Here is a 57,671-nt window from a genome sequence, read left to right on the forward strand (position 1 = left end):
GACGGATGTACTCACTAAATGATGTCGACAGGCTTCTCGAAATCAAAGATTACCTTGACGATGGGTTGAACATTTCTGGGATTAAAGAGGTTTACAAGAAGCAGGAACAACTCGAAGATGAACGGAAAAAGAATTTGCAAAAGGGCCTCACCGATAGCGATGTTAGAAAGATTCTGCAAGACGAATTTATGAACATCGGTGGGTTGAAGCCGCCTTCTTCGACGTTTGACAATCCAAATAATTTCCACAAATTTAATGAGTGATAGGAGCGTTTTAAATGGCCACGAGACACAATTATTCTAAAGACGATATTCGCAAGATTGTAAAGGATGAAGATGTTAAATTTCTTCGCCTAATGTTTACGGATCTGTTTGGTACGATCAAGAACGTTGAAGTGCCAATTGGGCAACTGGACAAACTGCTTGATAACAAATTAATGTTTGATGGTTCTTCAATCGAAGGCTTTGTTCGAATTGAAGAAAGTGATATGTACTTGCATCCTGATTTATCAACTTGGATGATCTTTCCTTGGAGTACTGACCGTGGTAAAATTGCCCGGGTCATTTGTGAAGTCTACACACCAGATGGCGAGCCATTTGCCGCAGATCCGAGAAATAATCTCATCCGAGTATTGAACGATATGAAAAAAGCCGGCTTCACCGCTTTCAACATTGGTCCGGAACCGGAATTCTTCTTGTTCAAAATGGATGAAAATGGCGATCCAACCTTACATTTGAATGATAAGGGTAGTTACTTTGATATGGCGCCAATGGATCTTGGCGAAAATTGTCGTCGTGAAATTGTGTTAACCCTTGAAGAAATGGGCTTTGATGTTGAAGCTGCTCACCACGAGGTTGCACCTGGCCAACATGAAATTGATTTTAAATATGCGGATGCATTGGCAGCTGCTGATAATATCCAAACATTTAAATTAGTCGTTAAGACAGTCGCTCGTAAGTATGGCTTATACGCAACCTTTATGCCAAAGCCTTTGAGTGGGATTAACGGTTCCGGGATGCATATCAATATGTCATTGTTTAATGAAACTGGTAATACATTCTTCGACAAAGATGGCGAATTAGAATTATCTCAAGAAGCTTACTATTTCCTTGGTGGTTTACTGAAACACGCACGCTCCTTCACCGCCGTATGTAACCCAATTGTTAACTCCTATAAACGGTTAGTACCAGGTTTTGAAGCACCGGTTTACGTTGCTTGGTCTGGTTCAAACCGTTCACCGCTTATTCGAATTCCAAGTGCTCGAGGTAATTCAACTCGTCTTGAATTACGAAGCGTGGACCCTGCTGCTAACCCATATTTGGCGATTGCAACGATCTTGGAAGCTGGTTTGGATGGGTTGAGAAATCAAATCGAACCAGAACACAGCGTTGATCGAAACATTTACCGAATGAATGCTGAAGAGTTACGAAAGAGTCATATTCAAAACTTGCCGGATACCTTGCACAATGCTTTGAAAGATCTTTCAACTGACGAGGTCATGAAAGGTGCACTTGGCGAACGACTTTATAACAGCTTTATTGAAGCAAAGAACCTCGAATATGATTCTTATCGAACCCAAGTTTCTGAATGGGAACGTGATCAATATCTCGAAAAGTATTAATTTAAAAAATAGCTGGACCGTTTAACGGTTTTAGCATCATCTAAAAGCTTCAAAAGTGTGTGAGAATTCATGCCCTTTGAAGCTTTTTTGTTTTAATTTTATAAAATATACTGAAATAATGACGTTTAGGCTTTATTTATCGTCACTTTTCAGATAACATTAACTATATAAATAACGGGGAAAAACGAGGCTATACTTATGGAAAGACAAATGGAAACGGATCAGTTCAGCCAAAATGATACATTACTCTCCTCTGCATTAAAAGAGAAGGTTCAATATTTAAATGACTTGAACGATTCTGTTAAAAATGGTGATGATTTGCGAATCTATCAATTGATGGATCCAAACCGCTATGTAAGTGAATTGGCACCCAACGATACCGGGGAGTCTAAGGCGGATTATTTTAGCTTGGCGTCGGATTTGACGGCTGAATTAAGCCATCATTTGAGTAACAAATTGATTGATTATTTGGGGACTACATATCCATTCTTTTACTATCATGAATACCAGTTAGGTAAGTTTCGTATCTATTTTGGTAATTGGTGGGATCATCGAATGTTTGGCGAACTTGATCCAATTAATGTTCGGTTTAATTTTGATGATCATGAATACCAAATTTTGTCAAAATCATTCCAACTCGAAGCTGAAAATCAGCGAATAAACGATGATGAAATGAAAAAGCTTGGTGAGGATAACGAACGCATTACTAAATTAATTAGTGAGCAGGATCAACGAGATCAGCAAAAAGAAGATATTCGTCGTCAACTGAAAGAAAATCAAGAAAAATCACCGATGCCTTGGGAAGCAGGAAAGGTTAAAGAAGAGCGACAGCGATTAAATAATGACATGCTAAAGTTAACTCAAATAGATGAAGAAGCAGCAGGTGGTCGGGCTAAGATCAAGCAAAACGAAAACAAAATTTTAGCACTTTCTAAAGAAGAAACCGTTTTGTCTTTGGAAAAGCAAAATATTCGGGCGACTTTTGGGAGTTTTGAAGCTTTTATTGATAACAACCAAAATCTATATGCTAAGTATCTTCAGAGTTTGGCAAAAGAATCGCAGGTGAGCGATGGTGAGTAATGAAACAGATGAAAAAATAATGACAACTAATGAATTGCTGACAAATTATCGCGATGCCATTCAAAATGGTCTCGATACTGGGACACAGTACTTGCAGGCATTTCAAACTTTGAGTGAAACTGATGATAACCAAGACCTCTTGTCGGCAGCTGTCGCATTGACTAACTTTCAGTTAAATTCAGACTTTGTTACATTTCCACATCAATTTTCTGACGAAGATGTCCAACTAATCTTTTTTGAACGATTACTCTCGCTTTCTGGGATTCAAGATAATTTTCGAATTAGCAATCCACAGCGGGTACAAAAGCTTCTTTGCAAGTTTGAGTCATTGGGTGATCAAACGTTTACCTTTACTAAATCGACTAAAAATGCAGACGGGTTTTTCTTTGGTCCAACGTTAAATAATCGACCATTATTTTATCTAAACTTAAAGACTAAAGAGTTAATGTTTCATGGTGCGTCATTAATTGAATATTTTGTTGTCGATTTGGAAGGTTTGGAAGTAAAGGCCATTAAAGCGGCATTGGCATTGTTAACTAAGGCTGCTGAAATTCTAAAAGAAAATTTTGGCTTCAAAATTGATTTTAACGTTTTGGACAGTGTCAATGGCGAGTTTTATCAGTTTGCTGCTGGCGCATTGTCTGAAGACGTAATGGATGAATTGTTTGTTAAGTCGGCAGAAAATCACTTTATTTTGATGGCTGAGGATAATGGCGGCGCATCATTGACTTTGTCGGATGGCACCAAGATGACGGTCTATGATGCAAATCGTGATGACAATCACCCTAAGTGGGGAGCCACCATTCATGATCAGCAGCAAAGTGAAAATTGGCTATATTTATTGCTGGACTACCCATTTATTAAAAAATGGTATTTAAATAATCAAAAGCAACTAGAAATTTTATCAAACCAGTTTATTTTTGGATAAACTGATTACTTTAAGTAAAAAGAGGGGTTCGAATGGATCTTCAAGCGCTAATTTCTTCATCAGTTTATTTAAATCGACAAATCGAGCAGAAAAAGCAACTTTTTTGGTCTAATGAGGCTCGGCTTCAAAATGCATTTGTTTCGCTGGATGTCGAATTAGCAGAAATGGCTAATACATCGGAATGGTTTAAGGTTTGGAAAACTCATCGTGGAAAAAGTGAGCCAAACAAAACGCCTCGAGAGACATTGCTTTATGAATACGTTGATGCGTTGGATTTCTTTCTCTTAATTTCTAATTTAAAAAATTGGAATCACTTTGTTCTGAATTCAGAAGCTGATTTTGATAAAATTAAACACTTCAAGAAAGAAGATAACCTCGACAAACAGTATCTTGCGATGAAGCGAATGTTATTTGACGCGTACTTTAATCGGAGTGGTGAAAGCTTTAATCACGCTTGGCGACTCTTCCTTAAGTTTGGCTTGGTTGATTTTGGCTATTCCGAACAAGAAATTAAGGATGCTTTTAACAATAAAAATCAAATTAATTTAAAACGACAAGACAGTAACTATTAAACCGTACTCCCTGGTAGTTTGATCGTTTTAAGATAAAGTAATTTTGCAGTTAGCCTTTTTAAGGCTTTTTTTCTGGATTGAAATTGTGAGGCTTTTATGAAAAATTGGTTATTCAAAGCTTACTCGATTATAGTTGTTTTTTTGGCGCTTTTTTCAATCATGTTAACGATTTTAGATTTTTCAGGAATCGTTAATCTTGAGCAGATACCGTGGTTTTATTTAGATAATGGCATTTTACTTATTTTTACGGTTGATTACTTTCTTCGACTATTTATTAGTAAAAATAAATGGTTGTTTTTCAAAAGGAATCTCTTTGATTTACTGGCTATCTTGCCATTCTATTCTGTATTTAGTTTTTTTAGATTCGCTCGTGTTTTGAGAATTATGAGAATGGTTAGGTTTTTTCGCTTTGTTAGATTAATTGGCTTTATTGGTAAAGTTCAGAAACAATCGCACCAATTTTTCTTAACTAATGGCTTCATCTATTTATTGTGGACAAGCTTAGCCATTCTGCTTTTGTCGGCAACTCTCTATTCTTTATCTGAGAAAGTCTCATGGGGCAATTCCTTATGGTGGGCGATCACTACTGTTACCACAGTTGGATATGGCGACATTTCACCGCACACAATTATTGGCAAAATTGCTGCTGTATTATTAATGTTTTGTGGGATTGGTATCATTGGGTCTTTGACAAGTACGCTAACCACATTTTTCACTCATCAGGATAACGAAGATAGCTTAAACAAAATTTTTCAACAACTTAAGCGCTTGGAAAATGAAAATGCGGATCTAAAAAATGAAATCATGGAATTAAAAAAACGGGTAAAATAAAAACAACCGCTTAATCGGTTGTTTAATATCGTTCACTTATTTGCGTTGGGCTAAATGCTTGGCATTTCCTTTCATGGTTGTTGGAGAACCGATGAAATACTGAATAAATCCACATACAGCGAAAATAAAAACAATAAATAAAACGAATCCCACAACTTCCACCTCCTAATATAGATAGCATCGCTACCATCTGATTTGATTATCCGGCTACCAAGGATCAATTTCAAATAATTAGCATGAGGATTTTTTTAATTTGATGAAAATTAAACTTTTCTTAAATAAATTGTAACTATTTAGACGTGATCGTCGCGTTGGCTTAATTTTTGCATTGACTAGTTCTCTAATATTCTCTATAATGGTTATTGTTGATTTGTCGCAATAGCTCAGCTGGATAGAGCAACGGTCTTCTAAACCGTAGATCGAGAGTTCGAATCTCTCTTGCGACATTAGAAAAGCCTTATAGAAACGAAAGCTTTATCTTAGGTGCTGTGACTCAGTGCTAAGATAAAGTTTTTTGTTGGTAAATTAATTTGACGAAATCAATTCATTTAGGTATACTAAGAACGTTGTAATTGTGGCTTCCACAGCTACAACCGCTCGATTCAAGCTTGTGAGTCCCCACTACTCAGTGAGGCGCTTTGTTTCGGCGAGTCTAAGCAAGATTATAAGGAGGTGCACAACGTGTACGCAGTCATTACTACAGGCGGTAAACAATATAAGGTTTCGGAAGGCGACGCAATTTACGTTGAAAAATTGGACGCAAATGAAGGCGATAAAGTAACGTTTGATCAAGTTGTCATGGTTGGTGGCGATTCAGTTAAGTTCGGCACACCAACAGTTGATGGCGCATCAGTTACTGGAACAGTTGAAAAGCAAGGTCGTCAAAAGAAAATCGTAATTTTCCGTTATAAACCAAAGAAGGGCTCACGTTCCAAGAAGGGCCATCGTCAACCATATACCAAGGTTGTCATTGATTCTATTAAGGCTTAATTTTGAATTAAGATGAGGTACTGAGATGATTAAAGCAACCATTCATCACTACAAGGGACATGTTGCCGGATTTACGATTACTGGTCACGCCGATGCTGGTGAATATGGGCAAGATATCGTTTGTTCAGCGGTTTCAGTCCTTAGCATTACAACTGTTAATGGCTTGCAAGAAGTCGTGGGGTTGGATGTTAATGTTGACAGTGATGAAAAAAACGGTGGTTATTTATCGGTTGACATACCGGTTATTGCTAATTCAACTCAACAGCTTCAATCAGATGCTGTTTTGAAGACGTTTGAAAATGGAATGGCCGATATTGCTACGAATTATAGTCAGTACATTAAGTTGAACGTAGAAAATTAATCTAAATTTGGAGGTGTCTGATATGCTTGCAATGAATTTACAATTCTTCTCTCACCATAAAGGTGGTGGATCAACTGCCAACGGTCGGAATTCAGCTGGTCGTCGTTTAGGCGCTAAGGCGGCTGATGGATCATCCGTTCACAGTGGTTCAATTCTTTATCGTCAGCGAGGAACGCACATTTATCCAGGTAATAATGTTAGTCGTGGTAACGACGATACACTATTTGCACTGGTTGATGGCGTCGTTCGTTTTGAACGTAAAGGCCGCGATAAGCGTCAGGTTTCTGTTTATCCAGTTACTGAAGCGGTTAAGTAATTTTATTAATTACGTGAGAAAAGAGGGCCGGTTGGTCCTTTTTTTATGCTGTTTCGCGGCTTAAAGAATTTGTTAAGCAAACTAAATGAATGCCAATTGCTTATCAAATGTTCGAAAATTTAAGGTTTCATTCAAATTAGCCGATTAATGAATCGATTCGTGAAAAATTAGCTATTTGGGTGAAAAATATTATATAATCAGGTTATGTTACTTTATCTTGGGATTGTCTAAACTAAAAATTTATTAGCAAATAATTTTTTAGCTGGCAAACATGGATTTTAGGAGGAACTATTTAATGGCAATTTCTACTGCTGATTTTAAAAATGGATTAACCATTGAGGTCGATGGTGCAATTTGGCGAATTTTGAGTTTTCAACATGTTAAGCCTGGTAAAGGTGGAGCGTTTGTTCGTTCTAAATTAAAGAACTTACGAACTGGTGCTGTTCAGGAGAAAACTTTCCGATCAGGTGCCAAAATGGAACAGGCTCAGATTGATACTCGGAAAATGCAATATTTGTATGCTGATGGTGACATGCATGTGTTCATGGATATGGATACTTATGAGCAGATTTCAATTCCTTCAGAACAAATCAAATCTGAATTAAATTACCTTCAAGAGAATATGGAAGTCAATGTTATTCAGTATGGCAATGAAACATTGGGGGTTGAACTGCCAAACACGGTAACCCTTGAAGTTGCATCCACTGAGCCGGGTATCAAAGGTGATACGGCTTCAGGTGGCTCTAAACCAGCTACAATGACAACCGGCTTAACATTGCAGGTACCGTTCTTTGTTAACCAGGGCGACAAGCTGGTTATTAATACAACGGATGGCACTTATATTTCACGGGCATAATTCTCTTTAGGACAGAAACGGAGGCTTTAGAATGGCTGAAGATACCAATATCGTACTTCATACGAATGATCCGGAACTTGGTAAGATCGAACTTGCCACCAATGTTTTGGAAATCATTGCGGGCATTGCTGCCTCACAAGTCGATGGCGTTAATCGGATGAGGGGCTCGTTTTCGTCCAGTGTCAACGAGTTATTATCGCGCAAAAAAGAGCATGGAAAGGGCGTTAAGCTTAAATACCAAAATGAAGAATTGGATTTCGACATTTATGTTTATTTAAACTACGGTGTTTCTGTTCCTAAGGTTGCACTTGAGATTCAAGAGCAAGTTGAACAGCAACTCCTTTTCATGACCGGGTTGCAAGTTCATGAGGTAAATGTTCATGTACAGGGAGTGATTCCTGGGAAAACAACCAATTTGGTTGATCCTAATAATCCCTTTGCAAATGAAGAGAATGGTGAGGCATAAAGTGGCACTAACACGACACCAAATTCGTGAATTAGCGTTTCAGACGCTATTTGCGTTAAATGCAAATAAACAAACGAATAAAGAAGACTTTTTTGTAGTACTCACTGATGGTCAGTATGGGGATGAATACCCAAAGTATTTGGACCAATTGACAAGCGGTGTGGTGGCTAATAAGGAAGAACTTGACAATTTAATTGAGAAGTATTTAAAAAGTGACTGGTCGATTAATCGAATTGCCAAAACCGATTTGATTATTTTAGAAATTGCACTTTATGAAATGCTGCATGTTGATGATCTTCCACCAAAGGTTTCGATCAATGAAGCAATTGAGCTTGCTAAAAAGTATAGTGATGATCGCTCCAGAAAATTTGTTAACGGGATTTTATCACATGCTCTCGAAGAACTGGTAAAATAGATTTACGTGATTGTAAATCTATTTTTTCTTTACAATCAACACTAAGATGATTCTTGACATGAAATGGTGTTCTGGGCATTTAAAATCGTCGTAAAATAAGGGAGAGAGTTGGAAAAATGGCAACAGTGATTGATGGAAGAGCGTTGGCAAAGAAGCTGAATCAACAGACAAGCGAACGGGTTAAAAAAATGCAGGAGAACGATGGCATTACCCCTGGATTGGTTGTCATTATTGTTGGTGAAGATCCGGCAAGTCAACGTTATGTTCGTAATAAGCATCGAACTGCGCAACGTTTGGGCATTAATTCAATCGTCAAACAATTACCTGAAGACGTTTCGGAAGCTGAACTTTTAAAATGGGTAGATCAGTATAATAATGACCCAACTGTCCATGGCATTTTAGTTCAAGACCCTTTGCCGGACCAAATTAATGAAAAAGATATCACCCGAGCAATTTTGCCGGAAAAAGATGTTGACGGTTTTCATCCGGTTAATGTTGGAAAATTATATTTAAATGATTCAACCAAATATCCGGTTTCTTGCACCCCTAAGGGCATTATGACAATGTTTTCTGAATATAAGATTGAGCTGGAGGGCAAAAATACTGTTATGTTGGGCCGAAGTGCAATTGTTGGCAAGCCAATGGCAGCTTTGATGCTAAATGAAGGGGCGAGTGTTTCAATCTTACATCGTTTAACTCGGGATATTACTGAATATACGAAGAAGGCGGATGTGATTGTCTCAGCAACTGGCCAATTGCATACATTAACTAAGAATGACGTTAAGGAGGGGGCCACCATTATTGATGTTGGTCAAAATATTAACGAAGCTGGGCATTTAGTCGGTGACGTTGATTACGATGATCTCTTTGACAAAGTCGCTTATATTACACCCGTTCCTGGAGGCGTTGGTCCAATGACGATCGCAACGCTAATGCAACAAAGTGTCGATCTGGCAGAATGGAGTCTTCAACGTGACGACTGAGTACTTATCAGTATCTGCATTAACGCAATATATTACAAGAAAGTTCGATGTAGATCCATATTTAACAAAAGTGTATTTAACTGGTGAAATTTCGAATTTTCGCTTACGGCCGAATGCTCATCAGTACTTTAGTTTGAAGGATGATCACGCAAAAATCAGCGCGATCATGTTTAAGTCCGCTTTCAGTCGGATCAAATTCACTCCTGAAGAGGGCATGAAGGTGCTGGTAACGGGTCATGTTTCCGTTTATGGCCCTAGTGGGAGCTATCAGATCTATGTTGATAGTATGGAACCCGATGGTGTTGGCCAACTTTATCAAGCCTATGAGCAATTAAAACGGCGATTGGCTGAAGAAGGTTTATTTAGCCAGCCAAAAAAACCGCTTGTTCAATTTCCAAAACGAATTGCGGTTGTGACTTCTCCGAGTGGGGCTGTTATTCGTGATATCATTACAACGGTTCGGCGTCGTTTCCCGATTGCACAAATTGTTTTGTTTCCTACGTTGGTTCAAGGTAATGAAGCAAGTGCCGACATTGTCAGCCAAATTAACCGGGTGAATCAAATTGGCCACTTTGATACATTGATCATTGGTCGCGGTGGTGGCTCAATTGAAGATTTATGGCCATTTAACGAAGAAAATGTTGCCCGAGCAATTGCTGCCAGCCAAATCCCGGTCATTTCATCAGTCGGCCACGAAACGGATACGACGATTGCGGATTTAGTAGCCGATGTCAGGGCTGCGACACCGACTGCAGCAGCAGAATTAGCCGTCCCAAGACTGGATCAAGTATTGCTTGAATTGAGAACGACTCAAAATCGGATTTTTAATGATGAATATCAGTTAATCGCTCAGGAAAAATTAAAACTGAAGCGACTGCGGCAATCAACGATCTTTACTTCACCACAACGAATTTATGAAACTTTTTCTCAAAGGCTGGATTTATTAAGTCAGCGGTTAAAGAGTCAGGCAGATCAACTGACGACATCTCGTCAGGGAGAAGTGTCACAACTTAATATGCGACTTCAAATGGTTGCCCCAACCTATTTTATTAAAGAAGCGCGGCAAAAATTAAATATGTTAAATTTACGTTTAAATCAGAGTCAAACTCGAAATTTGAATGCGGTTAAGCAACATTATCAACTGTTAGTGGGATCACTTGATCATTTGAGCCCATTAAAAATTTTAAGTCGCGGCTACACTTATACGACAGATGAAAATCAGCACTTCGTCAGTCGGGTGGCGGATTTGAAGGCCAACACGATCAACGTTCATTTTACTGACGGGGTTGTCAATGCATCCGTTAACCAAATTATCAAAGGAAAAGAGGCATCATCGCATGGCAGATGATCAAACCCATGAAAACGAAACTTTTGAACAAAAAATGGCTCGATTAGAAAAAATCGTTAATCAACTGGAACAGGGAAACGTTCCGCTTGAAGAGTCAATGGCCAAATTTAAAACCGGTATTAAGTTGAGCGAAGAGCTACAACATACTTTGCTTAATGCTGAGGATACAATGGCCAAGATGATGGACAAAGATGGTAATGAAGTGCCATTTGAGGGTTCAAATGATAATAAGGATGATCAGAATGGGAACCAAACTCAATAAATTTATCGAGGAATGGACGCCGAAAATCAATCATGTTTTAGAGACAGCTATTCAAAAAGATACTGATCAACAGCGTTTATTTGAATCGATGGCCTACTCCGTTAATGCAGGTGGAAAAAGATTGCGACCCCTGCTAACGTTAGCGACCTTAACGACACTTAACCAACCAATCAATGATTCGACATTGAAAGCGGCCTGTGCGCTGGAGTTGATGCATACTTATTCTTTAATTCACGATGATTTGCCCGCAATGGATAATGATGATCTTCGACGGGGAAAGCCAACCAATCATAAGATCTATGGTGCCGGGATGGCAACGTTAGCCGGTGATGGCTTGCAGGCACTCGCGTTTCAATGGATCGTTGATAATGAACTGCCCATAGAGGTTCGTTGTCGACTGGCATTGGCCTTGGCTAAAGCTGCCGGTCCGCGAGGGATGGCTGCTGGACAGGCAGATGATATTCAATTTGAAGGCAGCCGGTTGGATTTAGCAGCTCTTCAAAAGCTTGATCGACATAAAACGGGCGCTCTGATTTCCTATGCAGTGACAGCAGGATTAATTATGTCACCGGTGACGACTGAGCAAGGCAAGTCCTTGCGCCGGTTCGCTGAACAATTTGGTGCAGCTTTTCAAATCTATGACGACATTTTGGATGTGGTAGGTGATGAAAAGACAATTGGCAAACCAGTCCATCAAGATGCCAACAAAAATACCTATCCTAACCTGCTTGGCTTAAGCGGTGCCTATACCGCATTGCAAAAAACGGTTGATAATGCCAAAGAAGCACTGGCAATGGCTGAAGCTTCTCTGGGGGTCGACACGTCTTTGTTAGCGGATTTTTGTAGTTACTTTGTAATTAAGGATGAAAAAAATAATGGAAAAACAGCGCGTTGATGTATTATTAGTAACGCAAGGTCTCTTTGAAACTCGGGAAAAGGCTAAGCGAGCCGTGATGGCTGGTGAGATTCTCGGCGATAACGAAGAACGATTGGATAAGCCTGGTATGAAGATTCCGGTTGATACAGAATTGCATTTAAAAGGTAAACCGATGCCATACGTTAGCCGTGGGGGACTCAAATTAGCAAAGGCACTGAAGGCCTTTAAAATCAGTGTCAAGGATTTAACGGTTTTGGATATCGGTTCCTCAACAGGCGGTTTTACGGATGTCATGTTGCAAAATGGTGCTAAACTCAGTTATGCACTAGATGTCGGCAGCAATCAACTCGTATGGAAGTTACGACAGGACCCACGCGTCATTGTGATGGAACATACAAATTTTAGATATAGTCAGCCTGCCGATTTTTCTCATGGTCAGCCAGAATTTGCATCGATTGATGTCTCATTTATTTCTTTAGAACTTATTTTACCGCCCTTAAAGGCCATTTTGGTTCCAAATGGAAGAGTCGTGGCATTGATAAAGCCTCAATTTGAAGCAGGTAAGCAAAATGTGGGGAAACATGGCATCGTTCATGATCCGGCTGTTCATAAAATGGTGCTGGAGAAGATTCTGCATTTTGCATTAACTGCCGGCTACTCGGTTGAAAATCTGGATTTTTCACCGATCAAAGGCGGTGCCGGCAATATCGAATTCCTTGTCGAATTAAGATCAGTGCCCGAACCGAAAATGAATCCAGCTGTTTCAATTGAAAAAGTCATTGAAAACGCTTATTCTGAATTAAAGAGATCATAAGATTTTTCTCGTTAATTTTTGGAGGTGTTCCTATGCGTAAAAAAGAACGACAACGATTAATTAAGCAACTGCTTGTGAGCAACGATATCCAGCGTCAAGAAGATTTCGTTGCACTTTTAAGTGAACGGGGTGTTAAAGTCACTCAAGCAACCGTTTCTCGGGATATTAAGGATATGCAGTTGGTAAAAGTGCCATCTATTACCGGTGGCTACCGATATAGTTTACCGACTCAAAAGAATATCGATACCGAAAAGAAGTTAATTCAGACCATTCGGGATTCTTTTGTTTCTGTAGATTCGCAGGACAAGTTGGTATTTCTAAAAGTATTACCAGGCAGTGGGCCGGTTATTTCGACGTTGCTTTATCAGATGAATTATAACGAAATGTTTGCAACCATTGGTGACGATAGTACGGTTTTTATTGTTTGCAAAACCGATCAGGATGCTAGCGAATTTCGTGAAAAGATCAATGAAATGGTTAGCAGCTGATAATTACTGAACTCAATTAATGATCATTTGAAAGGGTTTGAACATGTTACTGGAATTATCTATTACAGATTTTGCGATCATTGAACATTTAGATATCGAATTTCAGTCTGGAATGACAGTCTTAACCGGAGAGACAGGTGCCGGTAAATCAATTATTATTGATGCAGTGGGGCTTCTGGTCGGTGGTCGGGGATCACATGATTTAATCCGAACAGGCGCTAAAAAATCAATTATTCAAGGCAATTTTATTTTGAGTGATGATAATCCTACATACGACGTTCTTGACGAGCTCGGAATTGATCATAGTGATGGGAATGTCATCATTGAAAGAGAACTGTTTGCCAGTGGTCGCAATAGTTGCCGAGTCAATGGGATGATGATTAACATCTCGACTCTTCGACGAATTGGGGAAACTATGGTAGATATTCAAGGGCAAAATGAGCATCAGGAACTAATGAAACCGGAACGCCATATTGCGTTATTGGATGATTTTGCGGAAGATGCCATTCAGCCGGTTTTAGCAACTTATCAAAAAGATTATGATCAATTTGTTAAATTGCGAGCAATTAACGAGAAAAAGCATCAAAATGAAAAAGAGTGGGCGCAACGGGTCGATATGTTAAAATTTCAGATTAATGAAATTGAAACGGCCGATCTTCATGAAAATGAGGATGAGACGTTGACCGCCGAGCGTGATCGATTAACCAATTTTCAAAAAATTCATGATGCACTTCTTAGCAGTTACGAAGGCATCAGTGGCGAAGACACCAGTTCTCTTGACTCAATTGGTGGAGCAATGAGTTCAATGCAGGAGATTGAAGATTTAGACCCTGATTTTAAGCAGATCTCGGATGATTTATCCGGAGCTTTTTACACATTACAAGATGTGGCTAGTCAAATTTCAGATCAGTTAAGTAATTTGGAGTTTGATCAGGATCGTCTTAATCAAGTTGAACAGCGTCTTAATACAATCTATCAGTTAAAGCATAAGTATGGGGACTCGGTTACTCAGATCTTGGGATATTTGAAAAAAATCAAACAAGAATTAGCTGAGATGTCAGGGAATGCTGATAATAACAATGATTTGGAACAGCAATTAGCAGACATTAAAGCTGCGTTGATCAAAAATGCCAAGAAAATGGGGGATATTCGGCGACGGTATGCAAAAGAACTGGAACGCGCAGTTCACCAGCAGCTACGGGATCTCTACATGGACAAAGCCGTTTTTGAGGTTCACTTTAAAGAAAATCAGACACTTAATCGGTTAGGTGCAGATCAAGTTGAATTTTACATTCAAACTAATCCAGGTGAAAAAATGCTGCCGCTGGTTAAATCAGCATCCGGTGGTGAACTATCACGGATAATGCTGGCACTTAAGACAATGTTTGCCAAAGCTGCGGGCGTGACGTCGATTATTTTTGATGAAGTTGATACCGGTGTTTCTGGTCGAGTCGCTCAAGCTATGGGAAATAAAATTTATACAATTTCAACTAAATCTCAAGTTCTGTGTATTACTCACCTGCCACAGGTTGCTGCAATGAGCGATCATCATTATTTGATTCAAAAAAAGATTCATGGTGGTCGAACGACAACGACAATTACCGAATTGAATCAAAAGAACAGTGTGGACGAAATCTCTCGAATGTTATCTGGAACAGCAGTGACTAAATTAACCAAAGAACATGCTGATGAACTCATCCGTTTGGCAAATGAGGAAAAAGCTAAAATCCGAACTTAATTTGAGAATAAAAAAAGCCGAACAAAAAATGTCCTAAGCGCTATGAGTCCATTTATCGTCCGGCTACACCTTGCATTAATTTGTGGTGAAAATCGATGATTAGTTAAATCATGTGGTAATTGTCTCAGTTTTGAAAGAATTGAGAGGCCGGCTTGCTTTTTGATCAAAACCAGTCATTATGCAAGTCTTTGGATCGATTGAATTTCTACAATATTTAAAATTCGCAAAAGATGTTCGCGTGAATTTGTAAGTAAGTAACGGCCATCAGAAAGTCTGGTTAATATGCCAGACATTGCGGGCGCTTCATTATTAAAACAAATTCGAATTGGAAATTTAGCAGTGATTGCCCGATCTATAAAAAGCTGAATTTGGAACTCCGGCATTTGTTGACAATTGCGACACAGTGGTTTGTGCTTATCAAGCGCAAAGAATTGACGATAATTTTGCTTAACAGTTTTTCGAATTTCTGTTAAGTATGATTGATTATTTTGCATTAAGTCTCACTCCGAACATTGGTTTGTGATTCTATTATACGAACGATTGTTCAAAATAGCAACCCCCTGAGATGACCTTTTTAATGACGGTCATTTCAGAGAAACTATTTTCCGGTTAGTCTTTAAACATCCTCCTAGTGAGCTTAGGCTTGTAAAATAATTGAAAATGAACGATAATGGTTGTTACTACAAATATTTGAAGGGATTTTAACGATGGCTAAAAGAGGAATGTTAATTGTTTTATCTGGTCCTTCGGGTGTTGGCAAGGGAACCGTTCGAAAAGCACTTTTTGAAGAACCGGATGTTGACTTTGAATACTCGACTTCAATGACGACAAGAAAACCACGTCCTGGTGAGAAAAACGGCGTTGATTATTATTTCGTTTCCAAAGAACAGTTTGAACAGAACATTCAAAATGGGGAAATGCTGGAATATGCTAAATACGTTGACAATTACTATGGTACCCCGTTAAAATATGTCAATGAGACCTTGAATTCAGGTAAAGATGTTTTTCTTGAAATTGAGGTAAATGGTGCGATGCAGGTCCGGGCAAATTGTCCGGACGCCGTTTTCGTGTTTTTAACACCACCAGATTTGATGGCCTTAAAGCACCGTTTAATTGGCCGAGGAACTGATAAAATGGACGTTATTAATAAGCGCATCAAAAAAGCGGTTGGCGAAATCAGCATGATGCGGAATTATGATTATGCTGTTTTAAATGATAAAGTACCATTGGCAGTAGATCGCATTAAATCAATTATTAGAAGTGAACGCCTGAGGGTAGCTAGAGTAATGCCCGATTATGAATCAATGTTAGGAGACGATTAAAAAATGTTACTTTATCCATCTGTTGATAAATTACTGGATAAAATTGATTCCAGATATTCATTAATTATGCTCGCAAGTAAACGGGCACATGAGCTGGATGCTGGTGCTAAGCCATTGTTAGACAGTTATAAATCAAAAAAATCCGTTGGTAAAGCTTTTGAAGAAATTGCGGCGGGTGTTTTAAAAATTGACCCTAAAAATCAAGATTTTGACTGATTAACTAAAGGATTTTTATGAATGACCGGGACAAATCAATCTTTTGTTCTTGGTCATTTTTTTGGATAAAGCCGATTCCGACGACTACATTCCGTGTTGATCGATCTGTTACAATAAAAAATGAATGATAAAATGGTGGTGACTAAATTGTTTCAAAATAAACGGGTTTCGCTATACGTAACTGGCAGTATTGCAGCTTATAAATCCTTAATTCTAACGCGGGACTTAATTAAAGCTCATAATGAAGTTCATGTTGTCATGACCGAAGCTGCTCAGAAATTTGTTAGTCCTTTAACGTTCCAAACCTTGAGCAAGCAGCGAGTGATAACGGATGACTTTTCGACAGAAAATCCAAAAATGATTCCACATGTTGCTTTGGCCGATCAATCTGATTTGGCAATTGTGGCGCCTGCATCAGCTAATACAATTGCCAAGATGGCCACTGGGATTGCTGACAACGTGGTCAGCTCAGCACTCTTAGCGACAACCGCCCCCATATTCGTCATTCCGGCCATGAATGTGCACATGTTAACTAATTTTGCAACCCAAGATAATCTTAAGAAGCTAAGAGCTGCCGGGATTCGAATTATGGAACCGGCTGAAGGTTTTTTGGCAGAGGGATATTCTGGAAAAGGTCGGTTCCCAGAACCTGAAGCAATTATGAATTGGCTTGATCATCAATTTAATCAACCAACGGGAAAGCTGGCAGGTAAAAAAATTGTTGTTTCGGCTGGTGGTACCCGGGAGCCACTAGATCCGGTTCGCTACCTAACAAATCACTCTTCCGGAAAAATGGGATTTGCAATTGCTCAAGCGGCCCAGGAAGCTGGGGCAGAAGTGACTTTAATCGCTGCTAACACCTCTTTGCCGGTGCCGGCTAACGTTAAATTGGAGCAGGTTGAAACAGCACGTGATTTATCGGTGGCCGTTAAACAGGCGTTTACAACAGCGGATGTGCTGGTAATGGCTGCAGCAGTAGCTGACTTTCGGCCGGCTGAGGTTGCCAATCAAAAGATTAAGAAAACGGCTAATAATGAAATGATGACATTAAAGTTAATTCGTAACCCGGATATCCTAAAAGAAATTGGGCCGATGAAGCAACCATCGCAAGTCGTCGTGGGATTTGCAGCAGAAACGAATGACCTTGTTCAAAATGCTGAAAAAAAGATTAAGGCTAAAAAACTAGATCTGATTGTCGCCAACGATGTTTCAAAAAAAGGAATTGGGTTCAATGCTGACAATAATCAGGTCACATTCCTATTTGCTGATGGCCGTCGTCAAAAAACACAGGTTGAAAGCAAATCTCAAATTGCCCGACAATTAATCGATATTTTAAGTCAACAATTTTTAAAGTAGGTCAGATTTTTAAAAAGGAGGAGACATTTTTGCAGGTTGCCCAAGTCATTGTTGATGTTCCGACCCGACAGACTAATAATCCATATACTTATTCGATTCCTGAAAATCTTAATGATCAAATTCAACCGGGGATGCGGGTTCAAGTTCCCTTTGGCCGACGAAAAGTAACCGGGTTTGTTGTTGAACTTTTAACAAATTCAAATTATAAAGGAAAACTTAAAAGCATTAGTAAGTTGATTGATTTATCACCAGTTATCACGCCTGAGTTATTAAAACTTTCCGAATGGATGGCCGATCAAACTTTTTCATTTAAAATTAATTGCTTGCAAACAATGCTTCCAGGTGGAATGCGAACCAAATTCAAGAAGAAGTTATTAGCAGCTGATGATATTCGGGATGCCTACCCAACAATTTTTCACGGTCAAAATGAGATTGACTATGATCAACAGCATTTTAATAATCAAGCAGTTAGCCAAATTTTAAGACTAAAAAGGACGGATAAAATAAAGGTTCATTATGAGCTGTCTAATCACGCCAAACCAGTTTTAATCAAAGCATATCAAAACTTACTTCAGCCTAATCAGGTTGACGATCTTCTCAAAAAGATTCACCCTAATGCAACTAACCAACGCCAACTGCTTTTTATTTTAGCTGACCAACCGGACCATCCAATCTCGACTACCAACTTTAAGCAGAAGGGTGTCAACGGATCAACTCTAAAAACGGCTGCTAAAAATGGTTGGCTAAAGGAAATGACGATTAGACGCGTTCGTAACCCATTTATGCAGCCGGTTCAAAAAAGTCATCCGTTGGCATTAAATGCTGATCAACAAACTGCTGTTGACCAATTGGATCGAGCAATTGAAGATCAAAAAAACCTCACTTTTCTATTGGAAGGCGTGACCGGTTCCGGAAAAACCGAGGTTTATCTTCAAGCGATGGCCCACGCACTTAAAAATGGGAAGACGGCATTACTACTGGTTCCTGAAATTACGTTAACGCCTCAAATTGTCAGCAGAATTCGAAGCCGCTTTGGCGATCAGGTCGCCATGCTTCATAGTGCGATGTCCAGTGGCGAACGATACGATGAATGGCAGCGAATTAATAACGGTCAGGCAAAGGTGGTTGTCGGCGTTCGCTCGGCAGTATTTGCACCCTTAACCAATATCGGCTTAATCATTATGGACGAAGAACACGATAGCAGCTATAAACAAGATGATGTTCCAAGGTATCAAACCAGAGACGTCGCTAAATGGCGGGCTAAGTACAATCATTGTCCTGTTGTACTGGGAAGTGCCACCCCTTCATTAGAATCCCGTGCACGGGCAATGAAGGGGGTCTACAAGCTGCTCACCCTGCCACATCGTTTTAATCACCATGCACTGCCTCATGTAACCATTGTTGATATGAAAAAAGAATTTGCCCATCATCAATCGATTCTTTCACAGAAACTTACTGATTTAGTGAGGGATCGGCTACAAAAGCACGAGCAAATTATTCTTCTGCTGAATCGACGTGGGTATTCATCTTTTGTGATGTGTCGGGATTGTGGGTATGTTCCTCAGTGTCCCAACTGTGATGTTTCGTTGACAATGCATAAGGATACACACACGTTGAATTGCCATTTGTGTGGCCATAAGGAACCTATCCCAACGGAGTGCCCAAGATGTCACAGTACCCGAATTAGACATTTCGGAGTTGGTAGTCAGCAGCTTGAAGAACAGGTTAAGAAACTATTTCCGACTGCCCGGGTATTAAGAATGGACGTTGATACTACTCGAAAAAAGGGCGCCCATGAAGCGATCATTAATCAATTTGGTGCGCATAAAGCCGACATTTTACTGGGGACTCAGATGATCGCAAAGGGATTGGATTTTCCAGAGGTAACCCTTGTTGGGGTACTAAATGCCGATTCTGCTCTTAAATTTCCGGATTTTCGGTCAAGTGAACGAACCTTCCAACTCTTAACCCAAGTTTCCGGACGATCTGGTCGGGCTAATAAGCAGGGAGAAGTGGTCATTCAAACCTTTAATCCGGATCACTATGCGATTCAATTGGCCAAGACCCAAGATTATGAAAAGTTTTATCAAACAGAAATGCGTATTCGGCGGCTTGGCAAATATCCACCCTATTATTTTACCGTCAAAATTACCGGGAGTTCACCAAGCGAACGACAGACAGCCTACGAAATGCATCAGGTCGCTAATTTCTTGCGGCAACATTTAACTAAAAGTGCTATTGTGCTGGGGCCGACACCTAAAACCATTACAAGAGTAAACAATCGATATTATTACCAAATTATTATTAAGTACCGATATGAGCCTCAATTAAAATCAGCATTGGAAAAGTTACTGGAGAAATCTCAACTCAAGCAGCGACAAGGCTTATTAGTGTCAATCGATAATGAACCACTTGATTTTATGTAAAGATTTATTGGAAAAGAGAGGATTGCGTTGACAACAGTTTTATTTATGGGCACCCCAAGTTTTGGAGTGCCGATTTTAAAGGGACTGGTTGATCGGGGTTATCAGGTTTTAGGGGTTGTTACACAGCCTGATCGACCAGTTGGCAGAAAACATCAAATTCAAAAATCACCAGTCAAACAGCAGGCGGAAGCGTTGGGGATTCCAGTTTTACAGCCGGAAAAAATTAGTGGCAGTCAAGAAATGGCTCAAATGATTGAGATGCAGCCTGACTTGATCGTGACAGCTGCATTTGGTCAGTTTTTGCCAACTAAACTGCTTTCTGCTGCTAAAATTGCAGCGGTTAACGTTCATGGTTCTTTATTGCCAAAATATCGTGGTGGTGCACCAGTTCAATATGCCATTATGAACGGTGATAACGAAACCGGAATTAGTATTATTTATATGGTCAAAAAAATGGATGCTGGCGATATATTAGCCCAACAAGCGGTTCCCATTGAAAAGACAGATGATACCGCCTCAATGTTTACTAAATTAAGTTTTGTCGGTAGGGACTTACTACTTGAAACATTACCTAAATTGATTGCAGGTAAAATCAAACCGGTTAAACAGGATCCCAAGCAGGTTGTCTTTTCACCGACAGTCAAACCGGAAGAAGAGCAGCTTGATTTCACTAAACCAGCTTTCTTAGTTGATGCAAAGGTTCGGGCACTGCGGCCAGATCCAACAGCGTATGTGATGTTGAACGGCAAACGAACCAAGATTTGGAAAACAGCAGTTGTCGATCAAAAGACGACTTTGGCTCCAGGGACCGTTGTTGAAAAAACTAAGCATCAGCTACAACTTGCAGCTGGCCAAGGAAGCATCTTGGAAATTTTGGAACTTCAACCCGCTGGAAAGCCTCGACAACTTATTACGGATTACTTAAATGGCGCAGGACAGGCCTTAAAAATCGGTCAAAAGGTGATTAACTAAATGAACTATCAAACAAATAACCCTCGTGAATTAGCAGTCAAGACATTGTTAAGGACTCGTGGTGGTTCGTATTCAAATTTACAAATTAACGCAGTCATTGAATCTACTTCAATGAGTGAGGTTGACAGGGGGTTATTTACCACCATTGTCTACGGTGTCATTCAGCACCGACTCACTCTTGAATATCAATTGGCACCATTTTTAAAATCGCCGGATAAAACGGATGATTGGGTTAAAGAATTATTATATACGGCGATGTATCAATTATTTTACTTGGATCGGGTTCCTAAACGAGCTATTTTTGATGAGTCAATTAAATTAGCCAAAAAAATGGGTCATGACGGGACCCGCCGCTTTGTGACTGGAATTCTTCATCAAATGGACCGTCAGGGGGTACAGGATCCTGCGACTATTTCTGATCCAACTTTACGTCTTTCGATTAAATATAGTTTGCCAAAATGGCTGGTTTCGTTAATTAAGGCTCAGTTAGGTGAACAAAAAGCGATTCGGATTTTTCAATCGCTTAATCAGGCGCCTAAGCAGTCCGTTCGCTTTAACCGGGCTAAAATTACCAAGTCCGCTTTAATTAAACAGCTGACTGAGGCTGGTTTTAAAGTTGAAGAAAGTCGGGTGGCTGGAGAAGGTTTAATTATCAACGATGGTCAAATTCTTCACAGTCCGTTTTTTCAAAAGGGATTGTTAACCATTCAGGATGAGAGTGCAATGTTACCGGTTGAATCCATGCCGATTCACGAAGGTGAGATGATTTTGGATGCCTGTAGCGCGCCGGGGGGTAAAACAACTCAAATTGCAGCAAAACTCAGAGTTGGCAAAGTAATCGCATTGGATATTCATCAAAATAAATTGAAAACGGTACTTCGAAACGCTCAACGGCTGGGAGTTGCTGATTTGGTGGAAACTCAGGCGTTGGATGCCCGAAAAGTTGATGATGTCTTTTCAGATCAAACCTTTGACCATATTTTAGTGGATGCACCATGCTCAGGATTTGGTCTAATGCGTCGAAAACCTGAAATCAGGTATGGCAAAACATTGGCGGATGTTAATCATTTGGCACAAATTCAACTCCAAATTCTTGAAGCCGTTGCGCCAAAGGTGAAAACTGGTGGTACTATGACATATAGTACTTGTACAATTGTTCAGCAGGAAAACCAAGCTGTTATTAAACGCTTCATTGAAAAACATCCTGATTTTCAAATTGAACCGACAAAAACAGACCGGAATTTAACGACTACAGAGGACGGGATGTTAACAATCTATCCCGATGATTTTGGGTCTGATGGATTCTTTGTCTGCAGTTTGGTTAAGAAATTGTAACGGAGTTGATACAATATGCAAATTGCTTATCAGTCGTCTACCGGAAAAGTTCGTGATAAAAACGAAGATGCCGTTGGTAAATTTGAAAATAAGCGTGGCTTAATTTTAGCTTTGATTACGGATGGAATTGGCGGAAACAACGCGGGTGAAGTAGCCTCCCAAATGGTAGTCACTCACATCGGCAGTAGTTTTGAAAAAACTGAGATCGACAGTTTGGCTGATATTAAGGATTGGTTTATCAAAAAATTGGCTCAAGAAAATGCGGCAATCCTTAATCAATCGAATACCGATCGGCGGTTAAAGGGAATGGGAACCACTATGGTGGCGGCTTTAATTGACGGTAATGAGAGCTTAATTGCCAATATTGGTGATAGCCGGGGATACGTGCTTTCTGAAAAGAAATTAACTCAAATTACTGAGGACCACTCTTACGTCAATGAACTGGTTAAACATGTTGATCTGACGCCGGATCAGGCCAAAAACAATCCTTATAAAAATATTATTACTAAGAGCTTGGGCATCAATGATGATGCCACTGCCGACTTCAAACACTATCAGATCAAGGAAAATGATCAAATTCTTCTCTGCACAGATGGACTAACCAACATGGTTGATGATCCGGAAATTGAACGAATTCTGGCTATGGATGAAGATCTTCAATCAAAATGCAATCTTTTGGTGTCATTAGCCAATCAAAATGGTGGTCTTGATAACATCACGGTTTTGGTGGCCCGTTATAATGCGGAGGTGATGCCGGATGAATAAGGGATACGTTTTAAATGGTCGTTACAAAATCATTAATCGACTGGGAGAGGGAGGAATGGCTGACGTTTATCTGGCCGAGGACTTAATTCTCAATCGAAAAGTAGCGGTTAAATTATTGCGACTTGATTTTCGGGATAATCCCAAAGCGAAAAAGCGGTTCCAACGTGAAGCTATGGCCGCAACTGAGCTTGATAATCCTCACATTGTCGGCATTTATGATGTTGATGAGGTTGAGGGAATGCAGTATTTAGTAATGGAATACGTTGATGGGGAGGATTTGAAACAATATATAAAAGATCATTTCCCGATTCCCTATGCTGAAGTAGTTAACATTATGGAACAAATCTGTTCCGCTGTCAGTGAAGCGCATCATCACAATATTATTCATCGGGACTTGAAGCCGCAAAATATCTTGGTTGATAAAAACGGTTATATCAAAATTACTGATTTTGGAATTTCACGGCTTGAAAGTGAAGACACGATGACTCAGACCCGGTCAATTATTGGATCAATTCACTATTTATCGCCGGAACAAATTAAAGGCCAAATGGCGACTAAGCAGTCTGATATTTATTCATTAGGCATTATCCTGTATGAGATACTGACTGGGAAGGTTCCCTTCAATGGGGATACGGCCGTTTCGATTGCCATTAAACATTCGCAGGAGCCGATTCCATCAGTTAGAGACTTTGATCCTAGAATCCCCCAGGCTTTGGAAAACGTTGTACTGAAAGCGACTACCAAAAGTCCAAGGGATCGTTACCCAGACGTGAATGCGTTGGCAGCGGATTTGAATACGTCATTGGATAAATCCAGAGGTAATGAACCCCGGTTTGAAGTTCCGGATGAAAGCGAAGCAGCTGATGAAAAAACCAGAGTGATGCCTTTTTCCGCTTTGCCTGAAAATAACTTATCCTCTTCAGCCAGTGCTGATAAACGTGAAACTCAGGCAGCCAATCAATCAAAAGAAAGTCGACCTAAACGAAAGAATCATAAAAGACGTCGACGATGGCTGATTGGTGGCATCATCGGTTTCTTAGTTCTATTATTTGCAGTGATTTTTATGGTTAGTGCTAATCAGCGAACAACGGTGCCGGTGATTAGTGGGACGTTAAAATCAGATGCAACCGAGAAACTGACTGACGCTGATTTGCGAGTTGGCAAAATTACGTATCGTCATAGTGAAAAAGTAGATCGAAATCGAGTCATTACATCAAATCCTAAGGAAAATACTAAGGTCAAAAAGAATACCCGAGTGGCGTTGATAGTCAGCTCAGGGATCAAAAAAGTGCGGTTGGATAATTATGTCGGTCAAGATTATGATGAAGTTAAATCTCGATTGGAAGCACAAGGCTTTAAAGTTCGTCGGCGAAATGCGCCTTCATCAACTTTTCAATCAGGTAAAATTTTGCAACAAGACTTTGCTTCTGGAACTCGGGTGACGCCAAAAGACCACACCCTGACCTTCGTTGTGTCAACAGGCATCCAAGAAGTTATTTTAAAAGATTTGACTGATATGACTAAAGCTCAAGTGGTTAGCTATGCCAATAAAGAAAAGATTAACCCAACTTTTGACTACGTTTATTCAAATAATCAAAAGAAAGGGCGGGTCGTTCGTCAATCACCGGCAGCCAATGACAGCATCCAACAGGGCGGTAATATTATTGTTTGGTTGTCGCGAGGGCCACAAACTAAAGCTAAAGATGAGTTAAAGAGTTTTAATGTTCGAATTACTATTCCATACTTTAATAATGCAAGTGATCAAAGTTCATCAAGCTCGGCATTTAGTAGTTCACAATCTACGTCATCATCCAGTCAGGTACCGGCACCACAAACGGAGGCCAGCACTACCGGCTCTGGTGAAAATGTCGTATTAATTTATTTAAAAGACCACGATCATGATTATTCAACAGTTTACAAGCAGATGGTGATTACCAAAGATACAACGGTAACGTTACCATTTAAGTTAACTAAGAACGAAGTAGGTCGCTACAAAGTTGTTCGGGATGGTAAAACCATTTTAAGAGATAATAATATCACTTACGACTCTCATTAATTTAAGAATAAATCTGCCAAAGAAAGTTACTTGTCTGTATAATAAAAGACGAAGTAACTTTTTTATTATTTTTGTAGAGGTGATTAATTGCTCAAAGGAAAAATTTACCAATCACTAGCTGGATTTTACGACGTTCAGTCTGGTGATCAACTTTATCGAACCCGAGCACGAGGGAATTTTCGTAAACGAAAAATCACCCCTCTGGTAGGAGATGACGTAAAGTTTCAGGTAGAAGACGATAATCAAGGGTACATTCTTGAAATCTTACCCAGAAAAAATGCTTTGACTCGACCACCGATTGCCAATATTGATCAGGCAATTGTGGCCACTGCAGCAACTCAACCCGCTTTTTCCAGTAATTTGTTGGATCGTCAACTAATTGCATTGGAAATTAGTCGAATTAAACCGGTGATTTATTTTACCAAAACCGACTTGCTAACTGACAGTCAACGTCAGCAATTAAAAGCTATTGCGGCCGATTATGCAAAGATACCCTATAAGGTTATTTTTCCGGAACCGGCTTTCTCGGAAGCGGCTTTACAGGAACTAAGAAAATTATTTTCTAAAAAAGAAAATGTTATTATGGGGCAAACTGGTGCCGGTAAATCAACCCTATTAAATCATTTGGCACCGACGTTGGCGCTAAAAACCGGTGAAATTTCGACGGCGTTAAATCGGGGACGCCATACAACTAGGCGAGTTGCCTTATTACAGGTTAACGATGGGCTGATTGCAGATACTCCTGGTTTCTCGTCTTATGATACGTTGGAAATTGATTTTCGCGAATTAGCGGCTTACTTTCCCGAATTTAAACGGGCATCAACTAAGTGTCGTTTTCGGGGATGTGTGCACGTCAATGAACCGGATTGTGAAGTAAAGCGGCAGGTTGAGACTGGTGAAATCATGAAAAGTCGTTACGAAAATTATTTACAGTTGTATACTGATATTAAGAACCGCAAACCAAATTATAAAAAGTGAGGAAGTTGATTATGATTAAAGTTGCACCTTCAATTTTGAGTGCTGATTATGTAAATTTACAGCGGGATATTGAAAAAGTTGATAAGGGTGGTGCAGAATTGCTGCATATTGATATTATGGATGGTGCTTTTGTGCCGGCCTTGTCTTACGGACCTGGCTGGGTAAAGGCCATTAAGCCAATTACCAACTTAACTTTGGACGTTCACATGATGGTTCAAAATCCGGAACGCTATATCAATGACTTCGCTGATGCCGGTGCCGATATTATCGGGGTTCATACGGAAGCCACACCACATATTCACCGAGCATTACAGATGATTAAGAATCGTCAGGTTAAAGCTGAAGTGGTGATTAATCCAGGAACGCCGGTTGCGGCGATTACACCCGTTCTTTACATGGTGGACCAAGTATTGGTTATGACAGTTAATCCTGGCTTTGGTGGTCAAAAATTCTTGCCGGAAACGGTTAAAAAAATTGCAGAACTTGATCAAATTAAAAAAGATCAGGGCCTAAACTTCGATATTGAAATCGATGGCGGCGTCAATGAAACAACCGTGGTTGGTGCTTACCAGGCGGGTGCAACTGTTGCGGTGGCTGGTTCCTATATTTTTGATGCTGATGATCCGGTTGCCAGAATTAATGCTTTAAAGGACGCAACTAAATGAAACTATTGAATCTTTTGGTCGGCGGGCCAATTGACTTGTGGCCTGATAAATTGAAAGCTGGTAAAATTAAGGGCAACTGGATTGGCATTGATCGGGGAAATTTGCATTTGATCAAAATGGGAATTGACCCATTAGTTGCCATTGGCGATTTTGACTCATTAAAGCCGGAAGAATTGGCTTTGGTCAAAGCACATATCAAGGATATTCGCCAATCAATTCCGGAAAAGGATGATACGGATACGCAATTGGGGCTAAAAGTGGCCATTGAGGAGCACCATGCAGATCGGCTTGATATTTATGGCGCTACGGGAGGCCGCTTAGACCATTTTTTAGCCAATTTATGGATGGTTTTGGAACCCCGATTTGAAAAGTACGCACCCAAAATCAGAATGATTGATCGGCAAAATACGTTAACTTTTTATTTGCCTGGTGAGTATCAAATTACTAAGGAACCAGATAAAAAATATTTGGCGTTTGTCGCTTTGACGCCCATGGCACACTTAAGCTTGTTTGATGAAAAGTATCAACTTTCCGATTACCAAGTAAAGCGGCCTATTTCATTGGCTAGTAATGAGTTTGTGGGCCAAACTGCGCATTTTAAATTTGCCAGTGGCGTCATGTGTGTGATTCAAAGCAAAGATATTAACCGATTCAATTAAAGCTAAAAGCAATTGTAAGTCGCTGGACTAAGTTCAGACTAACAATTGCTTTTTTCGTCTAGATTGAATGTGGTAAAATAGTACTTGGAACCGGTTTCTTGAAACAACTGAGTTAACCGATCCCAGTTAATTAATCAATTTATGAAGAAGGGACGCTTGATTTTGAAAACTTTTGATGCCATCATTAATCGAAAATCAGTGCGGACTTACACTGGGGAACCGCTCTCCGAAAATGAGTTGACACAATTACTAAAAACAGCCTATGCATCACCAGTTTCAATGGGCAATTATGACGATTTAACGATAACTGTAGTCACAAACTCTAAATGGCTAAAGCGCTTGGAGAGTAATGCTCAGCAAACGTTTCATACCGATCGGGCTATGCTGTATGGGGCGCCGATGCTCATCATTATTTCAACCAAACTTCAAGGGTCTTCAGCTGACAATGCGGCCTATTCAAATGCTGCGACAATTATTGAGAACATGAATATTGAAGCCGTTGAACTCGGATTAGGAGCTTGTCATATTTGGGGTGTGATTAATGCGTTAGCCCAAAATCAAGCTCTGATGCAAGAGATGAAACTTCCGGAGGGCCAAACACCGGTCGCCGGATTGGTCTTGGGTAAGAGTAACGAGCAGTATGAAGCTCGTGATATTCCAATGGATCGAATTGCGACTCAGCGATTGGACTAATCAAAAATCCGGGAAATCAAATGATCATTGTCATCGATTTCCCGGATTTTTTGATTTTTACGTTTATTATGACTCAGGTCAACTAAACGCGGGTTACTTTACCTGATTTAAGTGTTCGGGCAGAAACCCAAACTTTCTTTGGTTTACCGTCAACCAGGATCCGAACTTTTTGCAAGTTTGGCTTCCAGCTGCGACGGGTTGAGTTCAAAGCGTGTGAACGTTTGTTACCAAAGTGCGTTCGCTTGCCAGTGATAAAATCTTTAGCCATGGGGTATTAATCTCCCTTCTGATAGTCATTCTAGTGATAAATTTTGAAGCATTACACTTGAATAATTTATCATAATTACCTTGATATTGCAACACTTTTCTTTCAAGTAATTATACTTGACACGATGTTTTTACCGATAATAATTAGTTTGGGCTAATGAAGGTTTTAAAAGGACAAGTCTGCTATTGGACTAAAGGAAGACTGGATACCACACACTTTGGTTTTACACGGGTTTGTGGTAATATTAATTATCGTTAATATGTTGACAGATTAATTTTAAGGAGGCTATTTGCACATGGCCGTCAAAATAAAGACAAAATTTGGCATAGTAGATATTGATAACGATGTCATTGCCAACGTGGTTGGTGGTGCTGCTACCGACAATTATGGGGTTGTCGGTATGGCAAGTCGCAATCAAATTCGTGACAATATGAATGATATCTTGAATCGGGAAAACTACTTTAAGGGTGTCGAAGTTAAACAACATGACAACGAAATTGTGATTAATGTTTACATTATTGTTGCTTATGGCAATAAAATTTCTGAAGTAGCCAAAGCCGTTCAGGCAAAGGTTAAATATGATTTGCAAAGCATGCTTGGCGTCACCGCTAATTCGGTCAATGTAATTGTTCAGGGTGTTCAAGTCGCAAATGAAGACTAAAATGACGTCATTGACCAAGGAGGAAAAGTAGTTGAAAGTAACGGAAATTACCAACACCGAATTTACGGCGATGGTGCAAGCTGCATCTAATAAATTAAATCAAAATGCTGACTTTATTAATTCCTTAAATGTATTTCCCGTTCCAGACGGCGATACTGGCACTAATATGAGTTTATCACTGGCAAGTGGCTATAAATACGTTAATCAAGACGTCAGTACCAATGTAGGTAATCTTTGTTCATCATTAGGTAAAGGGTTATTGATGGGCGCCAGGGGGAATTCCGGCGTTATTCTATCTCAGATTTTTAGAGGGTTTGCAAAATCAACCGAAAATAAAGAAAAATTAAGTGCTCAAGACCTGGCTGATGCCTTTATTGCCGGCACGGAAACGGCTTATAAATCAGTTATGAAACCAACGGAAGGTACCATTTTAACCGTTATTCGGTTAGCTGCTCAGGCTGGTAAAAAAGCTGCGGCGACGACCAATGACGTTGTAGCTGTGATGGATGCCATTTACAAAAACTCAAAAGTTGCACTGAAAAAGACGCCTGATCTTTTGCCGGTTTTAAAAGAGGTCGGCGTTGTTGATTCCGGTGGTCAGGGACTGACATTTGTCTTGGAAGCTTTTGATGATGTGCTAAATGGCCGGGTTAACAATCAGAAAGGTGAGTATCAGCCAACGGATGCTGAAATGACTGAAATGATTGATGCGGCCCATCATCAAAGCGTTCAAAGCAAATTAGATCCTAACGACATTGTTTATGGTTACTGTACGCAAATAATGGTTCGTTTAGGTAAGGGAAAGGAAGTCGATCGAAAATTCGACTACCAAACTTTTTATGACTACCTTGCCAAACTTGGCGACTCACTTTTGGTTGTTAATGATGATGAAATTGTTAAAGTCCATGTTCATACGGAGCATCCAGGCAAAGTACTTGCTTGGGGCCAGGAATTTGGTGATTTGGCAACCGTTAAAGTTGATAATATGCGCTTACAGCAGGAAACAATTATTGAAAAAGATGACGGTGGTCAAACTCCTGACTCGCCGATTGAAAAAGCTGAAAGCCTGGCAGCCAAAAAGGATCAGCCAGCTGCTAAAATTGCCGTAATCGCCATTTCTTCTGGTGATGGGTTAACTAAATTATTTAAGAGTTTGGGCGTTACTGATATTGTTAGTGGCGGCCAAACAATGAATCCCAGCACGGAAGATATTGTAAAGGCGATTCAAAATACCCATGCCAAACAGGCTATTGTTTTGCCGAATAATAAAAATATTTTTTTGGCGGCCGAACAGGCTGCTAAAGTAGCTAATATTCCGACGGCAATTGTTCACTCAAAGACAATTTCACAAGGAATTACGGCGATGCTGGGCTTTAATCCCGAAAATACATTGGATAAGAATCGTCAAGCCATGGAAGATAATTTACCAATGGTTAAATCTGGTCAAGTTACGACAGCAATTCGAGATACGACAATCAATGGTTTGGAAATTAAAAAAAATCAATACATGGGAATTGCTGATGGCAAAATTGTGTCAGTTGATAATGATGTCGTTCGAGCAGCCGTTTCAATGGTTGGCAGCATGCTGGATGATGACAGTGAAGCCATCACTGTCATCTGGGGAGATGGTGCCAATGAGAAACTTGCTGACGAGGTTCAAACTGGCATTCTTCAATTAGATGATGAACTCGAAGTTGAAGTCCATGAAGGTGATCAACCAGTGTATCCATTTTTAATTTCTGTGGAATAATATAAAAATTGAGAGAGGCTGGATCAAGGCAAGTAACTTTGGTTTCCAACCTCTTTCTGCCGTCATTTTAGAAAAAGTTCTGCATAGTGAAAGGAATAGTCAATTTGACAAGTTTAGGTGATTCGGTGGCCGTACTTAAAGGGGTCGGTGCCAAACGGGTTGTGGCTCTAAATAAATTGGGAATCAATACAATTAATGACCTATTGACTTATTTTCCGCGACGTTATGATGATTTATCGATAAAGGACCCCTCAAAGGCAATTGATGGTCAAAAAGTGACAGTTCGAGGATTGGTGATTGCGGAGCCAATGTTGACGTATTTTGGTCGAAAAAAAAGTCGGCTTATTTTTCGACTCAAAATTCACGATAATATTTACACGGTGTCTTTTTTTAACCAACCGTGGCTAAAAAAAGAAGTCCATCCAAATGACGAATTGATTATTTTTGGGACTTACAATCGTGGCCGAAACCAGATTCAAGGAATGAAAATTTTAAATAATCAGCACGCCAATTCATTTGACTCTATCTATCCTGCCAGCAAAGAAGTTAAACAGACAACCATTAAATCACTGATCAAGCTGGCTTTTCAGACTTATCGTCATCAGTTGGTCGATATTATTCCTGAATCACTCAGAGCTAAATATCGATTAGAGTCGTTTTCAAATACCATTAAAAATATTCATTTTCCGGAATCCCCTCAAGCTGCTCAACGTGCATTTCGGACCGCTAAATTTATGGAATTCTTTTTGTTTGCCATGAAAGTTCAAATCTTAAAAGAAACCCATCGTCGAACCGATGATCATGCTAAAATCGAGTATCAAAAAGGGACTTTAACCGCTTTTCGGGAAAAGTTACCGTTTAAATTGACAGATGCACAGCAAAAAGTAATCGGTGAGATCTTAAGGGATCTGGCACGGCCAATCCAAATGAATCGGCTGTTGCAGGGCGATGTCGGAAGTGGCAAAACCGTTGTTGCAGCAATGGCAATTTTGGCAACCATCAGTGCTCATAAGCAAGCAGCAATTATGGCACCAACAGAAATTTTAGCTGAACAGCATGCCAATAATTTTGCCAAAATGTTTGCCGGCCTAAATGTTAACATTGCTTTACTGACGGGAGATACTTCAGCAGCCGCCCGTCGCGCAATGTTACCCAGTATTCAAAGTGGTGAAGTGGATCTGGTTGTCGGAACACACGCGTTGTTTCAAGAAGATGTGCGGTACGCTGAACTGGGATTGGCCGTCATTGACGAGCAACACCGGTTTGGTGTTAATCAGCGACAGGCATTGCGAAAAAAGGGAACCAGCACCAATATGTTGGCAATGACCGCCACGCCCATCCCCAGAACACTGGCAATTACGATGTATGGCGATATGGATGTGTCTATCATCAATCAATTGCCAACTGGTCGCAAACCCATTAAAACCACTTGGATTACATCGTCGCGGACCAATACGGCCATTCGCTTTTTAAAAAATCAGTTGGATAGTGGTAACCAGGTATACGTTGTCACACCACTGATTGAAGAATCGGAAGCCGTTGATATGAAGAATGCGGTCGCCATTTTTGAACGATTTAAAGCCATTTTTGAGCCGCAATTCAAGGTTGGCCTACTTCATGGTCAGATGTCAAATCAGGAAAAAGACGATACGATGAAGCACTTTAAAAATAATGACTTTCAAGTTCTGGTTGCAACGACGGTTATTGAAGTAGGGGTTGATGTTGCTAATGCAAATACGATGTTAATTTTTGATGCCGATCATTTTGGCCTGGCACAACTGCATCAGCTTCGCGGTCGGGTCGGTCGGGGATCAACGCAGGCATATTGCATTTTGGTTGCTGATCCTAAAAACGACATTGGCAAGGAACGGATGAAAGCAGTTGCCGGCAGCACCAATGGTTTTTTCTTGTCACAAAAAGATTTGGAATTACGGGGACAGGGAGATATTACCGGCCAAAAGCAGTCAGGAATGCCTGACTTTAAAGTGGCCGATCCGGTTGGTGATTTAAATATTTTAACGGTTGCTAATCAGGAAGCTCAAAAGATTACGGCTGAAAACCATTGGAAAAATAAGCCAGAAAATGTACAATTAGCAAAGTATTTACAAATTACCCAAACCATTAATTATGATTAAGGAGAGTCAAAATGAAAATTGCTGTTGATGCAATGGGCGGTGACTACGCCCCTAAAGAAATTGTTGAAGGTGTTGAACTGGCCAGAGATGCTTATCCGGATATTGAATTTCTTCTGTTCGGTTTGACTGATCAAATTCAAAAATACTTAAAAAATGATACCAGAATTGATGTTAAACAGGCTGATGAAGTGATCGAGATGGGTGATGAGCCGGTTAAAGCCGTTCGATCCAAGAAACATTCAAGTATGGTATTGGCAGCGACAGCTGTGAAAGAGGGTCAAGCCGACGCTTTTTTCTCTGCCGGCAATACTGGTGCCATTTTAGCTTCAGGGTTATTTATTATTGGTCGGATTAAAGGCATTGATCGACCTGGCCTAGCAACAACTTTACCGGTTGTTTCAACTGATACAGATCAGAAGAATTTTGTGATGTTGGATGTTGGGGCAAACGCCGACACCAAAGTGCTTAATATGTATCAATATGCCCTGCTTGGGAAATACTACGCCGCAAACGTGATGAATGTTGCCAACCCCAAAATTGGGTTACTGAATAACGGAACCGAAGCTGATAAAGGTGACATGGATCACCGGAAGGTTCATGATTTATTGGCAGCCGATCAGGACCTTCAGTTTATTGGTAATGTGGAGTCACGTGAATTACTAAACGGTGCTGCCGATGTTGTCGTGACCGATGGCTTTACTGGTAATGCCGTCTTAAAGAGTATCGAAGGGACAGCATTATCAATGCTTCATCTCATTAAGGGTAGTATTTTATCAGGTGGGATGACTTCTAAGCTTGGCGCGGCAATGCTTAAAGGGACGTTTGGCGAGATCGCTAAATCAATGGACTATTCACAGTACGGTGGCGCTGTTTTAATGGGGGTTAAAGCGCCAGTTGTCAAAACTCATGGTAGCACCAAAGCACCAACCGTGAAGAATACCATTGGCCAGATTAAGCAGATGATTGATTCCAAATTGATTCCAGATTTAAATGACTATTTAACAGGACATGCCGATCAACTTCAGGAAATTAAAGAGACTATCAAAAACGGCAAATAGTTTGATATAATAAGATTTGAATTAATAAATTGGAATAGGTGTATGATAATGGATAAACAAGAAGTTTTTAATAAAATTGCGGATTTGGTTGCTGATCAATTTGACATTGATCGTAAAAAGATCACCGGTGATTTGAATTTCCGTCAAGATCTGGATGCAGATTCAATTGATTTTGTTGAATTTGTCCTCGACTTGGAAGATACTTTCAATGCGGAAATTTCTGATGAAGATGCAGAAAAGTTGAATACGATTAACGAAGCAGTGGATTACGTTATGAGCCACCAAAATTAACAAAGCACTGCGGTTGTCGTCATGGATTTATAAATTAAAATGGAGGCACTTATTTGATACCAGGATTAAATGAAATGTTAAAGCAGGACTTTAATATTCATGTAACTGATCAGGATTTGCTTGATGAGGCGTTTACACAAGCGTCTTATGTAAATGAACATCGCGATCAGCATTTAAAATTTTATGAACGTTTGGAGTTCTTGGGAGACGCTGTGCTTCAACTAATCGTTTCGGAGTATATTTTCAAGCGCTACCCTAAGCTTCCACAAGGTCGTCTGACAAGGCTTCGGGCTGCAATGGTTAATGAACAAAGCTTTAGTACCTTTGCCCGTGAATGCCATTTTGATCGCTATATTCGACTCGGCAAGGGAGAAGAAAAAGCAGGAGCTCGAAATCGCGATTCATTACTGTGTGATATATTTGAATCGTTTGTGGGAGCACTCTATCTTGATCAAGGGAAAAAAGTGGTTGAGGGATTTGTTCAACAGGTTATTTTTCCTAAGTTGGATGAGGGCATGTTTGCCAAGTTCTTCGATCACAAAACGGAATTGCAAGAATTGGCACAAGCAGACGGACCGGTTGATATTGACTATGAGTTAGTTGACGAGTATGGCCCGGATAATGATCGGCTATTTAAAGTCAATGTTGCGATTAATGATCAAATACTGGGAGTCGGTGAGGGTCACTCAAAGAAGGATGCTGAACAACGAGCCGCTCAAGAAGCTTTAAAACATTTTAGCAAACGGGAAGATAATTTAGTTTAGATTGGAGAAACATCGTGCAACTTAAATCCATTGAAATTACCGGCTTTAAATCATTTGCCGAAAAAACAAACATCTCTTTTCCAAACGGAATGACAGGGATTGTTGGCCCTAATGGAAGTGGAAAGAGCAATATTGCCGAGGCTATTCGTTGGGTGCTTGGCGAACAGTCAGCCAAAAATCTGCGTGGCTCACGGATGCCCGATGTTATTTTTTCAGGTTCAGCTGATCGGCGGTCGCTCAATATGGCGGCCGTCACTTTATTATTGGATAATTCTGATCATTATCTTGATTCACCCTATTCGGAAATTAAAGTTTCTCGAAAATTGTTTCGCAACGGTGATAGTGCCTATTTCATAAATGAAAAGCAGTGCCGATTAAAAGATATTGCTGGCCTATTTATGGACACCGGAATTGGCCAAGGAAGTTTATCAATTATTTCTCAAGGAAACGTTGAAGAAATTTTTAATAGTAAACCAATTGATCGACGTTCAATTATTGAGAATGCGGCTGGCGTTTATAAATATAAGCGTCAGAAATCAACGGCTCAAACTGAAATTCTTCAAACAAATGATAATTTGGATCGGGTCAATGATATTATCCATGAATTGAAGGTTCGGTTGGGCCCCTTGGAAGAGCAAAGTAGCCAAGCAACGGATTACTTAGATCAAAAGAAGCGGCTGGATGAATTAGAAAAGCATCAACTAATCATGACGACTAAAACCCAGTTGGCACAAAAGCAAACTGCTTCGCATGAAATTACCAAGGTGCAAAAAATTGTTAGTCGCCTTTCAGATGAGCTTGATCAAAAAGATCTGTCTAGTCGCCAATTAAAAGCTAAATTGGATGCTGGTCGACAACAGGTTGACCAATTAAATTCAAAATTAATGAATCTTGCTACCCACATTGAATCGTTAAAAAGTAAGCAGCGGCTGTCGTCACAGGAAAGTGATTTTAAAAACGCCGATTTAGATCGATTATCCAACCAGTTGGCGGCAGTCAATGATCAGCTGACAGGCCTCACTCAAAAGCTTAGTCATTCTGCCAGCGTTGTTGATCAGACGCAAGTTAGTTTGGCAAATAACCAGACCCGATTGCGTCAAATTAAACGAGCCGCTAGTGAAAATAGTGTGCCAAAAATTGAGGCAAAGATTAAAGAATTACACACCCAATATTTTGATTTATTACAACAGCAAAGTGATTTAAAAAATCAAATTTCGTTAAATAAAAAAGATCGCCAACAATTTAAAGAACAAACCAAAGCTCAGCAGGTTAGAATTGAGCAAGCTGCCGATCAACTTAAAACGCTTGAACGCAACCGTCAAGTTAAGCAACAAGCTGTCAAATCATTAGCAAGTCAATTTGAAGCTGCGCAACAACAGCTCACTGGGCTACAAAAACAGTTAAAAGAAAAAAGTAAATTTGTGGAAACGACTCAGTCTAATTGGCTGGCAGCTTTAAAGATTGCTGAACAGGCTAAAGCCAAGAGTGCCTCATTAAAAGCGCTTCATGATTCTTATCAAGCATTTTACCGTGGAACAGCCAACTTATTGAAACATCGCAAAAAAATAGCCGGTATTTATGGGCCGGTTGCCGATTTTCTTCAAGTAGCTGATAAGTTTGTCAAAGCAATTGAAACGGCTCTTGGTGCTCAAGCCCAACACGTCATTGTTAAAGATAATGCCAGTGCGTCCGCAGCAATTAAGTTTATGACTAAAAATCGTTATGGCCGGGTAACATTGCTGCCGGTTGATACTATTCGGGGGCGTCATTTGTCGACTGGCGTGATAACCGAAGCTCGGCAGACTGAAGGCTTTGTGGGGATTGCCTCGAAGCTGGTTTCGGCACCGGCTAAGTTTCAAGAAATTGTTGACTTCCTTTTGGGAACGACAGTGATTGCCGATACCCTAGATCATGCAATTCAAATTTCAAAACGGATTCACCATCGAACCAGAGTCGTTTCACTAGATGGTCAAATTGTTAATGCTGGCGGTTCCCTGACTGGCGGTGCTAATCGATCAGCTAACCAGGGGGTATTAGTCCAAAAGAGCGAGTTGGCAAAGCTCGAAGCCTCAACACACGAAATGGCAGTTAAATTGACTGAGAAACAACGCCAGCTTCAATCTGCCAAACAGACGCTAAATGACATTCAAACGGCACATGATCGTTGTAAACAAACTGTTTTTGAATTGCAACAACAGTTAACCGGTCAAAGGGATGCCTTGGCAACTCTTCAGAAATCTTTTGAAGATAAAAAACGGGAACTGGCCACCCTTAAGCTGGCACTGGTCAATACTAAAAATCAAAATCAGGATCAGACCGAGGCTGAGTTACTTTCTAATAAAGCACAACTTGATCAACAAGTGACTCAAATTGCTGCTGAAATTGAGAAGCGTCAAAAGCAACTTGGAAATATCAAGAAAACAGCAGAAAATTATGATAAGAAAGCACAGTCACTTCATGATCAAATTGTGATTTCAAAGGAGCAGCTGCAGCATTACCAAGATGATCAAAAACGATTTTCAAGTCAGGCTGATCAGCTAAAGGGCCATCAACAACAGTTAACAGCGAAGTTAAAGTCCCTTCAAACTGAATTAGCGACTCAAACCGATCCGGAAAAAATTGATCAAGCCATTCAGCAGAGTAAGCATGAAAAGATTAAGCTGACCCGGTCTTTAGAGAAACAAAAGGAAATTGTTAGCCAAGCTGATCGTCAATATGAGCAGCTTCAATCAGAAATTAGAACGCAACAATTGGATTTAAATAATGCCACTTATGAATTAAAAGCTAAACAGCAAGCTTATCAAGACTTGACACAAAAATTGACAGCATCATTAGGACAATTAAAGTCGACCTTTGGGATTTCGGCAACGGATTTGGGACAAAAGGACTGGCACTGGGATCAGGAAACCCTTAGTCGACAAATTAAGATGCTTCGAACGGGGATTAATGAAATTGGCCCGGTTAATATTTCAGCTATTCAGGAGTTTCAAGATGTCTCAGAAAGATATCATTTTTTACTAAAGCAGCAAGAGGATTTATTAGCGGCTAAAAATCATTTAACTGCTACAATGGGTAAAATGGACCGCACAATCGCTCAAAAATTTGGTGTTACTTTTAATCAAATTGCGGCGTCCTTTTCAAAAGTTTTTAAGGAAATGTTTGGCGGTGGGGAAGCTAAGCTAGTGCTTACTGACCCGGATCATTTGTTAACCACCGGAATTGAAATTATGGTTAAACCACCCGGAAAAAATTATCGAAGTTTAAGCTTGCTATCTGGTGGTGAAAAAGCTTTAACAGCGATTACACTGTTATTTGCAATTATTAAAGTATCACCAGTCCCATTTTGCATTTTGGATGAAGCTGAAGCGGCACTTGATCCGTATAATGCCGATCGATTTGCTAGATATCTCAAAAAATTTGGGATTGAAACGCAATTTATTGTCATTACCCATCGAAAAGAGACAATGATTTATGCTGATACACTTTACGGGATTACCATGCAAGAATCAGGTGTTTCCAAAGTTATCAGTGTTAATTTGGATAACTTAAAAACAGAGGTGAGTTAAACATGGGGTTATTTGATATATTTAAGCGTCGCTCGAAAAAAAACAAAGAAAAAGAAATTGAGAAAAAGAAAGCTCAAGCGGAAACAGAATCAACCAGCCAACAGGCGGCTCAAGCATCGACGACCGTTGAACAGTCTCAAACGAGCACACCCGAAAAGCCATTAGATCATTCTCAGGAAGCTGAGTCAGGTAAGGTAGCCTCAAAAGAAGCTAGCGAATCAGCTGAAACTTCGGCTGAACAGTCGGAAAGTCAACAACCAGCTTCAAATGAAACTACTGAACCCGTTCAATCAAAAGAAGTGCCAAACAAAGCTATTTCCAAAGATAGTTCAGCCACTGAAGCGCCACAAAACGAGCCAAAAGAATCAACTCAAGAAGCTGCTGAAAACTTAACACAACCTGCTAAGCCGACTGTTAAAGACTCAGCGGTTTCGGATACGACCGCGCCCTCTCAAAAAGAAACCGGCCAAGAGGAAGTTCAAGCAGAAACATCTGCCGAGACGACCCAATCTTATGAGAAAGGATTAGCTAAATCACGCTCATCTTTTGGTCAAAAATTAAATGCCTTATTAGCTAATTTCAGACACGTTGACGAATCATTTTTTGATGATCTTGAGGATATGTTAATTGAGTCAGATGTCGGCTTTGAAATGTCAATGAAAATTGCCGATGAGTTGCGCCAAGAGGTTAAATTACAGAATGCCAAAAAACCAAAGGACGTACAGAATGTCATTGTTGAAAAAATGACTGAAATGTACGATCAGGCAGGAAATGGTGAGAATTCCACAATTCAAATGGCTGAAAAGGGGCCTACCGTTATTCTAATGGTTGGTGTTAATGGTGTTGGTAAAACCACTACGATTGGTAAAATGGCAAAAATGTACAAGGACCAGGGGAAAAAGGTTATTTTGGCGGCGGCTGATACTTTTAGAGCCGGTGCAATTGAACAATTGAATGTTTGGGCTCAGCGAGATGGTGTTGACATTGTTAAGAGTGCGCCTAAAAGTGATCCTTCATCGGTGGTTTTTGATGCTGTGAAAAAAGCCCGTGATGAGAATTATGACGTTTTAATGGTTGACACAGCCGGCCGTTTGCAAAATAAAGTTAACTTGATGAATGAATTGAGCAAGATGAAAAAAGTTTTAACTCGTGAAATTCCCGAAGCGCCACACGAAGTCCTGTTGGTTCTTGACGCGACAACCGGCCAAAACGCTTTGACGCAAGCCAAGACGTTTAAAGAAGCCACTGATGTAACGGGGATTGTTCTGACTAAGTTAGATGGAACGGCCCGTGGTGGGATTGTGTTAGCTATCCGTTCAGAACTTCATCTACCGGTTAAATATGTGGGACTCGGTGAAAAAGTTACTGATTTAAAGCCGTTTGATCCAAATGATTTTGTCTATGGCCTATTTAAAGGATTAATTTCTGAGTAACGACTGTTGAGTCAGCTATTTAATAAGTCGTTTTAACACAAAGTTGACGATGTTTGAAAAAACCGGTAATCTATGATGGTGTGTAGTCGAAATTTAAAATTCCGACTAATTCCATAAACTGTTTAATTAAAGGGGTTCTAGTATGGCTAACGAACTTGAAAAGACTAATTATATTAATTCGTTATTTGAATTTTATGAGCCGTTACTCACAAAAAAACAGGCAAACTATATTCAACTCTATTATGCTGACGATTTTTCATTAGGTGAAATTGCGGAAGAATATAATATTAGTCGCCAAGCAGTTTATGATAATATTCGACGCTCAGAAAAAATATTACAGCAATATGAAGACAAGTTGCATTTATATCATCATTTTACTGAGCGGAATAATAAATTGGATCAAATTCAAGAATATGTTGCCAAACACTATTCACATGATGCCGAACTAAATAAATTAATTAGTAGTTTAGAAACTACCGAAGAAGAATGAAAGTGGTGAAATAATGGCTTTTGAAGGACTGACTGAGCGGCTGCAGAATGCGATGAAAAAGCTTCGTGGCAAAGGTAAAGTAAGTGAAGCTGATCTCCGGGCAACAATGCGGGAAATTCGATTGGCATTGCTGGAAGCTGATGTTAATTTCCAAGTTGTTCGAGAATTTGTCAAAACAGTCGAACAAAGAGCAAAGGGCGCCAAAGTACTTGAAGGATTAAACCCTTCCCAACAAATTGTTAAAATTGTTGATGAAGAATTAACTAAAACCATGGGGGAGGCTGCCGTTCCACTGAATAAGGCACCAAAGATCCCAACGATAATCATGATGGCCGGACTCCAAGGTGCCGGGAAAACGACCACGGTTGGAAAATTAGCACTTAAACTAAAGAACGAGCAAAATGCCAGACCATTATTGATTGCAGATGACGTTTATCGTCCAGCTGCTATCGAACAATTGCAAACGGTGGGCCAGCAAATTGACGTTCCGGTTTTTCAGTTGGGAACCGATGTTGATCCGGTAGAAATTGCCAAGCGTGGATTGGAACAGGCTAAAACCAACCATAACGATTATGTAATTATCGATACGGCTGGTCGATTGCAAATTGACGAGAAATTAATGGGTGAATTAGGGAATATCAAAGCGGCTGTTCATCCAAACGAAATTTTATTGGTCATTGATGCCATGACTGGTCAGAACGCTGTTGCGACAGCTGAAGGATTTGACAAGGTTTTAGATGTCACCGGGGTTGTTTTGACCAAACTTGATGGAGATACTCGAGGCGGTGCCGCACTGTCGATTCGGGCAGTCACTGGTAAGCCAATTAAATTCGTCGGTCAGGGTGAAAAAATGGCCGATTTGGATGTTTTTCATCCGGATCGAATGGCTTCCAGAATTCTTGGTATGGGGGACATGCTTTCCTTAATTGAAAAGACCCAAAAGGAATATGATCAAAAACAAGCTGAAGAACTTTCTGAAAAAATCAAAGAAAATACGTTTGATTTCAATGATTTTCTTGATCAACTTGACCAGATTCAAAAAATGGGGCCTTTGGATGAAATCATGAAAATGATTCCTGGAATGGCTAACAATCCGGCATTACAAAATGTTAATATGAATCCTAAGGATATGGATCATTTAAAAGCGATTATTTATTCAATGACCGAACAGGAACGAACTGATCCGGATGTGATGAATCCATCCAGACGGAGACGGATTGCCCGCGGGTCTGGTCGACCGATCCAAGAAGTTAATCGGATGATCAAACAGTTTGGCCAAATGAAGACCATGATGAACAAGGTTTCTAAAGGAAACATGTCCGGTATGGAAAACATGATGAATCAGACTGGTATGGGCGGCGGTAAGTTGTCCAAACTGGCTATGAAGCAGTTTAGTCGGAAAATGAAGAAGAATAAACGTAAGCGGTTGAAAAGGAAACGAAAGAAGCGTTAATCCCATTATTTTAAGGACTTTTGATGGTGTAAAGAAAAAAACCTTTACAAGCACTTAAAATACTGGTATATTATTAATCGTTAAATGATTATAGGAGGTAAATTGCATGTCAGTAAAGATCCGTTTGAAACGCATGGGTTCAAAGAAACGTCCTTATTACCGGATTGTGGTTGCCGATTCACGTAGTCCTCGTGACGGCCGTTTTATTGAGAACGTGGGGACTTATAGCCCGTTAGCTCAACCAGCTAAAGTAACTCTTGAAGAAGAATCAATTATGAACTGGTTGAACAATGGTGCTCAACCATCTGATACGGTTCGTAACTTGTTATCAGATGCGGGTATCATGAAGAAATATCACGAAGCTAAATACTCAAAAAAGTAAGTGAGTGATTTATCATCATGGTTAGTGTTGATGGATTAATTAAAAAAATTGTTTCACCGTTAGTCGATTATCCGGACGAAATTCAAATTTCACATCACGAATCAGATCGTTTCATGGAGTATCATCTTCGGTTAAACGACGAAGATGTTGGTCGAATTATCGGCAAACATGGTCACGTGATTCAAACGATTCGAACGGTAGTTTACAGTGTGCCGGTTGATGGGCCTAAAAAAGCTCGGCTAATCGTTGATGATGAAAAACAGTAAAGGGGTTCTTGAGCGAAACGAAGGTTTTGTTTGAGAGCTTTTTTGTTATTTGAGATGGAGGATTTAATGGCGTATTATAATATCGGTAAAATTGTGAATACTCAAGGAATCAAAGGTGAAGTTCGAGTTATCTCAATTACAGATTTCCCTGAAAAAAGATTTCGAAAGGGAAATACTGTTTTTGCCAAACTTGATAAACCTAAAAAGCTGATTTCATTGGTGATTGATGGTGTTCGAAAGCACAAAGGATTTATTCTGCTGCACTTTAAAGGCTACCCAACCATCAACGATGTCGAGTTTCTAAAACCTTCTGTCCTAATGATTGATGAAACCAGTCTTTCAGATACTGACTTAAAACCCGGGGAATATTATTATCACCAAATTATTGGCCTGGATGTTTATGAAGATGACCAGTTTATTGGTAAGGTTAAAGAAATTCTTTCCCCAGGAGCTAATGATGTTTGGGTTGTCCAACGAAAAGGAAAGAGTGACTTGCTACTCCCCAAGATTGATTCAGTGGTTAAAGAAGTTGACTTGAAGAAGCAACGAATTATGGTTGAAATTCCGGAGGGGTTGGATGATGCGAATTGATGTTTTAAGCTTATTTCCAGAAATGTTTACCGTTCCGATGCATGATTCCATTATTGGCAGAGCCATTGAGAATCAAACAATCGATTTAGAAATCACCAATTTTCGTGAATTTACCCAGGATAAACACCGACATGTTGATGATTATCCATTTGGCGGTGGTGCAGGAATGCTGTTGCAGGCACAACCAATTATTGATGCTTATGACCATACAAAGGCTGTTGCCAAAAAAGCCGGATATTCGACGGGAAAAGTCATTTTAATGGATCCGGCAGGGAAAACATTTAAGCAGCAGGATGCTGAAATCTTGTCGCATGATGAACACTTAACCTTTATATGTGGTCACTATGAAGGATATGATGAACGAATTCGCTCAATTGTAACGGATGAATATTCACTTGGAGATTTCGTGTTGACTGGTGGCGAATTGCCGGCAATGGTTATGATTGATGCAATTACCCGGCTAATTCCGGGCGTTTTGGGGAATCAACAGTCCAAGGTTGAGGAATCCTTTTCAACCGGTTTATTGGAAGAACCTCAATATACCCGACCAGCTGAATTCAGGGGCATGAAAGTACCTGAAGTTCTGATGAATGGTGATCATAAAAAGATTGCTTTGTGGAATCAAAAAGAAGCGCTTCGACGAACCTACTTAAGGCGACCTGATATGATTGATCACCATCGCTTATCCAGTACGCAAAAGAAACTGCTGGCCGATGTTCGAATTGAAGAAGAGGAAAAAGCACACCAAAACGACTGACAAGAAAAAAACCTTTACACAGGCGTGAATTTTGTGGTACACTTGCATCTGGCGCAAGCCGCAAAACAACATTCCGCTGTCGAAAAAGAGATCATGAATGTTAGTGAAAGGAAGATTTGTTTATGCGACAAAATAAATTGATCGATATGATCAACGAAAAGCAACTGCGTAACGATATGCCAGATTTTCGGGCAGGAGACACTGTTCGAGTTTACGTTAAAGTTGTTGAAGGAAACAGAGAACGTATCCAATTGTTTGAAGGCGTTGTAATTAAACGTAAGGGCTCAGGTATTCAGGCTACATACACTGTTCGTAAGGTAAGTAACGGTGTTGGTGTTGAACGTATCTTCCCACTTCATTCACCACGGGTTGACAAACTAGAAGTTGTTCGACACGGTCGTGTTCGTCGTGCCAAGCTTTACTACCTGCGTAACTTACAAGGCAAAGCAGCTAGAATTAAAGCTTCTGTTCGTCCACGTAGCTAATTACAAAAATCAAACCGTATCCCAGTGTGGATGCGGTTTTTTGTGTTGATTTATTTTGTCCAAACTAATGTTTGAGTTTTCTTTTAAGATTAACTCAATTAAAAAGATTTCCAGGAAAAATAACCAATATTTTGATATGATTAAGAAGTGCGGTACTAATCGCCGATGTTTTTAAGAAAAGTGGTGTTAAGATGAACGATCAGCAACTAATTGATTGGTTTTTAAGATATCTCCGAAGTGATCGTCACTATTCCGAAGAAACCTTACAGGCCTATCAAAACAATTTAGCTGAATTTGAAGACTTTTTAATCAGAACTTCAAGTTCGAGTTCGCAGGAAAACTTGGTTAAAATTGATTCATTTGATGTTGAATCATACTTGACAGCGCTTTATGATAAAAAATATGCGAAAGCCAGTATTTCTCAAAAAGTATCCACACTTCGATCATTATATTATTTTTTGACCAAAAATGATGTGATCACCAAAAATCCGTTTGAGTATGTTCATTTAAAAAATACCAGTCGACGTTTACCACGTTTTTTCTATCCAAACGAAATGCGGGCATTGTTCGCAGCAGCCAAAAAAGGTGATCACCAACTGGCACTTCGCAATTCAGCAATTCTGGAAGTGCTTTATTCAACCGGAATGCGGGTAAGCGAGGTGGTTAATGCTCAATTGAAAGATATGGACTTGGATAACCAGCTGTTTTTGGTTACTGGAAAGGGACGCAAGCAGCGTTACGTGCCATTTGATGACTCTGCCAAGCAGGCAATTGAGCAGTATCTTAAAGAATCACGGACATTAATCATGCGAAAATATCATCAAAAACATGGCCGTCTTTTTGTTAATCATTATGGTAAACCGTTGACATCTAGAGGAATTGAGTATATTTTAGATGGCATCATTAACCAGAGTAGTCTGACAACTAATATTCATCCGCATATGCTACGGCATACGTTTGCAACTGAAATGCTGAATAATGGTGCTGATATGCGTTCGGTGCAGGAACTGCTTGGCCATAGTAGTTTGTCGACGACTCAAATTTATACCCATGTGACAAAATCACATTTAATGAATGATTATCAAAAATATTTTCCAAGAAATAATCAATCACTAAAACCAAAAAAGTAAGGAAGTTTATTATGCCAATAAAATTTGAAGCAACAACCATCGTCGCAGTCCGCCATAATGGACATTTGGCAATGGCCGGTGATGGTCAAGTGACAATGGGTGAAAAAGTTATTATGAAGGGAACTGCCCATAAAGTTCGCCGAATTTATGGCGGTAAAGTGGTTGTCGGATTTGCCGGCAGCGTTGCCGATGCTTTTAACCTTGAAGAACGATTTGAAAAGAAATTAAGCCAGTATGATGGCGATTTGAAACGTTCAGCAGTTGAATTGGCGCAGGATTGGCGCGGAGATCAACAATTACAAAAGTTAGAGGCACTACTTATCGTCATGAACGACAAAGATTTACTGTTAGTTTCCGGTCAGGGCGAAGTCATTGAACCGGATGATGACATTTTGGCCATTGGGTCAGGTGGCAACTTTGCTCTAGCAGCTGCTACGGCGATGAAACACCATGCTCAGAATATGAGTGCCCGCGAAATTGCTGAGGCGGCCATTCACATTGCCGGAAACATTGATATTTTCACCAATCAAAATGTCATTTCTGAAGAAATATAGAGGAGAATAACAATTGACAGAGTCTACACAAACCCCAAAAGAAATTGTTGAAGTACTTGATCAATACATTGTTGGTCAAACCGAGGCTAAAAAGGCGGTTGCGGTCGCTTTAAGGAATCGCTATCGCCGGATGCAACTTTCAAAATCAATGCAGGATGAAATTTCACCTAAAAATTTGTTGATGATTGGCCCAACCGGTGTTGGAAAAACCGAGATTGCCCGTCGACTGGCAAAAATCGTTAAAGCACCCTTTGTTAAGGTTGAAGCAACCAAGTTTACCGAAGTTGGTTATGTTGGCGGTGATGTTGAATCAATGGTTCGGGATTTGGTTGAAAATGCCGTTTTGCTTGAACAGGATGAAGAATACAAGCGGGTCCGAACGGATGCAGAAAAGCGAGCTAACAACCAATTAGTTAAGTTACTAGTTCCGGCTCAAAAGAAAAAGAACCGTCAAAATGACATGCAAAATTTAATGAACATGTTTACTCAATTACAAAATGGTCAAATGCCATCCGAAAATGATAATGACGATCAGGAAGAAGTAACTGATGACGTTCGGGAAAAGCGAATGTCAGTGTCTGATAAATTACGAGCTGGTCTTCTCGAAAATGAACAAGTTGAAATTGAAATGGATGATCCTTCTCAACAAGCCGTTGGCCAGAACTCGATGATGAATCAGATGGGAATTGATCTTAATGATACGCTTTCAGGATTAATGCCTAAAAAGAAGATTAAGCGAACTGTTCCGGTTAGCGAAGCGCGCGAAATTTTAATTCGTCAGGCATCAGAAGAGTTGGTCAATAAAGCCGACTTGTATCATAATGCGATTGTTAGAGCGGAAAATACGGGAATTATTTTCATTGACGAAATTGATAAAATCGCACCTGGGAAAGCTCAGAATTCTGGCGAAGTCTCACGTGAGGGTGTTCAACGTGACATTCTGCCAATTGTCGAAGGTTCTCAAGTGAATACTAAATATGGCCCGGTTAATACCGATCATATGTTGTTTATTGGTTCAGGTGCATTTGCTGAAAGTAAGCCATCAGATCTAATTCCTGAATTACAAGGACGTTTCCCAATTAGAGTTGAATTAAATGACTTGAATAAGGATGATTTTGTTAAGATTTTAACGGAACCCACCAATTCGCTAGTTAAGCAATATACAGCCTTGATCGGTACAGATAATATTAATGTGACTTTTACGATCGAAGCAATTAACCGAATTGCTGAAATTGCCACTCAAGTTAACCATAATACTGATAACATTGGTGCGCGACGGTTGCATACCATTCTTGAAAAGCTACTTGAAGATATCCTGTACGAAGGACCCGACATGCAGATGGGGGACATTACAATTACTGAAAAGTATGTTGATGACAAAGTTGGTAAACTTGCAGGAAATAAGGATCTTTCTCGATACATTCTTTAAAAATCGATGATGGAGGCTTAGAAATGATAACCCTTAGGAATCAATATTTATCGGTCCTTGTCAATGAATTCGGGGCAGAATTGACCAGTGTTAAGGCTGAAGATGATGCTGATTATATCTGGCAGGCGGACCCAGCTTACTGGAAACGCCACGCACCTATTTTATTCCCAATTGTTGGTCGATTAAAGGATAATCAGTATGTCTATCAGGGAAAAACTTATCAAATGACGCAACACGGTTTTGCTCGTGATCAGCAATTCCAAATTGTGGACCAAACCGAAACGGCCGTCACGCTTTTGTTGAGTCAGAATGCTGCTACCTTGGCAAAATATCCGTTTAATTTTAACCTGCGAGTTCATTTTGAACTACATGCACACGAACTGGCGATTCGATTTACAGTTGAAAATCCGAGTGATCAATTAATGTTGTTTTCCTTAGGAGCTCATCCAGGCTTTAACGTACCGTTTGCTGGCGCAGGAAATTTTACTGACTATTTTATTCGGGTTGCACCAAAGGCCAAATATCGCAAAATTCCTTTGAAACCACCTTACAGTGATCCGGCAGATCCGCAAGAATTGGATTTTACCAAGCCTCTTAGTCTTAATCATGAGTTATTTAAGAACGACGCTTTGGTACTTGATTTAGAGGGCCAACAAACAACCTTAATGCTTGCCAATACTCAAAATGATCATGGCGTGGCAATTTCTTTAACTAAGGCGCCATATGTGGGGATTTGGTCTCCTTATCCTAAACAAGCACCATTTGTTTGCATAGAGCCATGGTGGGGACTGGCAGATCCAATCAATGCCACTGGTCATTTGGAAGATAAATTTGCAATTAATCGATTATCCGGTCATCAATCCTTTGAAGCAGGTTATCAATTAAGTTTTTTCTAAAAACGTCATTGGGTTATATAATGGCAAAAAAGCGGGCAATTCAGTATTTGAATCGCTCGCTTTTAATTGGAAACGGTTAGTCGACTATATTTTCGTCCCTTAGCGTTGTTTTTAAAGATAAAGATGTGATAGAATCAAACTTGCTGTATAAAGGAAAAACAAGGACTTAGCGCCGGTTACGTAACACATTCCCCAGTCCAAACGGTACCATACTTTCTGTTCCGTGAAAGATCCGATTAATATTTGTCCGGTGACGATACACAATAAAAATTGTGAGAATAACCGCCAAAATAAACAAATAGGTGTCATGGACTAAAAAAGTGGCAATGGCAATGCATGGAAATGTGATAATACTAGCTAAGCTGACCATGCTGGTTAGAAGGATAATGACAACCCAAATGCCTGCCGCTAAAAAGAAAAATGACGGTTTGTATGCAAGCAGCATGCCAGCACTGGTAGCAACTGCTTTACCACCTTTAAAGTGATCAAAAATTGAAAATGTATGGCCTAAAATGGCTGCTAATCCAAAAAGTAATGGATTAACCAAATTGCTGTTAAAAAAGACTGGTAGCAAAGTGGCAACGGCTCCTTTAGAAATATCCATGGCCATGACGATGGTGCCGGCAATTGGTCCAAGAACCCGGTATGTATTGGTTGTCCCAATATTACCGGAACCGTGTTGACGAATATCGATGTGGAAAAAAGCTTTTCCGATCCAAACACCGCTTGGGATTGACCCCAGCAAGTAAGCTAAAATCAACATTAAAATAATCTTTTCAATCTCAGAATTCATTTTAAACCCCACTACAATCATGTTTTATTTAATATAATAGCACTTCTAATATTAGCATGATAATGGCAACGCGCCAATGCCAACCAAAGCAGTTTCTTAAAACTGTTTGCAAATAAGCTTTGATCACCCTTTAAAAAGTCGAGTCATGTAATTGGTACTTACAAGTTTAATTAAATTTTAAGGGAATGTTCGTTTGCCTACATGCTATAATGATTTTGTGATCTAATCGAACATTAATTTTCAATACATGATAGTTTTGATTTTAAAGCATTTAGGTTATGATAAAGTAGATTGTTTCAAGAAGGAGTCATGGCAGACAATGGTAAAACAAAAACAAAAATATGATGATTCCTCAATTCAGATTTTGGAGGGACTCGAGGCGGTTCGAAAACGCCCTGGGATGTATATCGGTTCGACCGACTATCGTGGCCTACACCACTTGGTTTATGAAATAGTTGATAACGGGGTTGATGAAGTTTTAGCCGGATATGGTGACATGATTAGTGTCACGATTCATAAAGATAATAGTGTGACTGTCGTGGATCATGGACGGGGAATGCCGGTAGGAATGCATGCTTCCGGCAAGCCAACACCTGAAGTTATCTTAACTCAACTACATGCTGGTGGTAAATTTGGCCAAGGAGGCTATAAAACCTCTGGTGGGCTTCACGGTGTTGGTGCCAGTGTTGTCAATGCACTTTCAAGTTGGTTAAAGGTCACAATTGTTCGCGATGGTTGCAAATATGAAGAAGATTTCAAAAATGGTGGCCATCCGGTTGGCACGCTTCGAAAACTTGGAAAAACTCGCGAACACACCGGGACCACAGTTAGTTTTAAACCCGACTCAACTATTTTTACAAATACCGTATTTAATTTTTCAACGCTTGAAGAGCGCTTACGAGAATCAGCTTTCTTGCTGAAGGGCACTAAAATTATTTTAAAGGATGAGCGACCCGATCAGGAACAAGAAGTCGTTTTTCATTATGAAGAAGGAATTAAGGAATTTGTCCAGTATTTAAATGAGGACAAACACATTTTAGGCGACGTCATGTTCTTTGATGGCACCAAAGACGGTGTTGAAGTGGAAGTAGCTGCTCAGTATAACGATGGGTATTCGGAAACAATGATGTCCTTTGTTAATAACGTTCGTACAAAAGATGGTGGAACTCATGAAGCAGGTCTTCGAAATGCATGGACAAAAGCATTTAATGATTATGCTCGTAAAGTTGGCTTGTTAAAGGATAAGGACAAGAATCTCGAAGGGAGCGATGTTCGTGAAGGCTTGTCTGTCGTTTTATCATTGAGAATTCCTGAAGAGATTCTTCAATTTGAAGGCCAAACCAAAGAAAAGCTGGGAACTCCGGAAGCTCGTTCAATTGTCGATAACGTTGTTAGTGAGAAGTTGGGCTATTACTTAATGGAAAATGGTGAATTTGCTCAAATGCTGGTGCACAAGGCATTAAGAGCGCGCCAAGCTCGTCAGGCTGCCCGTCGAGCGCGGGATGAATCTCGAAATGGTAAACGACATAAAAAGCAGGAACGGTTACTTTCCGGAAAACTGACACCAGCCCAATCAAAGGATTACAGTCGTAATGAGTTATTCCTAGTTGAAGGAGATTCAGCCGGCGGATCAGCTAAGCAGGGGCGTGACCGCCGCTACCAGGCCATTTTGCCATTACGTGGTAAGGTTTTGAATACGGAACGCGCAAAGCTTCCAGAAATTATGAAGAACGAAGAAATCAATACCATGATTTATACAATTGGTGCCGGTGTTGGCGCTGATTTCAAAATTGAAGATGCCAATTACGACAAAATTATTATCATGACCGATGCGGATGATGATGGTGCCCATATTCAGATATTATTACTCACTTTCTTTTATAAGTATATGCGACCGATGATTGAACATGGTCGGGTATTCATTGCGTTACCGCCACTATATAAACTTCAAAGAGGAACTGGTAAAAAGGCTAAGATTCAGTATGCTTGGACAAATGAGGAATTGAATCAGGTTTCTAAATCGTTTGGTAAAGGTTATAGCCTACAACGCTTTAAGGGTCTTGGAGAAATGAATGCTGATCAACTATGGGAAACCACAATGGATCCTAAAAGTCGAACACTTATTAAGGTTAGTATAGACGATGCTGCTTTGGCTGAAAGGCGGGTAACGACCTTGATGGGCGACAAAGTTGAACCAAGACGGAAATGGATTGAACAGAACGTCAAGTTCAATCTTGAAGAGGAAGGTAGTATTCTTGATAACACAGCCAAATAAAGCGATAGGGAGAGTTTTAATTGAGTAAAATTGAAAATTTATCTCTTGAAGATGTAATGGGAGAACGATTTAGTCGTTATTCCCGTTCAATTATTCAAGAACGGGCCCTTCCCGATATTCGTGATGGATTAAAACCGGTTCAGCGGCGAATCCTATACGCGATGAATAAAGATGGCAACACTTACGACAAAGCTTTTCGCAAGTCGGCTAAATCAGTCGGGAATGTAATGGGAAATTTTCATCCCCATGGAGACAGTTCGATTTATGAAGCGTTGGTCCGAATGAGCCAGAGTTGGAAAGTCCGCGAGCCTTTAATTGAGATGCACGGGAACAACGGATCAATGGATGGGGATCCGCCAGCTGCAATGCGGTATACTGAAGCTCGGCTAAGTAAAATCTCAACTGAGATGCTTCGAGATATTGATAAAGATACGGTTGATTGGGTGCTTAATTTTGACGATACTGAGTACGAACCAACAGTTTTGCCTTCCCGATTTCCCAACTTACTGGTTAATGGCTCAACTGGGATTTCAGCTGGGTATGCGACGGACATTCCACCTCATAATCTCGGTGAAGTAATTGATGCCGTCTTATACTTGCAAAAGCATCCCAAAGCGACTTTGGACGACCTCATGCAGTTTGTTAAAGGCCCTGACTTTCCAACTGGTGCAATTGTTCAAGGAATTGACGGCATTAGGAAGGCTTATGAAACTGGCCGGGGCAAAGTGATGGTTCGCTCAAAAACGGCTATTGAACAGCTAAAAGGGAATAAATCACAAATTGTGGTCTCTGAAATTCCCTATGAAGTCAACAAAGCTCAATTGGTTAAGCGAATTGATGAACTAAGATTAAATAAGAAAGTCGATGGGATTTCTGAAGTTCGGGATCAAAGTGATCGAGAAGGTATGAGTATTGTCATCGAGTTGAAGCGGGATGTTGATTCAACTGGCATTTTAAATTATCTTTATAAAAATACGGACTTACAAATTTCTTACAATTTTAATATGGTCGCCATTGATCATATGCGTCCTAAACGCCTTTCTCTAAAAGAAATTTTGACCGCTTACCTAGAATTTCAGCAAAGAGTCATCAAAAAGCGGACGCAATACGATCTTCAGAAGGCTTTGGATCGACAGCATATCGTTGAGGGCCTGATAAAAGCACTCTCAATTTTGGATAAAGTGATTAAAACGATCCGCGCCAGTAAGAATCGGCGGGATGCCCGTGATAATTTAGTTAAAGCATATGAATTTTCTGAAAAACAGGCCGATGCGATTGTTGCATTGCAGCTTTATCGCTTAACGAATACCGATGTCACTCAGTTAGAAAAAGAATCTAAAGAATTAGCTGACAGAATTTCCGGATTCAGGAAGATTTTAGCCGATCCCAAAGAGTTAAATCGCGTGTTGGCTCGGGAACTACGCGCGATTGCGAAAAATTATCGTAATCCAAGACGAACTGAAATTCAGGAAAAGGTTGCGACAATTAAAATCAGTACTGATGTTATCATTCCAGATGAAGACGTTGTTGTGATGGTTAGTCATGATGGCTACATTAAGCGCAGCAGTATTCGCTCCTTTAAGGCTTCTAATAATGAAAATGGGTTAAAAGATGAAGACTACCCAATCTTTTTGAAGCAACTTAATGCGCGGGACCATTTATTTATGTTTACCAGTAAGGGCAACTTAATTTATCGACCAGTATTTGAAATTGCTGACGTGAGGTGGAAAGAAACTGGAGAACATATTTCACAAACAATTGGCTTGGATTCTGATGAAGAAATTATTGGGACCTTTGCTTTTAATTCGTTAAAAGACTCTGGAGTTTTCTTAATTGCGACGAGTGATGGCCACATCAAACGGACTAAACTTACCGATTTGGCGCCTGGAAGAAGCTATAAGAAGCATGCTTACGTTTATGAAAAATTAAAACAGTCCGATTCACGAGTTATCGCAATTGATTATTTGGCAAATCCAGATGCAGATGGTCAATTATTATTAATTTCCAAGCTTGGAATGGCATTACGCTATGGTATTGATGAAGTCCCAATTAATGGTGCCAGAACAACCGGTGTTAAGTCTCAAAAGCTTAGCGATGGTGATTTAATTACTAATATGCAGTTGGTAAATGATGACGACATCATTGCTATTGTGACACAACGTGGTGCCTTTAAAAAATTAGCTGTTAAGGAAATTCCTGTTACATCGCGAGCTCGTAAAGGCGTTATGATTTTACGTACGTTGAAGCATCACTCTCATGAAGTCGTTGATTTTGTTGTGATTAATAACGAAGATCAACCGCTTGAAGTAATGACTGATCATCAGCGGGTCCATGATATTTTGCCGAGTGAATTTTCACTTGGTGGCCGCTACTCGAATGGCTCATTTGTCATTGATGTTGAAAGTGAAGGAACACCAGCTAAAATTCATCAGAAACCGGCTGAATTAACAATTAATTAAAAAAATATCATCTCTGGATTGATTGTTATTTCATTTAGAATTATAATAATTAATAATGGTTGTTTATAAGTTATCTTATAAGATTGACAACTTCAATTATTGACTATAGATGTTGATATGGAGAGGTCTTTGACTAGTTTAGTGATCATATACAGAAGTAAAGTTTATCGTTGATTGACTTTAACTTCATTAAGGAGCGACTTAATGAAAACCACTCAGGAAAGTATTTTTTCATCAAAAACATTGTCGTATTTTCTTCAGTTGGCTGATACAATGAATTATACGCAGGCGGCTCAAATTCTGGGGATTACCCAACCTGCATTGACTCAGCAAATCAAAAAACTGGAGCGAACTGTTGGCACGTCACTTTTTTATTCGGTAGGTAAGAAGCTGCGTTTAACTGATGCCGGCTATATTATGCTGAAAACGACTCATCAGATCTATGATTTACTGAATGATGCGACTGATGAAATTCAGCAGGCTACCAGTTCAACTACCGGTGAAATCAATTTAGGAATTTTGGCCTCGATTGAGACCAAAGTTTTTGAAGATTTTGCTTTGGAACTCTATCAGGAAAATCCCGATTTAGTGGTCAATTTTCATATGTTGACCAGAAAAGAAATTTGGGAGAGTTTGGAAAACAATAAAATTGATTTGGCCATTATGTATCTTCCGGATGAATCAATTAAGAATTGGAAGCCTTACAGTTCTAAGAAAATTATTTCTGATGATTTGTTGTTGATTCATCATAACAAAGATCTTTCGAAGAAAAAGAAAGTTCGCTTGAAGGATGTTAATGATCGGCCATGGGTAATGTATCCACAGGATTACTATCTAAATCAGACATTACGCGAAGCATTCAAAAATCAGATGGCTGATTTTCCAACGGCTGCTGCGCGGTATACGATGCCGGAACAAATCCTAAAGTTTGCTATTAATACAGGAACTAATACAGCTTTGCCGAAGTCATACATGGTTAACATTAACTTAAAGGATCTGACAAGTGATGATATTTTTGTCTCCGAGTTTGATCCGAAAATTAAATTTGATTTGAAATTTGTTTACCGGAAAAATAAGAATGAAATTCCTCGAATTGGTCGATTCTTATCCAAGTTTGATGAATTTTTAAATTCAAAAGATTATTTATCCCGATTAGCAGATTAATTAAAAATAAAGGAGATTTTGTTAATGAGTAAAGAATTAGTTTTTGGTCATCAAAATCCTGATACTGATGCAATTGTTGCCGCAAAAGCCTATTCGTATCTTCAAAACAAATTGGGATATGACACTGAGGCCGTTGCTTTGGGACAACCAAATGCCGAAACCAACTTCGCTTTAAATTACTTTGATGAGCCGACTCCGCGGGTTATTAAGACGGCTGGCAATGAAGTGGATTCTGTAATGCTGGTTGATCACAATGAATTTCAACAAAGTGTGAGCGATATCAAGGACGTTAAGATCACTCACGTTGTCGATCATCACCGAATCTCAAACTTTCAAACGGAATTCCCGCTATATTATCGAGCTGAACCAGTTGGCTGCTGCAGCACAATCTTGGTAAAAATGTTTGATGAAAATAAGATTGAAATTCCAGCTCAATTAGCGGGACTGATGCTTTCAGCAATCATTTCTGATACGTTGCTTCTGAAGTCACCAACAACAACCGATGATGATAAAATTGCGGTTAAAACTTTGGCAGAAATCGCTGATCTTGATTATGAAAAATATGGGATTGAAATGCTTAAAGCCGGCACAAATGTTGCTGCTAAAAGTGATCAGGAGTTAATTGATTCGGATGCCAAATCATTCACAATGGGTGGTAAGAACGTTCGGATTGATCAAATTAATGTGGTTGACTTCGATGACATCAATCAGCGTCAAAATGACATTAAAAAAGCTATGACAGCTGAAGCTTCGGATAAAGGTTACGATTTATTCCTGGTTTTGGTTACCAACGTTTTGAATAGTGATTCAAAGTTACTTGCAGTGGGTGGACCGCTGGATGCAGTTGAAAAAGCCTTTAGTGCTAAATTTGCCAGTGATAATACAATGCCTTTGCCAGGAGTAGTTTCTCGGAAAAAGCAGGTTGTTCCACCATTAACCGATGCCTTAAGCTAATTTGAATAAATTAATTGATAATTATGGACGGTGATGACGATTGGTCATGACCGTTTTTTGTTTACTTTTAGTAATTAGCGGGCTATAATCAAGATATGAATTGTGTACAATTTGTTTTTAATCCAATATGGAGGTTAATCATGGTTAAAAAAGATGATTTGAAACACCGACTAACGCCTGAACAATACGCCGTTACTCAAAAAGCTGCGACCGAAGCTCCGTTCAGTGGCGAGTACGATAATTTTTATAAAGATGGTATTTACGTAGATGTAGTCAGTGGTGAGCCTCTGTTTTCTTCAAAGGATAAATACGATGCCGGCTGTGGTTGGCCATCATTTACCAAGCCAATCAGTCAGGAAAGCCTTCAAAAAGATTTGGATTTATCTCATGGGATGATCCGGGAAGAGGTTCGTAGTAAAGAGGCCCGCTCACATTTAGGCCACGTTTTTAGTGATGGTCCTAAAGAGGCTGGCGGCCAACGCTATTGCATTAATTCAGCTGCCTTAAAATTTATTCCAGTTGACGAGCTTGAGAAGGCGGGGTACGGTAAGTATAAACAAGTTTTTGACTAATAGTTGCGGACTATTGATCATTTTAAATTTTGAATTGAAGAGGTGCTTTTGATGGAAGATACAGCAATTTTTGCAGGTGGTTGTTTCTGGTGTATGGTCAAACCGTTTGATACCATGCCAGGCATTAAAAAGGTGGTTTCCGGATATACAGGTGGTCACGTTGCCAATCCGACCTATGAACAGGTTAGCAGCCATACAACCGGGCATACTGAGGCAGTTAAAATTACTTTTGACCCGGAAGTTATTAGCTATGAACAACTTGTTCAAATTTATTGGCAGCAAACTGATCCAACTGATGCGATGGGACAGTTCCAAGATCGGGGTGATAACTATCGCCCAGTCATCTTCGTTAAGAATGATGAGCAGCGAAAGATTGCGGAAGCCTCAAAAAAGAAATTGGCGGAAACCGGGATGTTTGATAAGCCAATTGTCACTCAAATTGAAGATGCCAAGCCATTCTATCCAGCTGAAAAAGCGCATCAACAATTTTATAAGAAGCACCCGTTTCGTTTTCAACTAGAAGAAGCTGGTGGGCGAGAAAAGTTTATTAAGGAACACTGGCAAAAGCAAAACAACTAAGTCAATTAATCGTCGATATATTCAGCAATTTTGAAAATATGTCGACGATTTTTTAATGGGAAAGTAAAACAAATTGTCAATTGCATTTGTTGAAAACCACGGTATTTCGTTGAAAATTCTTATTAAG

59 protein-coding genes, 1 tRNA gene and 1 other annotated feature (1 of these 61 only partly in view) are annotated in these 57,671 nt (G+C 39.8%); of the genes, 57 read left to right on the plus strand and 3 right to left on the minus strand.

All coding sequences use genetic code 11. The features are described 5' to 3' along the window. From ED605_RS08760 to recN, 20 genes are all read left to right on the plus strand, one after another. Nucleotides 1-263, plus strand: partial view of a MerR family transcriptional regulator gene (locus tag ED605_RS08760; RefSeq protein ID WP_003554282.1) — the 3' portion only. 139 nt of this gene lie to the left of the window's left edge; the window shows 263 of its 402 coding nt (coding positions 140-402); its start codon lies off the left edge, out of view; the stop codon is at nucleotides 261-263. A gap of 14 nt (nucleotides 264-277) precedes the next feature. Further along, nucleotides 278-1,621 carry a type I glutamate--ammonia ligase gene (gene glnA / locus ED605_RS08765; RefSeq protein WP_121978530.1) on the plus strand — a complete coding sequence of 448 codons (1,344 nt, stop codon included), beginning with the start codon at nucleotides 278-280 and terminating at the stop codon, nucleotides 1,619-1,621. A 198-nt stretch (nucleotides 1,622-1,819) separates the two neighbouring features. Then, nucleotides 1,820-2,701: a hypothetical protein gene (locus tag ED605_RS08770; RefSeq protein ID WP_121978531.1), complete on the plus strand. Its 882-nt coding sequence runs from the start codon at nucleotides 1,820-1,822 to the stop codon at nucleotides 2,699-2,701. A gap of 19 nt (nucleotides 2,702-2,720) precedes the next feature. Beyond that, complete coding sequence (locus ED605_RS08775) at nucleotides 2,721-3,629, plus strand: hypothetical protein (protein WP_225419096.1); 909 nt, start codon at nucleotides 2,721-2,723, stop codon at nucleotides 3,627-3,629. 32 nt (nucleotides 3,630-3,661) lie between these two features. Beyond that, nucleotides 3,662-4,201: a dUTPase gene (locus ED605_RS08780; RefSeq protein ID WP_121978533.1), complete on the plus strand. Its 540-nt coding sequence runs from the start codon at nucleotides 3,662-3,664 to the stop codon at nucleotides 4,199-4,201. A gap of 96 nt (nucleotides 4,202-4,297) precedes the next feature. Continuing rightward, entirely contained in the window at nucleotides 4,298-5,032 is a 735-nt protein-coding gene (locus ED605_RS08785; protein ID WP_121978534.1) for an ion transporter, read from the plus strand. A 372-nt stretch (nucleotides 5,033-5,404) separates the two neighbouring features. Beyond that, nucleotides 5,405-5,478: transfer RNA gene (locus ED605_RS08790), tRNA-Arg, on the plus strand. A 135-nt stretch (nucleotides 5,479-5,613) separates the two neighbouring features. Next, nucleotides 5,614-5,696: a sequence feature (ribosomal protein L21 leader region), on the plus strand. Nucleotides 5,697-5,713: 17 nt separating this feature from the next. Then, the gene (rplU, locus tag ED605_RS08795; protein ID WP_121978535.1) at nucleotides 5,714-6,022 is read left to right on the plus strand and encodes a 50S ribosomal protein L21; all 309 of its coding nucleotides are present in this window, start codon (nucleotides 5,714-5,716) and stop codon (nucleotides 6,020-6,022) included. Nucleotides 6,023-6,047: 25 nt separating this feature from the next. Further along, nucleotides 6,048-6,383 carry a ribosomal-processing cysteine protease Prp gene (locus tag ED605_RS08800; protein ID WP_121978536.1) on the plus strand — a complete coding sequence of 112 codons (336 nt, stop codon included), beginning with the start codon at nucleotides 6,048-6,050 and terminating at the stop codon, nucleotides 6,381-6,383. Between the two features lie 22 nt (nucleotides 6,384-6,405). Beyond that, on the plus strand, nucleotides 6,406-6,699 hold the full coding sequence (gene rpmA / locus ED605_RS08805; RefSeq protein WP_121978537.1) for a 50S ribosomal protein L27: 294 nt from the start codon (nucleotides 6,406-6,408) through the stop codon (nucleotides 6,697-6,699). Between the two features lie 295 nt (nucleotides 6,700-6,994). Continuing rightward, a complete protein-coding gene (efp, locus tag ED605_RS08810) occupies nucleotides 6,995-7,555 on the plus strand; it encodes an elongation factor P (protein ID WP_121978538.1) in 561 nt (186 codons plus the stop codon). A gap of 31 nt (nucleotides 7,556-7,586) precedes the next feature. Further along, nucleotides 7,587-8,021 carry an Asp23/Gls24 family envelope stress response protein gene (locus ED605_RS08815; RefSeq protein ID WP_121978539.1) on the plus strand — a complete coding sequence of 145 codons (435 nt, stop codon included), beginning with the start codon at nucleotides 7,587-7,589 and terminating at the stop codon, nucleotides 8,019-8,021. After that, nucleotides 8,008-8,436 carry a transcription antitermination factor NusB gene (nusB, locus tag ED605_RS08820; protein WP_191981363.1) on the plus strand — a complete coding sequence of 143 codons (429 nt, stop codon included), beginning with the start codon at nucleotides 8,008-8,010 and terminating at the stop codon, nucleotides 8,434-8,436. Before ED605_RS08815 ends, nusB begins: the two co-directional genes overlap by 14 nt. A 116-nt stretch (nucleotides 8,437-8,552) precedes the next feature. Continuing rightward, the gene (locus ED605_RS08825) at nucleotides 8,553-9,419 is read left to right on the plus strand and encodes a bifunctional 5,10-methylenetetrahydrofolate dehydrogenase/5,10-methenyltetrahydrofolate cyclohydrolase (protein WP_121978541.1); all 867 of its coding nucleotides are present in this window, start codon (nucleotides 8,553-8,555) and stop codon (nucleotides 9,417-9,419) included. Further along, entirely contained in the window at nucleotides 9,409-10,767 is a 1,359-nt protein-coding gene (gene xseA / locus ED605_RS08830; protein WP_121978542.1) for an exodeoxyribonuclease VII large subunit, read from the plus strand. The genes ED605_RS08825 and xseA overlap by 11 nt, the downstream gene beginning before the upstream one ends. After that, nucleotides 10,757-11,029 (plus strand): exodeoxyribonuclease VII small subunit, encoded by a 273-nt coding sequence (locus tag ED605_RS08835; protein WP_121978543.1) that lies wholly within the window; start codon nucleotides 10,757-10,759, stop codon nucleotides 11,027-11,029. The genes xseA and ED605_RS08835 overlap by 11 nt, the downstream gene beginning before the upstream one ends. Next, nucleotides 11,001-11,924, plus strand: a complete 924-nt coding sequence (locus tag ED605_RS08840; RefSeq protein WP_121978544.1) for a polyprenyl synthetase family protein — start codon at nucleotides 11,001-11,003, stop codon at nucleotides 11,922-11,924. The genes ED605_RS08835 and ED605_RS08840 overlap by 29 nt, the downstream gene beginning before the upstream one ends. After that, on the plus strand, nucleotides 11,905-12,720 hold the full coding sequence (locus ED605_RS08845) for a TlyA family RNA methyltransferase (protein WP_121978545.1): 816 nt from the start codon (nucleotides 11,905-11,907) through the stop codon (nucleotides 12,718-12,720). The genes ED605_RS08840 and ED605_RS08845 overlap by 20 nt, the downstream gene beginning before the upstream one ends. Before the next feature lie 32 nt (nucleotides 12,721-12,752). Further along, a complete protein-coding gene (locus ED605_RS08850) occupies nucleotides 12,753-13,208 on the plus strand; it encodes an arginine repressor (RefSeq protein ID WP_121978546.1) in 456 nt (151 codons plus the stop codon). A gap of 43 nt (nucleotides 13,209-13,251) precedes the next feature. Continuing rightward, a complete protein-coding gene (recN, locus tag ED605_RS08855; protein ID WP_121978547.1) occupies nucleotides 13,252-14,946 on the plus strand; it encodes a DNA repair protein RecN in 1,695 nt (564 codons plus the stop codon). A gap of 176 nt (nucleotides 14,947-15,122) precedes the next feature. Here the strand turns inward: recN and ED605_RS08860 are convergent, their stop codons facing one another. Continuing rightward, on the minus strand, nucleotides 15,123-15,440 hold the full coding sequence (locus ED605_RS08860) for a hypothetical protein (RefSeq protein WP_121978548.1): 318 nt from the start codon (nucleotides 15,438-15,440) through the stop codon (nucleotides 15,123-15,125). Nucleotides 15,441-15,653: 213 nt separating this feature from the next. Between ED605_RS08860 and gmk the strand changes: the two genes are divergently transcribed. The 12 genes from gmk to ED605_RS08920 all read left to right on the plus strand — a co-directional run bounded on the left by gmk (nucleotide 15,654) and on the right by ED605_RS08920 (nucleotide 28,389). Further along, nucleotides 15,654-16,268: a guanylate kinase gene (gene gmk, locus ED605_RS08865; RefSeq protein ID WP_121978549.1), complete on the plus strand. Its 615-nt coding sequence runs from the start codon at nucleotides 15,654-15,656 to the stop codon at nucleotides 16,266-16,268. Nucleotides 16,269-16,271: 3 nt separating this feature from the next. Further along, nucleotides 16,272-16,484: a DNA-directed RNA polymerase subunit omega gene (rpoZ, locus tag ED605_RS08870; RefSeq protein ID WP_121978550.1), complete on the plus strand. Its 213-nt coding sequence runs from the start codon at nucleotides 16,272-16,274 to the stop codon at nucleotides 16,482-16,484. A 147-nt stretch (nucleotides 16,485-16,631) separates the two neighbouring features. Beyond that, a complete protein-coding gene (coaBC, locus tag ED605_RS08875; protein WP_370824839.1) occupies nucleotides 16,632-17,840 on the plus strand; it encodes a bifunctional phosphopantothenoylcysteine decarboxylase/phosphopantothenate--cysteine ligase CoaBC in 1,209 nt (402 codons plus the stop codon). Nucleotides 17,841-17,869: 29 nt separating this feature from the next. Next, nucleotides 17,870-20,266 (plus strand): primosomal protein N', encoded by a 2,397-nt coding sequence (priA, locus tag ED605_RS08880; protein ID WP_121978552.1) that lies wholly within the window; start codon nucleotides 17,870-17,872, stop codon nucleotides 20,264-20,266. Nucleotides 20,267-20,293: 27 nt separating this feature from the next. Continuing rightward, nucleotides 20,294-21,238: a methionyl-tRNA formyltransferase gene (gene fmt, locus ED605_RS08885; protein ID WP_162919784.1), complete on the plus strand. Its 945-nt coding sequence runs from the start codon at nucleotides 20,294-20,296 to the stop codon at nucleotides 21,236-21,238. Next, nucleotides 21,239-22,573 (plus strand): 16S rRNA (cytosine(967)-C(5))-methyltransferase RsmB, encoded by a 1,335-nt coding sequence (rsmB, locus tag ED605_RS08890; RefSeq protein ID WP_121978553.1) that lies wholly within the window; start codon nucleotides 21,239-21,241, stop codon nucleotides 22,571-22,573. It abuts the gene before it with no gap. A gap of 15 nt (nucleotides 22,574-22,588) precedes the next feature. Next, nucleotides 22,589-23,338 carry a Stp1/IreP family PP2C-type Ser/Thr phosphatase gene (locus ED605_RS08895; protein ID WP_121978554.1) on the plus strand — a complete coding sequence of 250 codons (750 nt, stop codon included), beginning with the start codon at nucleotides 22,589-22,591 and terminating at the stop codon, nucleotides 23,336-23,338. Then, nucleotides 23,331-25,394: a Stk1 family PASTA domain-containing Ser/Thr kinase gene (gene pknB, locus ED605_RS08900; RefSeq protein WP_121978555.1), complete on the plus strand. Its 2,064-nt coding sequence runs from the start codon at nucleotides 23,331-23,333 to the stop codon at nucleotides 25,392-25,394. Before ED605_RS08895 ends, pknB begins: the two co-directional genes overlap by 8 nt. Before the next feature lie 87 nt (nucleotides 25,395-25,481). Beyond that, nucleotides 25,482-26,372, plus strand: a complete 891-nt coding sequence (rsgA, locus tag ED605_RS08905) for a ribosome small subunit-dependent GTPase A (protein ID WP_121978556.1) — start codon at nucleotides 25,482-25,484, stop codon at nucleotides 26,370-26,372. A gap of 11 nt (nucleotides 26,373-26,383) precedes the next feature. Then, entirely contained in the window at nucleotides 26,384-27,037 is a 654-nt protein-coding gene (gene rpe / locus ED605_RS08910; protein ID WP_121978557.1) for a ribulose-phosphate 3-epimerase, read from the plus strand. Then, nucleotides 27,034-27,696 carry a thiamine diphosphokinase gene (locus tag ED605_RS08915; protein ID WP_121978558.1) on the plus strand — a complete coding sequence of 221 codons (663 nt, stop codon included), beginning with the start codon at nucleotides 27,034-27,036 and terminating at the stop codon, nucleotides 27,694-27,696. The genes rpe and ED605_RS08915 overlap by 4 nt, the downstream gene beginning before the upstream one ends. 162 nt (nucleotides 27,697-27,858) lie before the next feature. After that, nucleotides 27,859-28,389 (plus strand): nitroreductase family protein, encoded by a 531-nt coding sequence (locus tag ED605_RS08920; protein WP_121978600.1) that lies wholly within the window; start codon nucleotides 27,859-27,861, stop codon nucleotides 28,387-28,389. 82 nt (nucleotides 28,390-28,471) lie between these two features. Here the strand turns inward: ED605_RS08920 and rpmB are convergent, their stop codons facing one another. After that, nucleotides 28,472-28,657, minus strand: coding sequence for a 50S ribosomal protein L28 (gene rpmB / locus ED605_RS08925; RefSeq protein WP_121978559.1), 186 nt, complete (start codon nucleotides 28,655-28,657; stop codon nucleotides 28,472-28,474). A 295-nt stretch (nucleotides 28,658-28,952) separates the two neighbouring features. Between rpmB and ED605_RS08930 the strand changes: the two genes are divergently transcribed. The 19 genes from ED605_RS08930 to ED605_RS09020 all read left to right on the plus strand — a co-directional run bounded on the left by ED605_RS08930 (nucleotide 28,953) and on the right by ED605_RS09020 (nucleotide 48,748). Beyond that, nucleotides 28,953-29,318, plus strand: a complete 366-nt coding sequence (locus ED605_RS08930) for an Asp23/Gls24 family envelope stress response protein (protein ID WP_121978560.1) — start codon at nucleotides 28,953-28,955, stop codon at nucleotides 29,316-29,318. 31 nt (nucleotides 29,319-29,349) lie between these two features. After that, nucleotides 29,350-31,068 carry a DAK2 domain-containing protein gene (locus ED605_RS08935; RefSeq protein ID WP_121978561.1) on the plus strand — a complete coding sequence of 573 codons (1,719 nt, stop codon included), beginning with the start codon at nucleotides 29,350-29,352 and terminating at the stop codon, nucleotides 31,066-31,068. Nucleotides 31,069-31,172: 104 nt separating this feature from the next. Next, on the plus strand, nucleotides 31,173-33,203 hold the full coding sequence (gene recG / locus ED605_RS08940) for an ATP-dependent DNA helicase RecG (RefSeq protein WP_121978562.1): 2,031 nt from the start codon (nucleotides 31,173-31,175) through the stop codon (nucleotides 33,201-33,203). A gap of 11 nt (nucleotides 33,204-33,214) precedes the next feature. Beyond that, complete coding sequence (plsX, locus tag ED605_RS08945) at nucleotides 33,215-34,261, plus strand: phosphate acyltransferase PlsX (protein WP_121978563.1); 1,047 nt, start codon at nucleotides 33,215-33,217, stop codon at nucleotides 34,259-34,261. 48 nt (nucleotides 34,262-34,309) lie between these two features. Next, a complete protein-coding gene (gene acpP, locus ED605_RS08950) occupies nucleotides 34,310-34,552 on the plus strand; it encodes an acyl carrier protein (protein WP_121978564.1) in 243 nt (80 codons plus the stop codon). A 53-nt stretch (nucleotides 34,553-34,605) separates the two neighbouring features. Continuing rightward, nucleotides 34,606-35,316, plus strand: a complete 711-nt coding sequence (gene rnc / locus ED605_RS08955; RefSeq protein ID WP_121978565.1) for a ribonuclease III — start codon at nucleotides 34,606-34,608, stop codon at nucleotides 35,314-35,316. A gap of 14 nt (nucleotides 35,317-35,330) precedes the next feature. Further along, complete coding sequence (gene smc, locus ED605_RS08960) at nucleotides 35,331-38,882, plus strand: chromosome segregation protein SMC (RefSeq protein WP_121978566.1); 3,552 nt, start codon at nucleotides 35,331-35,333, stop codon at nucleotides 38,880-38,882. A gap of 2 nt (nucleotides 38,883-38,884) precedes the next feature. Beyond that, complete coding sequence (gene ftsY, locus ED605_RS08965; protein WP_121978567.1) at nucleotides 38,885-40,315, plus strand: signal recognition particle-docking protein FtsY; 1,431 nt, start codon at nucleotides 38,885-38,887, stop codon at nucleotides 40,313-40,315. Nucleotides 40,316-40,457: 142 nt separating this feature from the next. Continuing rightward, nucleotides 40,458-40,805, plus strand: coding sequence for a putative DNA-binding protein (locus tag ED605_RS08970; RefSeq protein WP_121978568.1), 348 nt, complete (start codon nucleotides 40,458-40,460; stop codon nucleotides 40,803-40,805). Nucleotides 40,806-40,818: 13 nt separating this feature from the next. Continuing rightward, on the plus strand, nucleotides 40,819-42,258 hold the full coding sequence (gene ffh / locus ED605_RS08975; protein ID WP_121978569.1) for a signal recognition particle protein: 1,440 nt from the start codon (nucleotides 40,819-40,821) through the stop codon (nucleotides 42,256-42,258). Between the two features lie 106 nt (nucleotides 42,259-42,364). Next, complete coding sequence (gene rpsP, locus ED605_RS08980; protein WP_121978570.1) at nucleotides 42,365-42,640, plus strand: 30S ribosomal protein S16; 276 nt, start codon at nucleotides 42,365-42,367, stop codon at nucleotides 42,638-42,640. A 17-nt stretch (nucleotides 42,641-42,657) separates the two neighbouring features. After that, complete coding sequence (locus ED605_RS08985) at nucleotides 42,658-42,906, plus strand: KH domain-containing protein (protein WP_121978571.1); 249 nt, start codon at nucleotides 42,658-42,660, stop codon at nucleotides 42,904-42,906. Nucleotides 42,907-42,972: 66 nt separating this feature from the next. Continuing rightward, entirely contained in the window at nucleotides 42,973-43,497 is a 525-nt protein-coding gene (gene rimM, locus ED605_RS08990) for a ribosome maturation factor RimM (RefSeq protein ID WP_121978572.1), read from the plus strand. Continuing rightward, a complete protein-coding gene (gene trmD / locus ED605_RS08995; protein WP_121978573.1) occupies nucleotides 43,487-44,254 on the plus strand; it encodes a tRNA (guanosine(37)-N1)-methyltransferase TrmD in 768 nt (255 codons plus the stop codon). Before rimM ends, trmD begins: the two co-directional genes overlap by 11 nt. A gap of 122 nt (nucleotides 44,255-44,376) precedes the next feature. Beyond that, entirely contained in the window at nucleotides 44,377-44,739 is a 363-nt protein-coding gene (gene rplS / locus ED605_RS09000) for a 50S ribosomal protein L19 (protein ID WP_121978574.1), read from the plus strand. A gap of 191 nt (nucleotides 44,740-44,930) precedes the next feature. Beyond that, the gene (gene xerC / locus ED605_RS09005) at nucleotides 44,931-45,869 is read left to right on the plus strand and encodes a tyrosine recombinase XerC (protein WP_121978575.1); all 939 of its coding nucleotides are present in this window, start codon (nucleotides 44,931-44,933) and stop codon (nucleotides 45,867-45,869) included. Nucleotides 45,870-45,880: 11 nt separating this feature from the next. Beyond that, nucleotides 45,881-46,423, plus strand: coding sequence for an ATP-dependent protease subunit HslV (gene hslV / locus ED605_RS09010; protein WP_121978576.1), 543 nt, complete (start codon nucleotides 45,881-45,883; stop codon nucleotides 46,421-46,423). 13 nt (nucleotides 46,424-46,436) lie between these two features. Continuing rightward, nucleotides 46,437-47,852, plus strand: coding sequence for an ATP-dependent protease ATPase subunit HslU (hslU, locus tag ED605_RS09015; RefSeq protein WP_121978577.1), 1,416 nt, complete (start codon nucleotides 46,437-46,439; stop codon nucleotides 47,850-47,852). A 23-nt stretch (nucleotides 47,853-47,875) separates the two neighbouring features. Beyond that, the gene (locus ED605_RS09020; RefSeq protein WP_121978578.1) at nucleotides 47,876-48,748 is read left to right on the plus strand and encodes an aldose 1-epimerase family protein; all 873 of its coding nucleotides are present in this window, start codon (nucleotides 47,876-47,878) and stop codon (nucleotides 48,746-48,748) included. Nucleotides 48,749-48,914: 166 nt separating this feature from the next. On the opposite strand, the gene plsY is transcribed toward ED605_RS09020, so the two are convergent. Then, on the minus strand, nucleotides 48,915-49,541 hold the full coding sequence (plsY, locus tag ED605_RS09025; RefSeq protein WP_191981365.1) for a glycerol-3-phosphate 1-O-acyltransferase PlsY: 627 nt from the start codon (nucleotides 49,539-49,541) through the stop codon (nucleotides 48,915-48,917). Between the two features lie 319 nt (nucleotides 49,542-49,860). Between plsY and parE the strand changes: the two genes are divergently transcribed. The 6 genes from parE (at nucleotide 49,861) to msrA (ending at nucleotide 57,544) form a co-directional block, all read left to right on the plus strand. Then, on the plus strand, nucleotides 49,861-51,816 hold the full coding sequence (gene parE / locus ED605_RS09030; RefSeq protein ID WP_121978580.1) for a DNA topoisomerase IV subunit B: 1,956 nt from the start codon (nucleotides 49,861-49,863) through the stop codon (nucleotides 51,814-51,816). A gap of 20 nt (nucleotides 51,817-51,836) precedes the next feature. After that, the gene (parC, locus tag ED605_RS09035) at nucleotides 51,837-54,275 is read left to right on the plus strand and encodes a DNA topoisomerase IV subunit A (protein WP_121978581.1); all 2,439 of its coding nucleotides are present in this window, start codon (nucleotides 51,837-51,839) and stop codon (nucleotides 54,273-54,275) included. A gap of 204 nt (nucleotides 54,276-54,479) precedes the next feature. Continuing rightward, nucleotides 54,480-55,439: a LysR family transcriptional regulator gene (locus tag ED605_RS09040; RefSeq protein WP_121978582.1), complete on the plus strand. Its 960-nt coding sequence runs from the start codon at nucleotides 54,480-54,482 to the stop codon at nucleotides 55,437-55,439. A gap of 24 nt (nucleotides 55,440-55,463) precedes the next feature. Continuing rightward, the gene (locus ED605_RS09045; RefSeq protein WP_121978583.1) at nucleotides 55,464-56,393 is read left to right on the plus strand and encodes a manganese-dependent inorganic pyrophosphatase; all 930 of its coding nucleotides are present in this window, start codon (nucleotides 55,464-55,466) and stop codon (nucleotides 56,391-56,393) included. 140 nt (nucleotides 56,394-56,533) lie between these two features. Further along, nucleotides 56,534-56,965 (plus strand): peptide-methionine (R)-S-oxide reductase MsrB, encoded by a 432-nt coding sequence (msrB, locus tag ED605_RS09050; protein WP_121978584.1) that lies wholly within the window; start codon nucleotides 56,534-56,536, stop codon nucleotides 56,963-56,965. 51 nt (nucleotides 56,966-57,016) lie between these two features. After that, the gene (gene msrA / locus ED605_RS09055) at nucleotides 57,017-57,544 is read left to right on the plus strand and encodes a peptide-methionine (S)-S-oxide reductase MsrA (RefSeq protein WP_121978585.1); all 528 of its coding nucleotides are present in this window, start codon (nucleotides 57,017-57,019) and stop codon (nucleotides 57,542-57,544) included. The last annotated feature ends 127 nt before the right edge of the window (nucleotides 57,545-57,671 follow it).

The organism is Lentilactobacillus raoultii, assembly GCF_900411375.1.
GTDB lineage: Bacteria > Bacillota > Bacilli > Lactobacillales > Lactobacillaceae > Lentilactobacillus > Lentilactobacillus raoultii.

Excerpts from the sequence above, each read along its gene's own strand:
- glnA (WP_121978530.1), top strand. The coding sequence starts at position 278 with ATGGCCACGAGACACAATTATTCTAAAGACGATATTCGCAAGATTGTA.
- ED605_RS08770 (WP_121978531.1), top strand. The coding sequence starts at position 1,820 with ATGGAAAGACAAATGGAAACGGATCAGTTCAGCCAAAATGATACATTA.
- ED605_RS08775 (WP_225419096.1), top strand. The coding sequence starts at position 2,721 with ATGACAACTAATGAATTGCTGACAAATTATCGCGATGCCATTCAAAAT.
- ED605_RS08780 (WP_121978533.1), top strand. The coding sequence starts at position 3,662 with ATGGATCTTCAAGCGCTAATTTCTTCATCAGTTTATTTAAATCGACAA.
- ED605_RS08785 (WP_121978534.1), top strand. The coding sequence starts at position 4,298 with ATGAAAAATTGGTTATTCAAAGCTTACTCGATTATAGTTGTTTTTTTG.
- ED605_RS08800 (WP_121978536.1), top strand. The coding sequence starts at position 6,048 with ATGATTAAAGCAACCATTCATCACTACAAGGGACATGTTGCCGGATTT.
- rpmA (WP_121978537.1), top strand. The coding sequence starts at position 6,406 with ATGCTTGCAATGAATTTACAATTCTTCTCTCACCATAAAGGTGGTGGA.
- efp (WP_121978538.1), top strand. The coding sequence starts at position 6,995 with ATGGCAATTTCTACTGCTGATTTTAAAAATGGATTAACCATTGAGGTC.
- ED605_RS08815 (WP_121978539.1), top strand. The coding sequence starts at position 7,587 with ATGGCTGAAGATACCAATATCGTACTTCATACGAATGATCCGGAACTT.
- nusB (WP_191981363.1), top strand. The coding sequence starts at position 8,008 with ATGGTGAGGCATAAAGTGGCACTAACACGACACCAAATTCGTGAATTA.
- ED605_RS08825 (WP_121978541.1), top strand. The coding sequence starts at position 8,553 with ATGGCAACAGTGATTGATGGAAGAGCGTTGGCAAAGAAGCTGAATCAA.
- ED605_RS08835 (WP_121978543.1), top strand. The coding sequence starts at position 10,757 with ATGGCAGATGATCAAACCCATGAAAACGAAACTTTTGAACAAAAAATG.
- ED605_RS08840 (WP_121978544.1), top strand. The coding sequence starts at position 11,001 with ATGATCAGAATGGGAACCAAACTCAATAAATTTATCGAGGAATGGACG.
- ED605_RS08845 (WP_121978545.1), top strand. The coding sequence starts at position 11,905 with ATGGAAAAACAGCGCGTTGATGTATTATTAGTAACGCAAGGTCTCTTT.
- ED605_RS08850 (WP_121978546.1), top strand. The coding sequence starts at position 12,753 with ATGCGTAAAAAAGAACGACAACGATTAATTAAGCAACTGCTTGTGAGC.
- recN (WP_121978547.1), top strand. The coding sequence starts at position 13,252 with ATGTTACTGGAATTATCTATTACAGATTTTGCGATCATTGAACATTTA.
- ED605_RS08860 (WP_121978548.1), bottom strand. The coding sequence starts at position 15,440 with ATGCAAAATAATCAATCATACTTAACAGAAATTCGAAAAACTGTTAAG.
- gmk (WP_121978549.1), top strand. The coding sequence starts at position 15,654 with ATGGCTAAAAGAGGAATGTTAATTGTTTTATCTGGTCCTTCGGGTGTT.
- rpoZ (WP_121978550.1), top strand. The coding sequence starts at position 16,272 with ATGTTACTTTATCCATCTGTTGATAAATTACTGGATAAAATTGATTCC.
- rsmB (WP_121978553.1), top strand. The coding sequence starts at position 21,239 with ATGAACTATCAAACAAATAACCCTCGTGAATTAGCAGTCAAGACATTG.
- ED605_RS08895 (WP_121978554.1), top strand. The coding sequence starts at position 22,589 with ATGCAAATTGCTTATCAGTCGTCTACCGGAAAAGTTCGTGATAAAAAC.
- pknB (WP_121978555.1), top strand. The coding sequence starts at position 23,331 with ATGAATAAGGGATACGTTTTAAATGGTCGTTACAAAATCATTAATCGA.
- rpe (WP_121978557.1), top strand. The coding sequence starts at position 26,384 with ATGATTAAAGTTGCACCTTCAATTTTGAGTGCTGATTATGTAAATTTA.
- ED605_RS08915 (WP_121978558.1), top strand. The coding sequence starts at position 27,034 with ATGAAACTATTGAATCTTTTGGTCGGCGGGCCAATTGACTTGTGGCCT.
- rpmB (WP_121978559.1), bottom strand. The coding sequence starts at position 28,657 with ATGGCTAAAGATTTTATCACTGGCAAGCGAACGCACTTTGGTAACAAA.
- ED605_RS08930 (WP_121978560.1), top strand. The coding sequence starts at position 28,953 with ATGGCCGTCAAAATAAAGACAAAATTTGGCATAGTAGATATTGATAAC.
- plsX (WP_121978563.1), top strand. The coding sequence starts at position 33,215 with ATGAAAATTGCTGTTGATGCAATGGGCGGTGACTACGCCCCTAAAGAA.
- acpP (WP_121978564.1), top strand. The coding sequence starts at position 34,310 with ATGGATAAACAAGAAGTTTTTAATAAAATTGCGGATTTGGTTGCTGAT.
- ftsY (WP_121978567.1), top strand. The coding sequence starts at position 38,885 with ATGGGGTTATTTGATATATTTAAGCGTCGCTCGAAAAAAAACAAAGAA.
- ED605_RS08970 (WP_121978568.1), top strand. The coding sequence starts at position 40,458 with ATGGCTAACGAACTTGAAAAGACTAATTATATTAATTCGTTATTTGAA.
- ffh (WP_121978569.1), top strand. The coding sequence starts at position 40,819 with ATGGCTTTTGAAGGACTGACTGAGCGGCTGCAGAATGCGATGAAAAAG.
- rpsP (WP_121978570.1), top strand. The coding sequence starts at position 42,365 with ATGTCAGTAAAGATCCGTTTGAAACGCATGGGTTCAAAGAAACGTCCT.
- ED605_RS08985 (WP_121978571.1), top strand. The coding sequence starts at position 42,658 with ATGGTTAGTGTTGATGGATTAATTAAAAAAATTGTTTCACCGTTAGTC.
- rimM (WP_121978572.1), top strand. The coding sequence starts at position 42,973 with ATGGCGTATTATAATATCGGTAAAATTGTGAATACTCAAGGAATCAAA.
- trmD (WP_121978573.1), top strand. The coding sequence starts at position 43,487 with ATGCGAATTGATGTTTTAAGCTTATTTCCAGAAATGTTTACCGTTCCG.
- rplS (WP_121978574.1), top strand. The coding sequence starts at position 44,377 with ATGCGACAAAATAAATTGATCGATATGATCAACGAAAAGCAACTGCGT.
- xerC (WP_121978575.1), top strand. The coding sequence starts at position 44,931 with ATGAACGATCAGCAACTAATTGATTGGTTTTTAAGATATCTCCGAAGT.
- hslV (WP_121978576.1), top strand. The coding sequence starts at position 45,881 with ATGCCAATAAAATTTGAAGCAACAACCATCGTCGCAGTCCGCCATAAT.
- ED605_RS09020 (WP_121978578.1), top strand. The coding sequence starts at position 47,876 with ATGATAACCCTTAGGAATCAATATTTATCGGTCCTTGTCAATGAATTC.
- plsY (WP_191981365.1), bottom strand. The coding sequence starts at position 49,541 with ATGAATTCTGAGATTGAAAAGATTATTTTAATGTTGATTTTAGCTTAC.
- parE (WP_121978580.1), top strand. The coding sequence starts at position 49,861 with ATGGTAAAACAAAAACAAAAATATGATGATTCCTCAATTCAGATTTTG.
- ED605_RS09040 (WP_121978582.1), top strand. The coding sequence starts at position 54,480 with ATGAAAACCACTCAGGAAAGTATTTTTTCATCAAAAACATTGTCGTAT.
- ED605_RS09045 (WP_121978583.1), top strand. The coding sequence starts at position 55,464 with ATGAGTAAAGAATTAGTTTTTGGTCATCAAAATCCTGATACTGATGCA.
- msrB (WP_121978584.1), top strand. The coding sequence starts at position 56,534 with ATGGTTAAAAAAGATGATTTGAAACACCGACTAACGCCTGAACAATAC.
- msrA (WP_121978585.1), top strand. The coding sequence starts at position 57,017 with ATGGAAGATACAGCAATTTTTGCAGGTGGTTGTTTCTGGTGTATGGTC.